At 42.2% G+C, this 57,671-nt stretch carries 46 protein-coding genes and 4 pseudogenes (2 of these 50 cut by a window edge); 16 read left to right on the top strand and 34 right to left on the bottom strand.

The annotated features are described in order from the left end of the window. The 10 genes from brxL to ACWA2B_RS16285 all read right to left on the bottom strand — a co-directional run. Positions 1-2,000 carry the 5' portion of a protease Lon-related BREX system protein BrxL gene (brxL, locus tag ACWA2B_RS16330; protein WP_449292406.1) on the bottom strand. It extends 55 nt beyond the left edge of the window, so only the first 2,000 of its 2,055 coding nucleotides appear in the window; the start codon lies at positions 1,998-2,000; the stop codon falls past the left edge of the window. 17 nt (positions 2,001-2,017) lie between these two features. Continuing rightward, positions 2,018-4,576 (bottom strand): BREX-1 system phosphatase PglZ type A, encoded by a 2,559-nt coding sequence (gene pglZ / locus ACWA2B_RS16325; protein ID WP_449292405.1) that lies wholly within the window; start codon positions 4,574-4,576, stop codon positions 2,018-2,020. 79 nt (positions 4,577-4,655) lie between these two features. Further along, the gene (gene pglX / locus ACWA2B_RS16320; RefSeq protein ID WP_449292404.1) at positions 4,656-6,380 is read right to left on the bottom strand and encodes a BREX-1 system adenine-specific DNA-methyltransferase PglX; all 1,725 of its coding nucleotides are present in this window, start codon (positions 6,378-6,380) and stop codon (positions 4,656-4,658) included. Then, the gene (gene pglX / locus ACWA2B_RS16315) at positions 6,307-8,208 is read right to left on the bottom strand and encodes a BREX-1 system adenine-specific DNA-methyltransferase PglX (protein ID WP_449292403.1); all 1,902 of its coding nucleotides are present in this window, start codon (positions 8,206-8,208) and stop codon (positions 6,307-6,309) included. The genes pglX (ACWA2B_RS16320) and pglX (ACWA2B_RS16315) overlap by 74 nt, the downstream gene beginning before the upstream one ends. Positions 8,209-8,285: 77 nt before the next feature. Next, positions 8,286-11,855, bottom strand: a complete 3,570-nt coding sequence (gene brxC / locus ACWA2B_RS16310; protein WP_449292402.1) for a BREX system P-loop protein BrxC — start codon at positions 11,853-11,855, stop codon at positions 8,286-8,288. 18 nt (positions 11,856-11,873) lie between these two features. Beyond that, positions 11,874-12,440, bottom strand: a complete 567-nt coding sequence (locus tag ACWA2B_RS16305) for a DUF1788 domain-containing protein (RefSeq protein ID WP_449292401.1) — start codon at positions 12,438-12,440, stop codon at positions 11,874-11,876. 10 nt (positions 12,441-12,450) lie between these two features. Further along, positions 12,451-13,047 carry a DUF1819 family protein gene (locus ACWA2B_RS16300; RefSeq protein ID WP_449292400.1) on the bottom strand — a complete coding sequence of 199 codons (597 nt, stop codon included), beginning with the start codon at positions 13,045-13,047 and terminating at the stop codon, positions 12,451-12,453. 3 nt (positions 13,048-13,050) lie between these two features. Further along, complete coding sequence (locus tag ACWA2B_RS16295) at positions 13,051-13,341, bottom strand: TIGR04540 family protein (RefSeq protein WP_440723522.1); 291 nt, start codon at positions 13,339-13,341, stop codon at positions 13,051-13,053. Between the two features lie 108 nt (positions 13,342-13,449). Beyond that, complete coding sequence (locus ACWA2B_RS16290; RefSeq protein ID WP_449292399.1) at positions 13,450-13,590, bottom strand: hypothetical protein; 141 nt, start codon at positions 13,588-13,590, stop codon at positions 13,450-13,452. A gap of 820 nt (positions 13,591-14,410) precedes the next feature. Further along, positions 14,411-16,651: a right-handed parallel beta-helix repeat-containing protein gene (locus tag ACWA2B_RS16285; protein WP_449292398.1), complete on the bottom strand. Its 2,241-nt coding sequence runs from the start codon at positions 16,649-16,651 to the stop codon at positions 14,411-14,413. 200 nt (positions 16,652-16,851) lie between these two features. Here ACWA2B_RS16285 and ACWA2B_RS16280 point away from each other — a divergent pair. After that, a pseudogene (locus tag ACWA2B_RS16280) lies at positions 16,852-17,103 on the top strand (phenolic acid decarboxylase); the annotation flags it as partial. Between the two features lie 171 nt (positions 17,104-17,274). Here ACWA2B_RS16280 and ACWA2B_RS16275 read toward each other — a convergent pair. Beyond that, on the bottom strand, positions 17,275-17,442 hold the full coding sequence (locus ACWA2B_RS16275) for a hypothetical protein (protein ID WP_017426816.1): 168 nt from the start codon (positions 17,440-17,442) through the stop codon (positions 17,275-17,277). A gap of 604 nt (positions 17,443-18,046) precedes the next feature. Further along, positions 18,047-18,469, bottom strand: coding sequence for a GNAT family N-acetyltransferase (locus ACWA2B_RS16270; RefSeq protein WP_449292397.1), 423 nt, complete (start codon positions 18,467-18,469; stop codon positions 18,047-18,049). A 425-nt stretch (positions 18,470-18,894) separates the two neighbouring features. On the opposite strand from ACWA2B_RS16270, the pseudogene ACWA2B_RS16265 reads away from it, so the two are divergent. The 7 genes and pseudogenes from ACWA2B_RS16265 to ACWA2B_RS16235 all read left to right on the top strand — a co-directional run bounded on the left by ACWA2B_RS16265 (position 18,895) and on the right by ACWA2B_RS16235 (position 25,320). Beyond that, positions 18,895-21,858, top strand: a pseudogene (locus tag ACWA2B_RS16265) (contractile injection system protein, VgrG/Pvc8 family). 9 nt (positions 21,859-21,867) lie between these two features. After that, positions 21,868-22,338 (top strand): hypothetical protein, encoded by a 471-nt coding sequence (locus ACWA2B_RS16260; RefSeq protein WP_165149548.1) that lies wholly within the window; start codon positions 21,868-21,870, stop codon positions 22,336-22,338. Positions 22,339-22,409: 71 nt separating this feature from the next. Then, positions 22,410-22,610 carry a nucleic acid/nucleotide deaminase domain-containing protein gene (locus ACWA2B_RS16255; RefSeq protein WP_412178793.1) on the top strand — a complete coding sequence of 67 codons (201 nt, stop codon included), beginning with the start codon at positions 22,410-22,412 and terminating at the stop codon, positions 22,608-22,610. A 4-nt stretch (positions 22,611-22,614) separates the two neighbouring features. Then, positions 22,615-22,797, top strand: a complete 183-nt coding sequence (locus ACWA2B_RS16250; RefSeq protein ID WP_238437884.1) for a hypothetical protein — start codon at positions 22,615-22,617, stop codon at positions 22,795-22,797. Between the two features lie 633 nt (positions 22,798-23,430). Continuing rightward, positions 23,431-24,222, top strand: coding sequence for a hypothetical protein (locus ACWA2B_RS16245; RefSeq protein WP_449292396.1), 792 nt, complete (start codon positions 23,431-23,433; stop codon positions 24,220-24,222). A gap of 216 nt (positions 24,223-24,438) precedes the next feature. Then, complete coding sequence (locus ACWA2B_RS16240) at positions 24,439-24,771, top strand: Imm8 family immunity protein (protein WP_165149554.1); 333 nt, start codon at positions 24,439-24,441, stop codon at positions 24,769-24,771. Positions 24,772-24,960: 189 nt separating this feature from the next. Next, entirely contained in the window at positions 24,961-25,320 is a 360-nt protein-coding gene (locus ACWA2B_RS16235) for a putative zinc-binding protein (RefSeq protein ID WP_013311396.1), read from the top strand. A 136-nt stretch (positions 25,321-25,456) separates the two neighbouring features. Here ACWA2B_RS16235 and ACWA2B_RS16230 read toward each other — a convergent pair whose 3' ends face one another. The 3 genes from ACWA2B_RS16230 to ACWA2B_RS16220 all read right to left on the bottom strand — a co-directional run bounded on the left by ACWA2B_RS16230 (position 25,457) and on the right by ACWA2B_RS16220 (position 27,731). Beyond that, positions 25,457-25,981 carry a VOC family protein gene (locus ACWA2B_RS16230; protein WP_449292395.1) on the bottom strand — a complete coding sequence of 175 codons (525 nt, stop codon included), beginning with the start codon at positions 25,979-25,981 and terminating at the stop codon, positions 25,457-25,459. Positions 25,982-26,032: 51 nt separating this feature from the next. Then, positions 26,033-26,659: a type 1 glutamine amidotransferase family protein gene (locus ACWA2B_RS16225; protein WP_449292394.1), complete on the bottom strand. Its 627-nt coding sequence runs from the start codon at positions 26,657-26,659 to the stop codon at positions 26,033-26,035. Positions 26,660-26,768: 109 nt separating this feature from the next. Next, positions 26,769-27,731, bottom strand: coding sequence for a helix-turn-helix transcriptional regulator (locus ACWA2B_RS16220; protein WP_165149562.1), 963 nt, complete (start codon positions 27,729-27,731; stop codon positions 26,769-26,771). Positions 27,732-28,108: 377 nt separating this feature from the next. Here ACWA2B_RS16220 and ACWA2B_RS16215 point away from each other — a divergent pair, with 377 nt between their 5' ends. The 3 genes from ACWA2B_RS16215 (at position 28,109) to ACWA2B_RS16205 (ending at position 32,776) form a co-directional block, all read left to right on the top strand. Further along, positions 28,109-31,480, top strand: coding sequence for a contractile injection system protein, VgrG/Pvc8 family (locus ACWA2B_RS16215; protein ID WP_449292393.1), 3,372 nt, complete (start codon positions 28,109-28,111; stop codon positions 31,478-31,480). A gap of 24 nt (positions 31,481-31,504) precedes the next feature. After that, positions 31,505-31,891, top strand: a complete 387-nt coding sequence (gene cdiI, locus ACWA2B_RS16210; RefSeq protein WP_165149564.1) for a ribonuclease toxin immunity protein CdiI — start codon at positions 31,505-31,507, stop codon at positions 31,889-31,891. Positions 31,892-32,353: 462 nt separating this feature from the next. Beyond that, positions 32,354-32,776: a hypothetical protein gene (locus ACWA2B_RS16205; protein ID WP_307347578.1), complete on the top strand. Its 423-nt coding sequence runs from the start codon at positions 32,354-32,356 to the stop codon at positions 32,774-32,776. A gap of 476 nt (positions 32,777-33,252) precedes the next feature. Here ACWA2B_RS16205 and ACWA2B_RS16200 read toward each other — a convergent pair whose 3' ends face one another. The 10 genes and pseudogenes from ACWA2B_RS16200 to ACWA2B_RS16155 form a co-directional block, all read right to left on the bottom strand. Continuing rightward, on the bottom strand, positions 33,253-34,134 hold the full coding sequence (locus ACWA2B_RS16200; protein WP_069012544.1) for a carbohydrate ABC transporter permease: 882 nt from the start codon (positions 34,132-34,134) through the stop codon (positions 33,253-33,255). Positions 34,135-34,189: 55 nt separating this feature from the next. Beyond that, the gene (locus ACWA2B_RS16195; RefSeq protein ID WP_029515618.1) at positions 34,190-35,071 is read right to left on the bottom strand and encodes a carbohydrate ABC transporter permease; all 882 of its coding nucleotides are present in this window, start codon (positions 35,069-35,071) and stop codon (positions 34,190-34,192) included. 26 nt (positions 35,072-35,097) lie between these two features. Beyond that, the gene (locus ACWA2B_RS16190; RefSeq protein WP_029515619.1) at positions 35,098-36,441 is read right to left on the bottom strand and encodes an extracellular solute-binding protein; all 1,344 of its coding nucleotides are present in this window, start codon (positions 36,439-36,441) and stop codon (positions 35,098-35,100) included. Between the two features lie 135 nt (positions 36,442-36,576). Then, complete coding sequence (locus tag ACWA2B_RS16185; RefSeq protein WP_165149581.1) at positions 36,577-37,377, bottom strand: response regulator transcription factor; 801 nt, start codon at positions 37,375-37,377, stop codon at positions 36,577-36,579. A 2-nt stretch (positions 37,378-37,379) separates the two neighbouring features. Next, positions 37,380-39,147 (bottom strand): annotated as a pseudogene (locus ACWA2B_RS16180) (cache domain-containing sensor histidine kinase). A 239-nt stretch (positions 39,148-39,386) separates the two neighbouring features. Next, positions 39,387-40,379 carry a Gfo/Idh/MocA family protein gene (locus ACWA2B_RS16175; RefSeq protein WP_342434368.1) on the bottom strand — a complete coding sequence of 331 codons (993 nt, stop codon included), beginning with the start codon at positions 40,377-40,379 and terminating at the stop codon, positions 39,387-39,389. Positions 40,380-40,547: 168 nt separating this feature from the next. Continuing rightward, a pseudogene (locus ACWA2B_RS16170) lies at positions 40,548-40,992 on the bottom strand (HEAT repeat domain-containing protein). A gap of 118 nt (positions 40,993-41,110) precedes the next feature. Beyond that, positions 41,111-41,452, bottom strand: coding sequence for a cupin domain-containing protein (locus ACWA2B_RS16165; RefSeq protein ID WP_029515624.1), 342 nt, complete (start codon positions 41,450-41,452; stop codon positions 41,111-41,113). A gap of 74 nt (positions 41,453-41,526) precedes the next feature. Then, complete coding sequence (locus ACWA2B_RS16160) at positions 41,527-42,765, bottom strand: PTS ascorbate transporter subunit IIC (protein ID WP_318627507.1); 1,239 nt, start codon at positions 42,763-42,765, stop codon at positions 41,527-41,529. 333 nt (positions 42,766-43,098) lie between these two features. Beyond that, the gene (locus ACWA2B_RS16155) at positions 43,099-44,121 is read right to left on the bottom strand and encodes a substrate-binding domain-containing protein (RefSeq protein ID WP_342434369.1); all 1,023 of its coding nucleotides are present in this window, start codon (positions 44,119-44,121) and stop codon (positions 43,099-43,101) included. Positions 44,122-44,496: 375 nt separating this feature from the next. Here ACWA2B_RS16155 and ACWA2B_RS16150 point away from each other — a divergent pair, with 375 nt between their 5' ends. Next, complete coding sequence (locus tag ACWA2B_RS16150; RefSeq protein WP_039272989.1) at positions 44,497-45,690, top strand: glycoside hydrolase family 5 protein; 1,194 nt, start codon at positions 44,497-44,499, stop codon at positions 45,688-45,690. A 215-nt stretch (positions 45,691-45,905) separates the two neighbouring features. Continuing rightward, positions 45,906-46,235 (top strand): hypothetical protein, encoded by a 330-nt coding sequence (locus ACWA2B_RS16145; protein WP_029515629.1) that lies wholly within the window; start codon positions 45,906-45,908, stop codon positions 46,233-46,235. A gap of 145 nt (positions 46,236-46,380) precedes the next feature. On the opposite strand, the gene ACWA2B_RS16140 is transcribed toward ACWA2B_RS16145, so the two are convergent. Together ACWA2B_RS16140 and ACWA2B_RS16135 are read right to left on the bottom strand one after the other, a co-directional pair. Continuing rightward, entirely contained in the window at positions 46,381-46,962 is a 582-nt protein-coding gene (locus ACWA2B_RS16140; RefSeq protein ID WP_029515630.1) for an NAD(P)H-dependent oxidoreductase, read from the bottom strand. A 74-nt stretch (positions 46,963-47,036) separates the two neighbouring features. After that, entirely contained in the window at positions 47,037-47,621 is a 585-nt protein-coding gene (locus tag ACWA2B_RS16135; RefSeq protein WP_209949784.1) for a TetR/AcrR family transcriptional regulator, read from the bottom strand. Positions 47,622-47,903: 282 nt separating this feature from the next. Between ACWA2B_RS16135 and ACWA2B_RS16130 the strand changes: the two genes are divergently transcribed. After that, a complete protein-coding gene (locus ACWA2B_RS16130) occupies positions 47,904-48,083 on the top strand; it encodes an oxidoreductase (protein ID WP_238437886.1) in 180 nt (59 codons plus the stop codon). Here the strand turns inward: ACWA2B_RS16130 and ACWA2B_RS16125 are convergent. Next, entirely contained in the window at positions 48,061-48,702 is a 642-nt protein-coding gene (locus ACWA2B_RS16125) for a DUF4183 domain-containing protein (protein ID WP_080658569.1), read from the bottom strand. The genes ACWA2B_RS16130 and ACWA2B_RS16125 overlap by 23 nt on opposite strands. A gap of 446 nt (positions 48,703-49,148) precedes the next feature. Here ACWA2B_RS16125 and ACWA2B_RS16120 point away from each other — a divergent pair, with 446 nt between their 5' ends. Further along, positions 49,149-49,562: a DUF4183 domain-containing protein gene (locus ACWA2B_RS16120; protein WP_013311418.1), complete on the top strand. Its 414-nt coding sequence runs from the start codon at positions 49,149-49,151 to the stop codon at positions 49,560-49,562. 161 nt (positions 49,563-49,723) lie between these two features. Here the strand turns inward: ACWA2B_RS16120 and ACWA2B_RS16115 are convergent, their stop codons facing one another. Further along, positions 49,724-50,461 carry a cyclase family protein gene (locus ACWA2B_RS16115; RefSeq protein ID WP_342434370.1) on the bottom strand — a complete coding sequence of 246 codons (738 nt, stop codon included), beginning with the start codon at positions 50,459-50,461 and terminating at the stop codon, positions 49,724-49,726. A 380-nt stretch (positions 50,462-50,841) separates the two neighbouring features. On the opposite strand from ACWA2B_RS16115, the gene ACWA2B_RS16110 reads away from it, so the two are divergent. Beyond that, positions 50,842-52,125 (top strand): pectate lyase family protein, encoded by a 1,284-nt coding sequence (locus ACWA2B_RS16110; RefSeq protein ID WP_449292392.1) that lies wholly within the window; start codon positions 50,842-50,844, stop codon positions 52,123-52,125. Positions 52,126-52,272: 147 nt separating this feature from the next. On the opposite strand, the gene ACWA2B_RS16105 is transcribed toward ACWA2B_RS16110, so the two are convergent. From ACWA2B_RS16105 to ACWA2B_RS16085, 5 genes are all read right to left on the bottom strand, one after another. Beyond that, positions 52,273-53,340 carry an ABC transporter ATP-binding protein gene (locus ACWA2B_RS16105; RefSeq protein ID WP_029515635.1) on the bottom strand — a complete coding sequence of 356 codons (1,068 nt, stop codon included), beginning with the start codon at positions 53,338-53,340 and terminating at the stop codon, positions 52,273-52,275. Between the two features lie 214 nt (positions 53,341-53,554). Next, on the bottom strand, positions 53,555-54,934 hold the full coding sequence (locus ACWA2B_RS16100) for a HAMP domain-containing sensor histidine kinase (RefSeq protein WP_342434371.1): 1,380 nt from the start codon (positions 54,932-54,934) through the stop codon (positions 53,555-53,557). A gap of 2 nt (positions 54,935-54,936) precedes the next feature. After that, positions 54,937-55,647 (bottom strand): response regulator transcription factor, encoded by a 711-nt coding sequence (locus ACWA2B_RS16095; RefSeq protein WP_029515637.1) that lies wholly within the window; start codon positions 55,645-55,647, stop codon positions 54,937-54,939. Between the two features lie 168 nt (positions 55,648-55,815). Beyond that, positions 55,816-56,313, bottom strand: coding sequence for a hypothetical protein (locus tag ACWA2B_RS16090; RefSeq protein ID WP_340956463.1), 498 nt, complete (start codon positions 56,311-56,313; stop codon positions 55,816-55,818). A gap of 157 nt (positions 56,314-56,470) precedes the next feature. After that, positions 56,471-57,671, bottom strand: the final stretch of a protein-coding gene (locus tag ACWA2B_RS16085) for a WIAG-tail domain (protein ID WP_342434372.1). The gene runs 5,564 nt beyond the window's last position; the window shows 1,201 of its 6,765 coding nt (coding positions 5,565-6,765); its start codon lies beyond the right edge, outside the window; its stop codon occupies positions 56,471-56,473.

The raw sequence follows: 57,671 nt of genomic DNA, 5'->3' as shown, positions 1-57,671 counted from the left end.
GGCTGAACCTTTATCAGCAGATCAGCAGGAACCGTTTGAAAATCCACTACGGAAGAGGCTGGTATCAATACCTTTTTCGCTCCCGCGTCTACACAAACCTGAAGCGTATTGGCGAACTCCTCAACTTTTGCAATAGTACCGCCGACCGTCATGTTACCAAGTACGACCATGGATTCTTGAACGGGTCGCTCTAATGCACCTGAGCATAATCCTATCAATTCAGCTATAGCTAATTCATCCGTCAATCCGATGCCCTGCAAGTCGCTAATATGCATCAAATAATCCTTGGTCTTCGTGCTAATCGAACCGCTGATACTCTTACTATTTGAAGTAAAGTAACGGAAAGCGGTATCCAAGCTTTCTTTTGCTCCTCGATGTGATCCAACACCCGACTTCTCAAACTTCCCTGTCCCCGAAACGACCTGGTTCTCCAGTTTATATACCCCGATCATGCCAGAATCGCCATGCCCTACGGTGTAAACATGCCCAGATTTTCCAAGCCCTTCAGGTATAAGTTTGCCTCCACCTTGTTCTGGAACGGAAACATACTCCTCACTCAGCGTTTCCTTATCAATGTAGGAGAAATGAACATCGTAGAATTCCATGCCTCCGATTTTCTTGAGCTGTTCTTTTACTCGTCTTCTTCCTTCAAGGGCATACTTCAGAATTTCCTCGATGTCATCTCTTGTATACTCCCCGTTTGGATAAAGGAGCTTCACCAAGCCTGAAACTGTTTTACGAACCGCTATTACATCTCGTTGATTCAGATTATTACCCAGCTTAAAGTAGCGATCAATGGCATCTGCAAACGAGCGTTTTCGCATTTCCCTGAAGTATTCAGCCATGTAATCAACAATGAAACCGTACTTATCCGTAAAGAAGTCAGGACGCATCTTCGGAACTTCCCAGCCTGGCAAGTAGTAATGCATCCGATCAAAAAACGCTGAATCATTTGCCATTGCTTCAGGGAATGGTGCAAATAGATGGGATGTCTTTATTAAAGAATCAAGGCTCTGATTGATATTCCCGACGAATACCATAGAAGCAGAAGCCGCCTTCTCTTCTCTGCCTCGTGCAAAGGATCCTGAAGCCATGTAATCCTTCATGATTTGAATGCCGTCTTTATCTTTGAACGTTATACCCGCCACCTCGTCGAAAGCCACAATGTCCCATAACCCAACTAAACCAACCTTCTTGCTGGACATATTGTAAAAGAGGTTAGCAACCGTCGATTGGCCACCTGATACGAGAATAGAGTTAGGTGAGATCTCTTTATAAACATGCGACTTACCCGTCCCCCGTGGACCCAGCTCACACATGTTATAGTTGTTCTCGACAAGTGGCACAAGTCGAAGCAACAGATGCCACTTCACTCTTTCCTCAAGTTGAGTTGGCTCCATGCCCGTCGAACGAATAAGTACGTCTATCCATTCCTCTTTCGTGAAGCTCTTTCTACCCTCGAATACCTCGTTCAGATCCATGTTCGGCATCTGAATCGGCTTCAAACTACTGATACTAAATGGATTACTGTTCTTCACTTCCTCATCAAAGAAATATTCCATCTTCAGCATGCACCAGATGCCACCGGCCAAAAGCTTATCGAATTCTTTGACATAGCTCGGCGAAATCGGAACCCCTTTAAGTCCAAGATTCGAAAACTCCGCAACATAGGAGTCAATCTTCTCATTTAGGGTGACGGTGATCTTATCGATAACTGAATATTGCCCCAATTCTCGGATTCTCGATTTAACCTTTTCCGCCTCATCTGGTCTTACAAAGTTATCTGAGAGTATCTTCTTTACCCGCTCAATTCCTTCTCGAATGTTATCCTCGTCATCTGTCGCCGCATACATGCCAAGTAAATATTCAAGTACATACACAGGGACGTTTGCCCCTTCTTTCATAAGCTTCGTCAGATCTTTTCGGACGACCCTTCCTGAAAATACGTCATTCAGTTTCCGATCTAAATCAAGTGTTTGTCCTTCATTTATTGTCTCCATTTGGTTTCCTCCCTCCTCTAAAAGTCAAAATCACTTACGATGGCCAAATTGATTGTGAATTGTGTTTTTTCAATGACGATATCCGTCTCAATGTCTTTCGTAATGAGGTAATAGTTACTATTCTTGTCATACGGAATCGACTTCAACGCAAACCGAAGCTTAAATGTACGCTCGTCTGGCTTATCAGATGTGAGATCACAGATGATCATTTCCTCGTTACTAATCACGTTATCGGCATCATCCACCATGTAGATCTTCACTGTTCGAGGAATTCGTTTGTCCTCTACTTTCTCCGTCTGGAAGAAGGTAAGGTTAAATAGGCTATTGGTAATCTTTCTGGTAGTGTTTGTAAGCTTAACATCCACCTTCTCGATTTCACGACTATTCTTCTGCCCACTACGGATATTCTTAAATTGAATGAGTGGCACAACGATCTCTTGAAGGCTGGCTCCACCGTGAACAAAATTAGCTCCAGCTCCTTGTATTTTAAAACGAATCGTGGCTTTCGGAACGTAAGTTGTGATCTGATGTTCATTATGGATCATCTTGTCCAAATTAATATCGAGAAGACCGCTCCGCTCTCCTTTTTCTTGGGAGAACAAATATCTCCGTTTGACTTCAAAGGCTTGAATACCTTCGTTCTCAATCTTGTCACTCTCTTCCAATGCATCACGTTGATATACAAAACCATGATCCGCTGTAATGAAAATGTTCGTACCGCTCAAATCATCCTTGATAATTTTAACTATATCGTACAATTCATCAATGGCTTTCTCCGCCGCTGTGAACGTATAAATCTCGGTCGATGCCTTATCTCCCGTTGCATCAATGCTGTCGTGGTAAATGTAAACCAGTTTCTTACCCTTGAATGTCTCCCTGCGACCAGCCTTGTTCATATTTTTCAGCTCTTGAAAATGAATTGCCGTGCTATCAGATACTGCTGATTGGAGAATTCCAATTCGGTTGTCGATGCCGCTTGAAGACTTGCCATTCACTAATACATTACCACTCAAGTCAATCTCTAAGTTCTTGTGCGGCAAAAGTGATGCCATACCCAATTTCGTGACGGATGGGAGTACGCCTAATAATGGTTGAATGTCGCAAGCTCCCGTTGTCTCCGAATTCAGCTTATCCGCCAACTCCGCCGCTATCTCATAACGCAGGGCATCTGATATGATAACAAATACCCGATCACCATTGGAAATTTTCGGAGCAACAAAGCTTCGATAGAAATCCTTCTGGTTTTGAATCCCTGGCAGAACCCAACTTGATTTCATCTCATCGTGTACAGCGGCGGACCAGTGCGAGCTTAATTCGCTCATATACCAGTTGGTATATAGGTTCTCAACCATCACTTTGAGCTTCTTTAGAATTTCGCTGTTCGAATCATTGTCGTAAGCAAAATAGAATTTTCTGTAGTACATATCCATTTGGTGATAGTCATTCACATACGCTCGGTACATGTCTACTGCTTGCGTCCTCGGAATACCCATGCTGTACTTCTTATGAAATTCGAACATTTTTACGGTATAGAACAATGCTTCATAAATGGATTGATACCGCTCATAATAGTGCTTTGCTCTCCGTAGGTTAATCAGCTTCGTATATGCATCATAATCCTCAAGCCGATCTTCCAGACTGTTGGCGATATAGATGATAATTGCCTTATCGAAGTAAGGGAACGTATCCGCCGCCTTAAACGCTTCAACAGGGAGCAGGTTTACGATATCCGATAGCCTAATTTCTCTCTCGGCAATTTCAGCATACTCATCATAAATGTGATAATCCGTTTTATGATGCATCCAGTGGTCGACGAACACCAAAGCATTGGACTTGTTTCGAGTAGCAATGTAGCCTTTAACCAGCGAAAGACGTTCCTCACTAACCGTATGGCTAAGTGCAGTGACCGTCAGATGGATAAACAGCGTTTTAAGCGACTTTTGACTTTGCTCATAGCCATACCGCTCAGTTACCGTATTCCAAAACACTTCTAACCCTACATACTTCGAAATCGAATCCAGATACTTATTTTCGCTGTCATCAAGTGAATCCATCAGAACAACTTTCAGCACATCCTCGAAATCTGGAGTCTTGAGGTTGCACAACGCATTCATCATCATTAGTTCAATTGTTCCTTCAGAATTTGCCTTAACCTCGAACCCCTTGAATTTCTTAATCCGATCCTTACTCCCAAAGAATTTCTCATATTTCTTTACTGAACTCCGAAGAGAAGGATCGATGTTCAGTTCATTCATGATGAGGGATATCCTATCTGCATAGAACGTCTTCGAATACAGAATTGTATCCAACAGCCAATTGTCCTCCATGCTCATGTCCAGGTTGGAATAGATCAAATAGTTCGAAGTGGGATCCTCTTCTTCGAGCAACACCTTCGTATAGAAGCTATTTCCCTCAGTCAGAGTATGTATTTTGACGTTCTCAAGGGAAATCTCATTTATGTAGTCGGCAAACTCCTGATCCTTATCAAACCAGAAGATGATCTTCTTACGCTCACCTTCATTGAGGGGCTGAAGAAAAGCTTCTTGCAGTGCCTTTGTAACTTCATCCATATTCATTATTTATCAACACCTTTTTTCATCGGGCTAAAAACAGGGATATACCAAGATGAACTGGCATATCCCCATTGTAACCAAATTATTTGATTGGAGCGAGCAAACCATCGAATTTTGCGTAATTCACAGCAACACCCTCGTCAAGATCGATTTCAATTTGCATGTCTGCCATGTGATGAAGTTTTTCATCGTATGCCCGCAGTTCTTCGATCTTCAGGTCAAGTGACTTGAGTTCTTTCTTCGCATTTGCAATTTCCTTAGTTGTTCCATCTCCATTTATAATGTCAAGAAGGGTTTTCTTCTCGGCATCCATACGAATCTGAAGCTCGTGGAGATAATCTGTCCTGATCCTTGACAACGTTGATTTATCGTAACGGTGCATGTAGATAAGGCAGTTGAATGCTTTTTGTTTTCCTGATGTGAATAGCCAGTAAATAGGCTTCTTATTATACATTTGAATGTGATCTTTGTAGAACTCGGCGAGGAAATATCTCCTAATTGCCTCTTTGGATGTTTCTCCTTCCTTCATTGAGAGAGCTTCAGCAATATACTCCATATTTTCAAACAATCGACTCTCTCCAAAAGTTACTTTAACAAATTCAATCAATTTGGAAACTATATCATCATCAAAATAAGAACCAGGGAGAACAGAGAGGATGTTGTCTCTATCAACTGGGTATGTCTGGTAGACCTCTGGATCAAATTTACCTCCAGCAAAAATCACCCCCTCTTTATCTAAAGAATATCTCCCCAACATACATCCTACTGCATAAGAAATAAATGCCCTTATATCTCTCTCTTTTACCGCTTGTCTTATCGAGATATCTTCATCTGAAATTTCTGGTGATATCTCATCTGTAAGCTCATAAATCTCAATAAATAGTTTATTAATCTCTTCCTGGCTTTCTTTTATGCAAGTAATGTCATTATCAACACTTTTCTTCCAAGCACCATAAGCTTGCGATATTAAATCGGTTCCTTGTTGATATAAAATAATCGGATTTACTCTAAAATCCCAAGAAGTTTCAAATGAATCCCAGTCCCTCTTAGAAATCTCAATACACTGGTTTGTCAATAATTCGATTTTTTCATTCCGATCTGATGAGTTGGAATATATATAAGGTATATTAGCAATATCCCTTACATTATAATTTAAGGTTGGAGAAAGTATCTCCAGTATTTTCCCACTCACTTTAGAGTTTAATAAAGCGTTAATATAGTTTTTGCTTTCACAATCGAACATACAAAACCCAGCATTCGAAAAAAGAAAACCTTGTTTAAAATCTCTCACACTTAAAGTTCCACTTGAAATAGCTGTCCATGTTAGCCCTTCTTTATAATAGAACCCTATGTTGGTTATAGTTCTCGTTACAGAATTATATTTACTTATGGCTAATTCTTTCATCTCATATCCATCGTTTTCCCAGTTTACTACAAATTCATTATTCCCATAAAATTTTCTGAATTCCCCACCGTGGTTTATTGGAAACCATTTTCTTTTCGATACTTTAGCTGATTCTAAGTCAACAGAATCGAAACTGATTTTATTGCATTCCACTTCATACCAATACTTAATGAACCTTTCATTATCTAAGGTCTTCATGCCCTGTCTTGGTTTTGAAACGTCACCTAAATTCTTATTACTTTCAAAGATGCTCTTTATTTTATCACTCACCCAATATGCAATGGGGTTTCCAGTTATCTTACTAAAGCTATTTAAATTAGTAACGTACCTATAAAAAACATTTGAGTTTCTTACGGCTTCTAATGCCTTTATTTTTTTTTTCTTCGTGATTTTTAAAATCAACTAATCTTATATATTCACCTTTCATACTTTTGTCAATTTCATTACTTTTATCTCTTATAACAAATGCAGTAGTCTGGACTACTTCGCCGCCAATCTCCTCAAATGCTCTCGCTCCCAAATGTAACATTGAGTAAATGTTTTTCGTGTTAATAATTTTGATTCTCAAATCCTTAAAACTTGACAAAAACATCCAGGAATGCTGATTGATCATCGCTAAAAATCCATGCGGTTTTAAATAATGATTAATTTCCATAAATGATGCACACACGTCTGCCTTTGAATCTGGATAGTACAATTTTAGATAATCGTATAGTTTACCATTCATTCTTCCATCAGTAATATAAGGTGGGTTCGTTACTATTATATCGTAATAGCATCCCATGATTTTCGCCTGTTTTATAATCTGAGGAAGGAGTTGTAACGCTTTGGCTCTTGAATACTCTAAAAACACATCCTCAACGGGATTATTTTGAATCTCTGAAAGACGTTCTTCCAGAAAACCCATATCAAATTCTTTAAGCTTAATTAATGAGCCATATATCTTGGCATCTTGAAACTGTTTAATAAATTCCTTCGTTTGTTCAAATACAGAACCATTTCTATCGTTTGCAATAAAACCGATATCATCTTCATTTAAACCGTTTGTCTCCTGAATAGAAGCTAAATTTATTTGTAAGCCTTCTCTTTCAATATTTCTAAGAAAACGATCATTGTATTGCATTGCTTTCATCACAACAGAAAAGCAAGAAAGTTGATACGCCCTATCATCAATATCTAATCCATATAGGTTATTTTCAATAATAAGTCTCGGAATTTCCCTATCCATATAACCGCATTTACTATAAATCTCAAACAGTATATCAAACATATAAACAAGAATATGTCCACTTCCCATTGCTGGGTCAAAACACTTGATATTTTCTACTTTTAGATCCTTCTGAAAATACTGAGTCGATTTCCTTTCAGGTCCAATCTCATAACTTTGGCTTTCGAGGTAATACTCCCATCTCCCTTTAATCTCAAAATCTTCTGGATGTGATTCAATCCAGTATCTTCCCAACGAGTTTTGTACCATATAACGGACAATCCAACTTGGTGTAAATAACTGAGTGACAAATGGGATCTCCTCTTTTTTGTGCTTCCCCTTATCTTTATATACTCTATCCTTCTCATCAGAAATATAATACTGATAAAGCCAACCAATAATCTCAACCTGCTCCCAATCCGCTTCTGGAATAGCTGTTACATCAGTCATCTCCCGCAGGAACGATTTTTTCGCCAATAACCCATCTGGAAAAAGTATCTCCTTGTAATCATCAATCGTTTCAAACATAAATGGAAGAACCTTATTTAAGCTATTGCATTGCTTAATAACCAAATACTTAAAAAGCTCATCAGTCTGATTATTAAGCTTCAGATCATATACCAATTCCTTATCGACATCTAAATCAACCGATAATGCCTCTTTAATAATGTCAGGCTCATTACTATCGGTGTTGTTGGAGGACAATACTCTTACCTTGGTAGGAAGATAATTATTAACTTCCATAAACCGAAGTGCAGTAAAACGGTTAAACCAGGTATATGCTACTTCCTCAATAACCTGCTTATATCCAATTTCACTAATTCGTGAGATCAGTTTTTTCCGTTGCTTTTTCTCTGTTGCCGAGAGCTGTTTTCCATCAATATAAAGGGAATCTGAACTTTCAAATTGAGCCTTCTTAATGTTCTCTTCTGTAATTCCTATTTTAAAAGCTTTAGCTTTAACTTTTTCAATCAGTTCTATACGAGCACTCGTCGCAAAGTTTTTCAATGCCGTCTTATTCATGAGCTAATTCACCAACCTAATATTGGATGTGTTTTACAATAATCAGAGTGCCGCGGCCAAAGCCACGGCACACTTTTTTAATCAATAAACTCGATTTGTTTGTTACTCTTAATAATTTGCTTCAGCTTTGCAGACAATGTGTCCAGTAACATATCCACATCAGCTTCCGTGCGTAAGGTCTTAGTGGCAAGTAGATCATTCACTTTTACTCGTTCTCTCTGAGAAACAGGCTTTACTATAACTGGCGTTTTATCTCTGCCGCCGCCCCCTGTAACTGATGGCTCCACTTGTTGCTTCTTTTCAAACTCAAGAATTTCACGGTTAATAATAAGTTCTTGTTTCTCTTTGAAAGCGGTGCTTTGCGTTATTGTAGCATCCACCTTAAAAATATCGACAAGCTCATCCATTGCGTTGAACAGGTTTTCATAATAAGTCTGAATTCGTTCTTTCGTTTCCTCAGACACACCATCCTCATTAGCCCGCAACGTAAGATGATTAATATCCAATTGAATAACGCTTTTAGCCGCTACTTTCTTCTCTTCAAGTACACCTTGAATCTGCTCTTCAATTTTATTCACCAGCTCAGGAATATCTTTGATTTTGCGATACGGCTGTACTTCATTTAAGATCTCTTGTAATCTATCAGCATTCGCTTTTATCTCGTTCCCCGACAAGTAAACATCGTTTTCTTTGTACTTTTCAATTGCACGAAGACCTTTGTCGAAAATATCCTTTTGAGAAGCAAAGAAGCTCTTCACATAGGTCACATCTTCTTCCCAATCAAGAAGGTTGTCCTCTAAATCACGAAGCTTGGTGAAGAACGACACATTATCTAATCCTTTAGTAAACTCACCAAAATACTCAAGACCTTTGTCCAGAAGACTTCCTCCAGGATATTTCCTTCCTTCATAACGGCTCTTTAATGCTTTAATCTCGATCACTTGCTGATCAATAAGATGACGAATATCCTTAATAAGACCATCCTCATCATCAGCAACATCCGTTTTGTTAAACACTTGCTTACAAATGTTTTTAGCAACTCTCAATAACGACTCATCAACGAAATGCCGCTTAACGACAATTACTTTATCGATCTCACTCGTTTTGGTCAAAGCATTTAGAATATTACCATCTTCTGGTTCTAAATACTCGGAATTAAACCGTAGGCGAATCCGCTGTTCTTTCATTAACTCAGCAATCAAGCCTGATATATCGAGATCCTTCCAGCCGTACGGCTTATCCTTATAGCGATCCAATATCGTTTTAACACGTATTTGCTTTTGGATACTATCCTGCAAGCTGATAAAGTCCATGACTTCCTTTACTGCCAGCTCATTCGAATTCGATGATCCGCCATCAATGGTCAATTGCTCATTTTTTCTTCTCAAAATCGAGATGAGATCCTTTTCCGATTCCAAGAAGTTCTTCACGTATCCAAGCTTCGTGTAGACGTTCTCAACCAATGAAAGGAATCCAGCGTTAATCCGCTCTTTAACCGTCGAACCCTTAATCTCCGCCTTATTGCCATTGATAAAGAATGTACCGCCTTTGATCGCCTCTTCCAGCATATCCCGTACCCGACGCTTACGATCTCTTGCTTCGGCTTGTTTATTGTTCAGGATATTCTGAATGCTCTCAGGGAGTTGTGTAGGATTTTTTTTCTTACGATACTCCTCGATTTTGAGGACCTCTTCCATTTCTTCAACATAAGCCTCATTTGCACCCAATTTTAGAATCATCTCGCCTGTGCCAGAAGACATGAGCATTAGTTCTTGTTCGGATTTGGCATAATGATCAGACAGCGGCGAGAGAATATTGATTCCGATACTCGATGTTTGATTACCGATGTTCTTCTCGTCCATCTTCTGATTATAAGAGAACTGGTATTGTGCCGAATAGCGGTATCTCTTGTCATCATACAGGTCTTGATAAACGTAATTAGCAAGCTCACGCTTGATGACATCCTCTTCAATCTTCATCGCCTTAATCTCACGGTTAATATCTTGCTCGTCATCCGTCAGGAATAGGTAGGAATCACCGTTTTTCTGGATGAGCGTTTGTGAAATCAGCTTTCGAAGTGAAACCTTGATTTTCTCCTTCAACGCCAACTTATCTTCATCGATCTGCGTGACCATAAGTGTAGCAATATTATCAATATTGGCAGGAATCTCTTTAATATATTTAATCATGAATAGCACTTTAAGCAGATCCATATTAAATTCGTCGTCTCGCAACGCAGGGTTCTCATATGCACCTTCGATAACCCTTGAAATCGAAGGAGTTAGGAACTCTTTTATTGTATCGTAGAATGCGTAAAAAGGAATAAGTGTGCCTTCCTCCGCATCCTTAAACCGCAAGCCCGCTTCTTTGAACGCAGAGAGCATAGAACGCTCCCCTTCAGACAAGTGCTTGCCTGAACTTCCATGTTTACGCACTTGCTCGAAAACGTTTTGTAGGAGCTTAAACTGGTAAGGAAGGAACGGATACACGTCCGCAAACTCCAGATCATTCTCATAACCTCTCAGATCCGCTGTGCTATCCTTGAAGCTCATAAGGTTCTTGAGTGTTGCACTCTTCTCAAGATGAAGAAGCTTTAGTTTGTCAACGACATGCCCCTTCTTTTCAAGTATCCGCTTCTTAATAACCTCATCAACTGAGATCGAGGAAAGCGACAATCTCGTATCGAATCGTCCTTGGATGCGGGAGAAGTCATCGCCCTTTACTTTTACAATGCTATCTATACTTTCTTGCGAAGTAACCATGATCCACACTTTACCAGAGCAATGTGTTCCAAGATCCTCTGCCAATGTTTGTAGGTTAAGCATCAATTGTCTACTGTCACCTATGTATTGGCCAATCTCATCAACCAGGAAAATAAGGTGGAAGTTGTTCCCTTTCTGTGCGATGTATTCCTTTACATCCTTCGAGAACTTCTCAATACTGATTTCAAAATTATTAACTCCATTTTCGAACCAATTGCGAGCTGTTTCTTCGGACATAGAGGTAACCTTGGTTAGTGCACCAATGACATAATCCGCATCAAAGTAGAAAGTATTACGGCGTTCTACCCATTCTTCTCCCGCCGCCGCTTTAAACTCGCGTTTAAAGTCTTCATACACACCTTCTTTTGTAAGATACTTCTCCATCTCCGCAACACCGGGGATGTCGCCGTAGAAGCCCTGATGCTCGTAAAATACTTTAGAGAATACTCGAAGGATAGCATCTTCCTTAGACTTATTGTCCAAGGAACTTTTTGAATCGATATTGAATAGGATAACCTCTGTTTCAACGTTTGAAGTTCTTTTCATATTAGCGAGAACGATTGGATCTTGAATTTTGTCGGCGAAGAAATCAACTGCACGCTTGTCTTTCGCCTTCTTGTTCTCAAGCAAGTACGCAAGAATTTTCAAGAAATGCGATTTACCCGAACCAAAAAAGCCTGAGATCCAAACACCCATCTTATCGGTAGTACCATCAATACTCTGCTGATAGTTCTCATAAAACTTGGATAAATGCTTATTCAGTTCTCGTGTTACTACATATTCATCAAGTTCTTGGTAAATATTATTTTCATCGGTTTGTGCAACCTTGATAACCCCTTTAATGCTACGTTCAATATCTTTCACAAACATATCTTTAATACGCACAGAACTGCCCCCTCGAAGTTAATCCACTAAACGAAATGCCCTGTAGTAGTTGTCATCTTTGAATCGATCAAACAAGCGAAGTGATAAACCGTCATACTTTCCTGGAAAGAACATAATTACAGGGATCTTATCCAGAACTTCTTGAAGATTGTTCAATATATTATGGGAACGCACAAACGGATAAACCTTGCCAACCCCCGTGATGAACACAACATTATTATCGGCTATTTGCTCTTTAATTTTTTGAAGAAATATATCAGGCTTGGCGAAATTAGCCATTGCCTTAAATAAAGCATCTTTACCCTGTTTTTCTTCCATCTGGGGGATACGATCGTAAATCCTCTTTTCCTTCGCGATCTCGATTAACAATTTATACAGATCAAACTCAATTATCCGGCGGTTAGAACCTTCATAACTGAACTCCTTCAAAATATGGGAGATATAATCCCGCATGAGTAGTTCCTTCTCCGGCTCATAATCAAATACATAAAAGCTTATTTCATTCCCAAGTCCTCTACCCTCAATAAACTTATCTTCCTTGATCTTTGGGATAATCTTATCCAATCTGCTATTCAAATTCGCCATTCTTCTACCCTCACTCACCCATCGCTCTTACATATGCGACGTCTCCGATATGAATCAAGTGTTGCTTTAACTGGTCATCCATGAGAATACGACTTAACTCACCTGTCTGTTTATCTTTCAATATGCCTGACTCAAGCAGTATCCGTTGGATGACATTCTTTAATTTCGTAACAGTTTGCTCTGTCCAACCTGCTACCCCTGTATCTTGTTCAGCTTTGGACACGAAATAAAGGTTCAGATCTTTTCTCTCCAGTAAATAATGATTTGACTCCAGCTTCTCACGAACAACTTCGTTCATGAATTCAAAGAATAGTCTGTCCGTTTTCATAATGGCATACAGGTTAATGAGCTTACCCGCTTCCAATGTTTGCTCTAAAACCATTTGACATAACAATTCATCAAGGGTCCTTACTCTCCGTAATACTGAAGGCAAACTACGTTTTAGACTTGCATTAATCTGATATTGAAATAGGTTTTCGGAAAGAACTTTCTTCCTTATGTCCTGCTCACTAAACCCACTCAATCTAAGACTTATGACCTGCTTAAATTCATAGAACATGAATGAAGCACCAGTTAAAGTGGCACTATATTCTAATTCTGTAGACATAATTCAACTCCCTGCTTTTTCTCCAGTGGATTTTTCATACTCTAACATTCCAGTTATGGTTAGTACCCGTTCAACAACCTCCAGCCGTCGTTTGCCACATTGTTGCTTGAGAATTGTGGTGAATTCCGCTTGTTTCAAAATCTTCTGTGGGTTGTTTATATAGATGTTCGCTATGTTCTTTTTCAGCAAATCCTCGCTTACATTATCATCCCAATAGGCATCAACAATCTCGTTGATTGCTGTGGCGAGTTCCCTTTGCGTTTTATAGAAAAGCTTTAGTTCCAACGTGACCACCTCATAAGTATCACCATTTTTACTCGATTCTTACTTTATTCTTATTCCATGATTATACCTTACTGACTTAAAAAGAAAAACCGCTTATTCAGCGGTTTGTTCAGTCTTTTATCTAAGCCCTGCATACAGTTCTGGTCCCATCGTCTTCAACATCTTATCAAGAAGTTGAGACAGGTTCCTGATCGTAGTATCCAAATCATTGTCCGGCTTAAAACTAACCCCTATTTTTCGAACCTCAGCTTTTAGCATGGGGTGTATATCCTTCTGAAGTTCCTTAATCCTGCTCTCGAAGGAATGGTACAGCTTCTTCTGACATTCCTCGAAATGTAGGTATATCGATGCATGTCCATATTTGTTTCGAGCACTCACTTTAAAGTTAACTCCGCCTCGGCCACCTCCAATTGAAAGTTGGCAATCATTGCTGTTATGCTTTTTCGATTTTCAGACGTTAGTCAGGTAAGGAATGTGTAATCTAAACTTTTCCAGCATGTATTGTTTTACATCCTCAATACGCTCAAAATCATAGCTTACTTTCGCTATTGCCCGACCAGTATGAGCAGAGGGAATCTGTGAATATGCATAATAGGTTTCAAGCGGCGGATACTGGGAACTTCCAATGGGAAAAGAAAGGGGACGCGGGGTTTCGGGGTGAAGCGAATGATGGATGAATAAATCGAGAAAAAGCCTGATATAACAAGGATTTTGAGTGGTTTAGGATCTCCCCTTGCCCCTAAAATAAGAAAAAGCCGAGAAAATAAGGAGCGAATACCTGATTATCGCTCGGCTCTTAGGCAAACTATTTAGGCTTTGGGCAAACTTTGAGTGCTATTCACATCTGATCCCGATATATTACTACCACGCACTCCACGTGCCTTGAGTGTACAAAAATGATGACCCTAAGGCTTGGTCGCCCCTTGGCGAAAAATCTATCATTTTTAGATCAGAGTCTTTATGTCTTTCTTTTTTTATTTTCTACTGAAAGTGTCCCTCCTGATCCATCTGCCCCAAGGCAGTCTTGGTTTTTCTGAATTTCTGACAATCCTGTCAAACATAAAACCAGTAAAATAATTTATTGCTCAACTACCCCAAAATCATCCACATAAACATATGCTGTACCAGGATTCTTGTAAGCATACACTGTTGCCCTGGTAGCGCCTGCTCCGGTTGTAAAAGGAATGTTTACCATTGTCCAGGATGTACTGTCAGATGTTGCGGATGCATCCGTTCCTTCAAAGCCATTAACGCCAATCTGAATCCGCTCTCCTATGTCTGCCTTAACCCAGGCGGTACACATATAGCTGGTATTAGGACTTAGCCCCGTAAGTACCTGCTCGATACCATCTTCTCCGGGTCCCAATCTAACACTCTTAGAGCCGCTTCTTGGTACCGATACACTTGCAGCAGTATCTGAATATGTTGCTGCCCATGGTGAGATTATCCCTTTCTCGAAATCAGATTGCCTTACGTTATTAACATAAAGTAAGCCGACACTCTCAAAAACCGGGTCCGGAGGTGAAGAAAAATCATGCCCAGCAGTCCAGTCAGTTCCACCGAACTCATATGCTCCAATATCCGGTGCCGCACCAACATAATCATTCGTGATTCCAGATATTACAACCCCTGCATTAATAGCTGGAGAAGTAGACTGCAACCTGAAATCATATGCTGTGGGATTCACAAATAACGGATTGGTTTCTGAGGTAATATTATTTCCCTCTATATGAGTACCAGGCAGTGTAAAGGTAGTAGTAAAGATATTGTTGAAAATTCTGTCGCCGTACATATCTGACTGAAAATTACTTCCCCAATATCCTACATTTCCGTTACTGTAGGTGGTATTGTTATAAATCAGGTTAAAATTACTGGGTGTGTTCAATCTTATCCCTGTATAGTTTCCCCATACAACATTATGATGCACAATATAGCCCTTGCTACCGTTATCCAGATAGATACCAGTGCCAGAATAATTCTTTGCCAGATTATCATGGATGTAATTATGATGAATTACCGTCCCTTGCCCATCCCAGGCAAATTCATAGAGTATTCCGCAGTCTTTTGTCAGCTTTCCTGCATTGTACAGATTATTATATTGTATCTGGCTGTTTTGGGTAGGCATAAATATCAGATGACGCCCAGCGTTATATACCGTATTATGACTGATTAGATGGTTTGCCCCCAATAGATAGATTGCCGGAATATCCGCTGCCGAATAATTTGCTTCATGAATAAGATTATTAATTACCTTATTTCCTGTTCCCTCTATACTCACCAGATTACCGGAACTGTAGGTCAAAGTACTGTCTCTAAGCTCATTATTGGTACCGGACATAAATATCCCTGTACTGTATTGTCTCGTAACATCCGAATCATGACTGACATATTCCGCAATCATATTAGAAACTTTACAGTAATTAGAATTCGACATTTTAATGCTGGAGGCAAAGATATTAATTCCGGTAATATTTATGTAAGATCGGGAACTTAAATCAAATGCATAAGTCCGCTTCTTTGCTCCTACTGTCAAAGTATTCGGATCAACTTCACCAGGTGCCCATAAATAAAGTCTGCCAGTAGTGCTGTCATAATACCATTCTCCCGCACTGTCAAGATCTTTAAGGTTACCAGTAATATAATAGCTGTTACCGCCTGTCGCTGCAGTATCTATTTGATCAAAGGTAATGGAGCCGTCACTTGAGCTGGTAATGGTACTTTTATAAGATTTGTAGCCTGTTCCCGGAACACTCCAAACCGTTTTGCCAACCCAGTATCCAGGTGCCTGAGTTAAGTTTCCATCCTTGATGGTTGTAGTGGAACCGGAATCAACTGTTGCATATTTTGAATTTAAGGGATCAAGTGTTGGTGAATTGGGCCATCTGGCTTCAAATTGCATTTGCTTATTAACAAATATCTGATTTTTTGTTCCAAGGGAACCCTTCATTTCCGCATAATAGATGGATCCGGAGTAATTTTTCCAGCCAGTAACCGGATCGGCACCGGATACCGTTACGTTCTCTCCTGTATAAGCCTCAAAGTTTATGGGTTTTGCAGAACTTCCGGAAGTATGAAGTGTTACTGTTTCCCGGTATGTACCACCTCGTATGATGCAGGTATCTCCGGCTTTCATGGTATCTGCTGCCTTTTGTATGGTTTTCCATGGATTTGATAGTGTACCGGTTCCAGTGATGTCATTCCCCGTTGTAGAAACATAATATACGGAATTTGCCTTTACAGTTTCCACACCCAGATTAAAAGTAAATACATAAATCATCATAATTACAACTAAAAATCTAAAGCCTGTTCTCTTATTCATAGCTTACCTCCTGGAATGAATTCTATTTTTAGATACGGCTTCTACGCTTGGGCCTAAGTTCACTGCTAGGTATGTTCTAATATAGAAATTTGTGTATATATAAGCCCTTAATTATTTAATCGACTTATACCGACTTAAAGTTTATTATTCTTTCGGCGAAGCTTCTCCGATACTGAACCCATCCAGCCATTTCATTGACCATGCATGGTATTATTTTCTTTCCGAAATGGGTGCATGAGCATCCAGAGATTAAAGTACGCTATCAAAATGATTTCATCCCTCTGATGGAAGAATCGCGTGAAAAATATCAGACTTATCCGAAGCATGTAGTTCCTGAATTCGCATATATTACTTTCATTGAAAATGCAGGTGTGAACAACGAGAAGTTGATTGCCCAGGCACCTTACGCGGGCATGACAGATGATATTCGTGCGGGTAAGGTGCAAGCATAGTCAATCAAGACGAATTGAACTAAAAAGCCTGAGCCTGTGTCTCATAACGTAAGACAAATTAAAACACCTACCAACCTGGTCATACCCTGTCTACTTGACAGGGGTATGACCAGGTTGGTAGGTGCCCAGCATCTTTTTTAATGTTCTCTATAACCATCTAATCTCCATTGGCTATTCTTCTTTCTCTTTTTCATCATGAAGCATCATCTCTAATACAACATATACAAACTGTGCTCCGTCCTTCATGCCCTGCCAGTACAAAGCTTCATTCTCCAATGCTTGCTTGTAATGATGCTTATCCTCCCATTCCGAGAATTCAGGTCTGTTCACAATATCCATCTCAGAAAGTCTCTTCGGTAAGTTTAATCAATTTCTCCAGATCTTTAAATTTATCCAAGGGGTTCACCTTCCCTGCATCCGTATTTATTTAAAGTAATTGTACCACAGCAAGTTGATTGCACGTCACAGAAGGGAATAACCTTATTGCTTGAGGAATTCTTACAGGTAGCGTACAAAGAAAAGAACGCCAAACTAAGGACGCTCTCTTGAATACTCACATTTTCAGTTAAATACATCGGATGTGTCCAACCACTTTAAATCCAAAAAAATCGAAACATTTATTTTGTTGTGCCATACCTTATTTCTATAAACTTTTCCCCAGCTCGTAAAGGACATAGGAAGCTACAATTAAGCACCTCTATATATCGACTCGACATAGCTTTACTACGGCCTCAACGTGTGTCGAGAGGATGGAACGGATTTACTTGAAATTAACTCGTTCCATTTTAAAAATAATAGTTCAATTTCCTTCTATTTCTTTTTCAGCTAAGCTAGCATGCTCTCTTTTTAGCAAAGAATAATGATATTGATCGCATATCGAACCATCACTAAACCAATAATGCTCTCGATAAGTTCCCTCCAGCTTAAAATGGAATTTTTCTAATCATTTTATAGAAGCTTGATTACATGCTGCAACCGTTGCATAAATTTTGTTCAACTCCAAATCCTTACGTTCAAAAATGGTATCTATAAATAGCTCTAACAATACATTCGCATATCCTTGTTTTCTATGTTTTAGAGGCAAATAGTATCCGATCTCGGCACTTTTATTTCGAGAATTATAGTCAAAAAGCTGTATCTTTCCTATCCGCTTATTACCGTTACTTTTATCAACCAAGATATATATTAATTGCCCATTTGCAAGCCTTTTCAGTACATTCTCTTTATAATTGTTATATGGAGGAAGTTCGATTATGGGTCGGCAAGTATGTTGCTCTTTTTCGCTTTCAGTAAGACTCCAATCATATAAGTCTGGTAAGTAATCTTCAATATTCCCACTATTTAAAAGCACAAGTCCACTTATCATTCTATCACTCCATTATTTTTAAATTTAGATCGTTTGGACAGGCTACCATTTTGGTTTTAGGTAACTGATTTGCCAACACGAAAATGCATCATAATGGCAAACCATGTGGCGTATCACTATATTTCCATATTAACTCATGTTACACTTCCCTCCCGTATCAACTGCTTCCAAAAATACACATAGTAAATCTCCCAACGAATGGGTCATTCTGTAAACTAAATCTCGCTTTTAACCGATAAATACATATGCTGGGTTGTTTATTAAATATCACCTCCCGCCCCTTTTTAGCGTACAAACCTTGTTATACATATTTATATGGACTCACTGTTATACTCATCTGCGGCTTCTTTAATCAAAAGCAATTTCAAGAAGACGTCCTTTACTTAGAAATACCCATCGCATCTAGAAAGGAGACATGAACTCACTTGAGCGTATTATCAGATGGGATCGGATATGAAAGCCTACGCTTTTATGGTCCCTTTCAGCCATTACACATCGAACAACTTTAAATAACACGCGCCATTAATGATCATGCCTTTTTACATATCAATGGCATGCTCTCCGAAGAACAGGGAGCAGCTTGTATCGGTCAAAATATGGAGCAAGAGCCGATTGTGATTCGTCAGTTGGATGAGCAGGGACAATCGCTGAGAAGGCTGTTCCATGGGATTGTTACACGTATGTCCGTACACTGTGTGCGAGGCGTGTATACGTTTGAACTGGAGGCCGCTTCCCATTCGCACCAGATGGATATCAAACGTAAAAGACGCTCCTACCAAGATATTCATCGTACCTATGATGATTTGGTCACTGCGCTGGTTCGAAAATATCAGTACGGAGATGCCATTGATACGGTAAGCCACTATGCCAAACTAGAGACATTTGTTTTACAATATGATGAGACGGATTGGGCGTTTTTAAAACGCCTCGCTTCTCGCTTTGGTTCCGTACTTGTGCCAGAGGTAACCGCAGCTTCCCCCAAGGTTTTCTTCGGGATGCCTGAAGGCAAGCAGCAAAAAGTGGAGCGGGATGTATTTTATCGAGTACGAAAAACGTTTCATGAGCTAGATGCGAAAAAGCCAGGCGAACGTGCTGGCTCGTATATCACCTATATGATCGAAAGCCTGCAATACTATGCGCTGGGCGACCTCATCACGTTACCCATTGGACAAGGTAAAGAACTGGTCGTGGTTCGAGCCGTGACCACACTAACGGATGGCTTACTGCGTACTCGCTATGATCTTCAAGCCGAACAGGATGTCCGCTATGCCCGGTATGAAAACGATCAGGCCACCGGGATTTCACTGACAGGAACGGTGCTGAAGGTACAGGAGGATTTTGTACAGCTTCAACTGGACATTGACCCGAAGCAAAATCCTGCTAAAGCGTGCTGGTTTCCCGGAGCCACCCGTTATGTCGCGGAAGAACATAGTGGCTGGTACGATATGCCTGAGATCGGGGAACTGGTGGAATTATATCTGCCTACCCACCGCGAACAGGATGCCTATGTCACGGACTCGCTACGACAACAACGTCACGCAAATGGACAGCCAAATGTGAAGGTATGGCAACATATCCAAGGTAGCGGCGTAGAAATGTCTGAACATGAACTGACCCTATCCACCTCCGGTGAATTTTCCATTACACTGCATGAAAGTAGCGGCATTACCATCAACAGTCCGGGGAATGTGCAGATTCAGGGTGGTCATGTGAAACTGGGTGCAGGCGAGGAACTATCACTGGAAGCTGGCACGGCGCTATACTTAAAAGGTGGAGCCAGCAGCATGATATTGGATGGTGAGACAGACACCAAAGCCCCAGTGATTTATCAAGAAGGTACGGTAAAAGCTCCAGTTTTCGTAGCTGACCTTCCTCCTGTGCCTGAGCCGCCACTCATGAGCATAAAAGCCTATGAAGCAGCCCAGTCAGCAGCCAAGGATTCATCTAGCAGCCAAGCCTCTACCCCTAAAGCAAAAGTCACCAGTCCAGCAGAGCTTCAACAGGCGAATGCCATGATGGGGACAGTATCCAAGCTATTAGGCTCCATTCCTGTGATGGGAAAAGTGGCTGGCGTTGTTGCGGGAGCTTTAGGTGGGCCTGTAACGGGTGTCATTATGAAAGCAACCGCAGCGATCCCTGTTCGGAGCAAAGGAACCCCTACCGTTGGAGGCAGTAAGGGGAACGGCATTCATCCTTTGAAACACTTGGCTGGTCTAGCATTACAAGGGTTAATTACTCAGTATGAACATGAGCAAGCGAGACATGCCTACTATAGCAAATGGATTCTGGGGAAAGTGTATACAAGCGCACGTCAAATAGTACATTCCGGCAGCCGATTAGAGCTGATCCAAAACTTGCTGACAACATCGAAAACCATGGTTCATGCCTATCAACAGGTACCTAAAAGTGTTAAAGATAGAATGCTGAGGGAATATAAAGAACAAGAAAAAGCAAGGGCTGAAGCTGCTCTTAAAGCAGAAAAAGAAGCTAGAGCTAAAGCCCTTAAAGCGAAAAAAGAAGCTGCGCCACCAGAGCTTACAGATGAAGAGTATGAGAGAATTTATAGTGATTATGTCTATTGGGCTTCATTAGAAGGTGATCGCAGACCTGAAATTCCGCTAGGAAGCTACCGTGCTGAGGACGGGGTGGTTCGTATGGCGAATGGAGATCCAGATTTTAAATACTACGATGACTGGAAACAAAACTATCCAGGAGATTTTTTGGTTCTATCTAATCAAGAGGGCATCACACCGGAAGAACAACGATGGATGAGCTATGCAAACCTAACAGCAGAGCCGTTTGCACTCGACGGTCGAGGTGGTGAAGGTAGAGCCTTTAAAAATGAATTCTCCAAAATGAGCAAAGAAGGGGCATCTGAGAACGCTAGGCTCGCAAGAGAAAATGTGAGGGGAATCCAACAGCGAATAGATCAGAAGAGCATCACCACAAAAAATGCATCCGAACCTATTGAGAACACATCAGAAGTTATGCCTTCAAAAGCAGGTAAACCCAAGGAGAAAACTCCTAAAAATGAGGGGACGGGTAAAGTTGTAGGTAATAAATCTGTCGTTAATGAAATGTCCTCCAATGCTGCTAGATACAAATCGAATTTAGAATATGATTGTTCAGAAATAGCAGAAGATTTAGCACACGCGTCAGGAGGTAGAGGTAAAATTATTACAATAACATCATCAGAAAAATATGGGACAATAAAAGTTACTGAGTATGGTGAAACAAAAAGTTTTGACTACCATACTGTGTATTCTGATGGTAAGTATGTCTATGATCCTCGATTAAGTGACCAACCGATTCATGCTAAAGATTATATGAATACTATAAATAAGCTAAATGGTGGAAAGGTGTCTGTAAGTACACAATCTTTGGAGTAGGTGAGAACAATGTCCCCTAAAAGTATTTATTTTTCGGAAAATGGAGAGGTAGCGTATCCTGAGTTAATGGCTTATACTATCTCAAAACTAGGGTCATTTGAATGGCATAGAACATCAATGTATAATCCGAATAATATTTATGACCGCCCAGCGGGGTTTTATTTTAGATTTCATAATAAGAATGAAGTATATACACAATTAGAAGATTGTATCAATGCTTTTAGTGGTAAACTTCAATGGTGTATAAATGTCAGCAATAACACACGTCATAAGAATTATATAATTGAGCCAGTTATAGTTTATAAAGCGAAATTAAGTGATGAATATGCTGTAAACTATAACTTAAAAGAGATTTTAGGAGATAGTTATGAAACTTTGTGTGAACAAGCAATAGCAGACATTCCTCCATTATGTAAGCATATTGAAGTGTGGTTTGAATTGGAAAACAAGCGACCTTTTTTACCAACTCTGCCCCAATAGTTAGTGATAATTCCGTAATACCTTGATTGGTTTAGTGCCTTTCATTGAGGATAAAATTGCTGCAGAAAAAAATGGGCAGACATATAGTCAAACGTGTTTATACTGAGAGAGAACCTTGTGTTCTTGGTGGTCATAATTGTAAAGAACTACTTGCTAATGAACTTCCTCATGCAGAAGTAACCTATAGCGTTGAGTATGGGGGAGATAAGGCTTCAAGGGATCGAGGAAATGCTGAACTATTTAGTGAGCTTGAAAAGTTAAAGGAGAAGTGAAAGTGTGGATATTGATATTAGTGAGATTCGTGACTACTATGAATCTGAAATAAGAGACTATGATTACAATGAATTAGTAAGACTCGGTGTAAGTCATGATAATGCTGAGTTTATGGTCAGTATCGGAGTGCCAGAGGAATATAATGATTTTATATTCTATGGATTAGATACTTTTCAAAAAATTTAATTGAAGGCGTACAGTATATTAAAATTGGTCATTTTACAAGTTTCGGTATGCGTAACTCGTGTGGATTGTATTTTAAAGAAAGCAGCAGTGAACTTTTTACTACTTCACCCCTTCATGAACCTCATTTATATATGATAAATAAAGACTTGAAGACATTTTTTTGTTCCATTTTAATAAAAAATGAATTAGCAATGAAAATGAAACAACAAAATGAATATAGTACACAAAAATATACACATGAACTCCAAAAGATGTTTGACCAAATTGATCCTGTAGCAATGAAAGACGTTTAAGGATACTGGTCACATTTAATAGAAGACTATGAAACAGGATTATAAAACCATATAAAATAGAACTACGGAAACTATTTAAAAGTGTCTATGAAAATTTCCATATCGTATGTAAAATTAAACGCCATAATACGTGCTAGTCGCGTGTTGTGGTTTCTTTTTATACACCGCAATAAGTTAAACAATACAAACGTATAAGTGGCGGTTACTCAAAAAGTCTTCAGCCGCTTGAATAGATTATCGTCGAATGAAAAATTACTCAGGATTTTTTTTGTCAGATCAACAAAAGAACAAATTAAAAGATTAAGATGACTTTTAATCTAAGCCTGAGAGGAAGAAATATGTGATTGGAAAAATTATGAACCTAATAATAAACGCGTCTTTAGATAAAGATGATAGTGTTATAGTAGCTGCTCTAAAGTTATTAAAAAATGATTGCAATTTAGAAGAATTAGTGGGTGACTATTTTGCTCAACTTATTAGTATGATTCCTCTGGTTAAAGAACAGAGTACAAAGGCACTTTTAATCGAAACAATTGTGGAATCTCCAGAATTCGTTAGCGACGATACGATGTTGGACGAATATGTGAAACTTATATCAGAAGGTGCGACTAACGTTCAGGAAGCTGCAAGATGTTTAGGTGCATTTACCGCCTCTGGCTGTACAAACAATCAGATATTCTTACAATTGGCCAATAAATTAAATCATAAATTTGCCGTTGAAATACTAGTTTCAATGGGACGTTCTAATTGGGGAGAAATCCCTCATTACCTAGAATCATTTGCTCAAGAGGTTCAAAAAGCACAAAGGATAAGATATCGTTCAGGAATAATTGCAGCCTTTTTATTAATCGTTCATCCTCTGTGTTCAGAATACGCTCATGTTAGTTCGTTATCTTTTGGATATCCATTTACTGAAGCGGCCATGAATGATTGGGCATGGGTAACCCCAAAAAATACAGAACATATAGTACAAAAGAAAATAGTAACCTCAAGAGAAGCTGACATATTGGTGAAATTAGGGGACTTATTGCGACTTAATATGAACTTGAGTTCAAACGAAGTTGCAAAGCTATACACCGAGTTTTTCGAAGATAAGAACCCATTTGATGTTATTTACACTCTACCAAAATAAAAACATAGCGCCAAAGAAGTCACTGCGAGAGTTGTTTCGTTTTGTATAGAACACGCCCCTATCTTTTCCCTAAAACAATGACTTGAGATCCCTCCACATCTTAACGTGTTTGACTTACAAGAGAAAGTGTTCGAAGAATACAGCGCTGGTTAAGCACGGGTACCAAAACAGATAAGTAACGTTCATATTGATATTGAAGAATAGGAGGATAATTAAATGCTTATAATAAAGGCTTTAACAAAGATGTATGAGGATTGGGGTGAAGATATAGACGACTTCTATATTACTTATAGTATAGATATCGGACCCAGTGAAATAAATGGAGCATCAGACATGTTTTCATTTGAACTAGTAAGTCCTAAAAGGTTAGATAGAATGGCAGGTCAAGGTGATATTATTATCGGTCATGGTCATTTTATAGCAAAGGACTTTAATGAAAATACACTTGAAGCCACATTAAATCGTATCATTAATAAATGCGCAGATAATGATATTAATGAGGCATATAAAAACCTATCTGCATATTTTCGTTGGGAGATGGATAAATAATTGGGGATCTAGCTGATTTATACACACACACAGTTAGCCCTATAGCAGATTTCACTAAAATATTGTCGTGATCACGATCACGGTTTAGACTGTAAATTTAAGTTAAAATACAAACAATTTTAAATTTATTTCAGCTGAAGCCAAAGTACCGTGATCGATCACAAAGAAAAAACAAGGAAGTGTACAAAGATGAAAAGAACTGATTTACCTCTTGTCTATTCTTGTTCTGGATGTTCCTCCGCAGCACAAACCGCTAACATGATCGCTATACAAATGGATCGAGAAAAAGTCGCCGAAATGTCCTGCATCGCTGGTGTTGGTGGTGATGTCAAACCACTTGTCAGAACAGCAAAATCGGGACGTGACATCATTGCAATTGACGGCTGTCCCTTGTCCTGTTGCAAGAGTTGCTTAGCAAGGCATGAGGTTCAACCCAAACACCATTTCCTGCTGTCTGACTTTGACGTACCCAAAATAATAGGAGAAGACCCTAACCCCGATCATTATAGGAATGCTTACACACAAATCTTAGAACAAATTGGACAATAATTCTTAATCAAAATAAAAGTGTGTATCGAATTTTTACTGGTGGCTCCTAACCCATCTTTAAGGGCCACCAGAATTTCTATTACATCATTTCAGCAGATAGTCTCTTTTAATACTTTTTATTAAGAAGTTATTGCATTTATTCTCCACTCAAGCTTTTGGCCCATTCAGCAACCCTACGACTGCTTTCTTCTTCTGACAAATCCTCGATCCTGGTCATAATAGACCATCTTACTCCACAAGGATCCAATATACTTGCGAATCGATCACCTGAAACAAAGTTTGTAACGGGTTCCCTTACTTTCGCTCCTCTTGCTACCGCATTTTCAATCACCTGATCCACATTCATTACGTAAATTCCGAAAGAATAACACGCATTGCCTTCATCTGGCGGCAAGACCAATTGATATGCAGGATTCGCTGCTCCCAACTGCAAAAAACCATTTCCAAAATCTAATTCAGCATGAACAATGATTTTATTGCCATTCTCATCAGGAAATTCAGTAATATCCTTAACCCTTGCATTGAAAACTGTTTTATAAAACTCTATTGCTTCCGAAGGATCCTTCACTGCAATAAAAGGGGTAATAGATGTAAAACCGTTGGGTATCCCCTTCTTTGTATATTTACCAGACACTCCCACATATTCTCTGCTTTCAGTCATTTTGACTCCTCCTTATAAATGATCATAACAGTTCAATTTAATGCTCAACCTTTATTGAATTGAATTCATCAAATCATAATAATATTTGGATGCACGAGTCTTATTTAGACTATACCAGGCTTCTAATGTTTTAGAAGAAAACACACCCAGAGCTTTCAAAACATGTACGGAGAATTCCAACGGAGCCGTTCCAGATGCAGTGATTAGTTTTCCATCCGTTACAGCAGACTCCATTTTGTAATAATTTTCGCCCGTGTAGGTGGGACAGGTCATTTTGAGGTATTCCAGATCATTGCTTGTATGCCAACGTGAATTCAACAATCCTGCCTGGGCAAGTCCCATGGTAGCACCACAAATCGCAGCAACCCATATCCCTTCCTCTAAGCACCTCTCAGCGATTTTTAAGATCGGTTGGTGAATGGTTTCTGTCCATGTATTTCCACCGGGTAAAATCAATGCATCCGTGCTTTCAATTTTGCACTCATCCAGTTTGATATCTGGCAGGATTGTCAATCCGCCCATGGTAGTGACAGGAGTCTTTTCCATTCCCACGGTAACTATTTTGGATGGGGCCAGCCCCTTTTTATAATATCTTCCCGAGTTCAGTTCGGCAGTTAAGTAACCTATCTCCCAGTCTGCCATGGTGTCAAATACATACAGATATACCGTACTATTCATTCACAGGTTCTCCTTATTTTATAATTTATCAAGTGATACCAGCCCTCGGTAATCCGTGATTATCTTCATTATAAAAAAGCTTCACTGACATCCGCTGTCAGTGAAGCTTTTAACGTTGATAATATTCCATTAACTCCGACGCAACAGCAACAAGTTTTTTCTTCAAACTCTGTGGTTCGATGACTTGAATGGATTTCCCGTAGGGTAGGAGTAAATAAGGGACATAGGTATGAAGTGATTTTTCCTCAAGCAAAAAGATTGCTTGATTGGAGGTCCGCTCTTTCAGATGATGCCCCAAAAACCAATGCAGACATAAGTCATCCAATGCCTCTGACCTACCTCCGATCATTAAAGAAATTAAACCGTCCTTGCCCACTAAATCAGGTAACAGATTTTGCATAAAAAATTCACGAGCCGAAAAATCCTCAGGACGCTTAAATAGGATTGGAGTCCGCTTGATTTGTAGAATCCGATCTGCCCGAAAGCTACGGATCTCATTCCTTAGGTGGCAAAATGCAATAGTATACCATTTGTTGTTCCAGTAAACCATTCCATAGGGATCTATCACCCTATACTTGGGTTGTTCTTCATGACTTGTGCGATAATCCATTTCTACAGAAAATTCGTTGGCTACAGCCTGCTCCAATTCTGCCAATATCGGCTGAAGAGAAGGAGCTCCCATGCGATTTATCACTTCAAACCCGGCTAAATGACGGCTAAGTATACTTTCCTGCTCTTGATTTGAATACATTTTCAATTTTGATGTGGCATTGCCTAATGCCTCACTCAAAGGGTATCCAGCTTCTTTTGCAAAAACAGCAGCATGAAGAAGTGCCTTTTTTTCTTCCATATCAAATAGTAAAGGTGCTCTAATAAAATTATTCAGCAGGCTATACCCGCCATTATGACCCGTGTCGGATATTATAGGCACTCCACTGGCACATAGAGCATCAATATACCGATAAACTGTCCTTATATTTATTTCTAACTTTTCGGATATTTGTTTTGCCGTCATCTTTACGCCCGAATTCAGCATCCATAGAATGGCCAGCATATTATCGTTTTTTGGCATAACCTGAACCCTCATCTCTCATTAAAGTTCAATCTTTTATAAATATCTTTGTATACTCCCTCTTACCACCTATTATATGCTTTTTTCTTCTCAAAACTCGCCTCCGATATCTCCTACTTCCAGAAATAAACATTGTAAATACCACTTCCAATGGGTCATTCTGTAAACTAAATCTCTCTTTTAACCGATAAATACATATGCTGGGTTGTTTATTAATAATCATCTCTCGTCCCTTTATAGCGTACAAACCTTGTAATACATATCTATTTTGACTCACTGTTGCACCCATCTGCTGCTTCTATAATCAGAAGCAATTGCAAAATGACGTGCTTCAATTGGAAATATCCATCGCATCTAGAAAGGAGTCATGAACTCACTTGAGCGTATTATCAGATGGGATCGGATATGAAAGCCTACGCTTTTATGGTCCCTTTCAGCTACTACATATCGAACAACTTCAAATAACACGTACCATTAACGATCATGCCTTTTTACATATCAGTGGCTTGCTCTCCGAAGAACAAGGAGCTGCATGCATCGGACAGGATATGGAGCATGAGCCGATTGTGATTCGTCAGTTGGATGATCAGGGACAATCGCTGAGAAGGTTGTTCCATGGGATTGTTACACGTATGTCCGTACACTGCGTGCGAGGCGTGTATACGTTTGAACTAGAGGCCGCTTCCCATTCGTACCAGATGGATATTAAGCGTAAAAGGCGCTCCTATCAAGATATTCACCGTACTTATGATGATCTGGTCACTGCGCTGGTTCGAAAATATCAGTACGGAGATGCCATTGATACGGTGACCAACTATGCCAAACTGGAGACATTTGTTTTACAATATGAGGAGACGGATTGGGCGTTTTTAAAACGCCTCGCTTCTCGCTTTGGTTCCGTACTTGTGCCAGAGGTAACCGCAGCCTCGCCCAAGGTTTTCTTCGGGATGCCTGAAGGCAAGCAGCATAAGGTAGAGCGGGATGTATTTTATCGAGTACGTAAAACGTTTCATGAGCTGGATGCGGAAAAGCCAGGCGAACGTGCTGGCTCGTATGTCACCTATATGATCGAAAGCCTGCAATACTATGCGCTGGGCGACCTCATCACGTTACCCATTGGACAAGGTAAAGAACTGGTCGTGGTTCGGGCAGTAACCACACTAACGGATGGCTTACTGCGCACCCGTTACGATCTTCAAGTCGAACAGGATATCCGCTATGCCCGGTATGAAAACGATCAGGCCACCGGGATTTCACTGACAGGAACGGTGCAGAAGGTACAGGAGGATTTTGTACAGCTTCAACTTGACATTGACCCGAAGCAATATCCTGCTAAAGCGTGCTGGTTTCCCGTAGCCACCCGTTATGTCGCGGAAGAACATAGTGGCTGGTACGATATGCCTGAGATCGGGGAACAAGTGGAATTGTATCTGCCTACCCACCGCGAACAAGATGCCTATGTCACGGATTCACTGCGACAACAACGCCACACCAATGGACAGTCGAATGTGAAGGTATGGCAACATGTGCAAGGTAGCGGCGTAGAAATGTCTGAGCATGATCTGACCCTATCCACCTCGGATGAATTTTCAATTACACTAAATGAAGATGGTGGCATTACCGTTAACAGTCCGGGGAATGTGCAGATTCAGGGTGGTCATGTGAAGCTGGGTGCAGGCGAGGAACTATCACTGGAAGCTGGCACGGCGCTATACTTAAAAGGTGGAGCCAGCAGTATGGTACTGGATGGTGAGACGGATACCAAAGCTCCGGTGATTTATCAGGAAGGTACGGTGAAAGCTCCTGTTTTCGTAGCTGACCTCCCTCCTGTGCCTGAGCCGCCATTGATGAGCATCAAAGCATTTGAAGCAGCTCAATCAGCAGCCAAGGATTCATCTAGCAACCAAGCCTCTACCCCTAAAGCAAAAGTCACCAGCCCAGCAGAGCTTCAACAGGCGAATGCCATGATGGGGACAGTATCCAAGCTATTAGGCTCCATTCCGGTAATGGGGAAAGTGGCTGGCGTTGTTGTGGGAGCGCTAAGTGGACCTGCGGCGGGTGTGATTCTGAGGGCAACCGCAGCGATCCCTGTTCGGAGCAAAGGAACCCCTACCGTTGGAGGCAGTAAGGGGAACGGCATTCATCCGTTGAAACACTTGGCTGGTCTAGCATTACAAGGTTTAATTACTCAGTATGAACATGAGCAAGCGAGACATGCCTACTATAGCAAATGGATTCTTGGGAAAGTGTATACAAGCGCACGTCAAATAGTACATTCCGGCAGCCGATTAGAGCTGATCCAAAACTTGCTGACAACATCGAAAACCATGGTTCATGCCTATCAACAGGTACCTAAAAGTGTTAAAGATAGAATGCTGAGGGAATATAAAGAACAAGAAAAAGCTAGGGCTGAAGCTGCTCTTAAAGCAGAAAAAGAAGCTAGAGCTAAAGCCCTTAAAGCGAAAAAAGAAGCTGCGCCACCAGAGCTTACAGAAGAAGACTACAAAAAGATCTGGCAGGATTATCGAAGGAACATATATACCGAAGACCGTAGGCCCAAACTTAAACCGGGGAGTTATCGAGGAGAAGATGGTGTTGTACGTACTCGTGACGGTAAACCCGATGTCCAATACTATAGTGAATGGAAACATAATTATCCCGAAGATGATGATTTCTTCATGCAAACTTGGAAGCAAGGTATAACCGAAGAAGAAAAAAAGTGGATGTTCTATGCTATTTCCATAGAAAACCCTCTTATGGTTGGTGGTCGAGGCGGTATGGACAATACTAAAGAATTGAAGGGGATACTCTCAAAACTGGGTAGAGGGAAAGGGTTCTTTAATATTTCTTCTGGAGTAAGTGCAAAAGTAAGAGTCCAGGAATTATTAGCGAGACAACAAATAGAAGCTACAGAAAACGTAGCTTCCCAAAAAATTAACCAAACTCTTGAAACCAAAGGCTACAAGCCACAGCCAAATGAAAGGTTAACAACGAAAAACCAATATAAACAACAGGATCAACAGGCAAGGAAAACGCTACGAGAGACTGCCTCCAAGGCAGCTAGAGAAGAAAATAGTAAAATTCAAAAGAAGGTCATATATAATGTAGCTAAGAGTACAAATACAAGAAAATCCTCAAATATAAAAGAATATTTAAAAAAGGAAAAAGAAATTGTTAAATCGAAGAATACTAAGGGGACGTCACAAGCTCCTAATGTTAGAATCAATTATAAACCAGGTTATGATGATCATTTAATTGAAGTGAAAGGGTTTAAAGCAAAACCAACTATAGGAATAAAAGGTGGCCATAACCTCGAAAACTTTGAACAGTATATTTTAGACAACTTTGGCGACCAAGTTAAGAATATTAATCAAGCTGCGATAAAAACGCCACATCCAGATATTCCGGGAATTTATGAGGTTAAATACAAACTCCCTGTTTATGACGGAATGAGCTTAGATAATGGTGGAAAAGGAAACTTTACTGGACAGTGGAAAGAGTATAAGAATCCAAAAACTGTATACGATCCGAAACTAGTCTCTGATGAACAGATGCTTAAGTTGGGGAGAGAGGCAATGGAAGAGGGCATTCAACATAATAAAATAAAAATAGACACACGACAAAATGCTGTTTCTGATGAAATTGTTGGATATGCTGAAGTTGACGGTAAAAAACTGGAATTTATAGGTTACAGGGATAAAGCTACTGGAGAAATAACAAACTTTTTCCCTGTGATTCCGAAAAATTAATTAATAAATAAGGGAATGAATAAGATGGATGATGAAATATATTATGTAGAAGATGCTCAGGAAAAAATTGAGAATATGGAGGCATACTACGGTACTTTAGGGGATGGCTATTTTTTAGAAGCTCTTAATGAATTTAAAAAGGGTAAAGGATTTGGTATTGGTTATACTAGCTGCTATTTTGCTACTGAATGCACTCCAAATGATGAAGAGTATTTTGGAGATAGTGGAGTGAATTTCACAACAACTCCGCCAGTAACTAGTGTAGAAGTGTATGCAATTGTGGATTATGAGATGTTTTTTGAGTATTTAGTTAAGGTAGCTCAAGAGTATCTATCAAGACATTCCCAGAATGTCGCTAAAGTTGAAAGTTGTTTAGCTCAAATCAAGGAGAAGTTAAATTTATACGCTTAAAACAATAGGATGTTTACACACCCAATAACAAGATCGCACAATATAACAAACCAAACACTAAAAACTTGACACAAACTTGATAAACTTTCAAAGGCTTATTCCAACTTGAACCTAAGAGTAGGAACGAGCTTTTTTTGTATTATCGAAATCTAAGGCAAAAAAACATAATAGTCCAGCTTTACTGCAGAAAACAATGGATTTTCATCCCTTTCCATCAGAAATACCATACGCACACTCAAACCACGGGTGAGGAAATTCGAAATGTCAGATTGGTATCTCAAAGCGTTACGCAAACGATCAAAAACTCGCCAGTGAACAACGGTCTATATTTTATTAAAAGATGAGCATCTGTTTACCAAGTTGAGAAAAAAATAGGTAATAAAGAATTAAAAACAGATGGAACTTGGACTAAAAATTAATCCTTAAATGAATTTCACATTCCAATAGAGGGGAAATAAAAAAATGAATCTTAAAGAAATTGAGAAATTACCCGATGTATTACCAACAGAAACATTAGCATTGATGTTTCAAAACGTATTGAATGAATTTAATACTGGTAAAATTGAGAAAAAGGATTTTTTATTAATTCTTAGCCAATTAACAGATAGACAAGTTATGACCTACGAGTTATTGGAAAGTGAAGTAAGAAATAGTATAGATAAGGTTCTTCACAGGTTATGGAATACTGATTCTTATGATGATGTAGATATCATTCTTTCAATTGTTGTAAACCTCGGACTAAAGAATTGCTTTCAAAAAATTAAAGATTCAATAAATCAAGATAAGGATATAAATGAATTAATATTGGAAGAAATAATAGAAGCAATTGAGGAAGTTGGTGAAAATATTTCGAATCCATATCATGGTTTAGAAAGATTCAAATAAGCCATGTCAATAGCTTGCTAATAACTTCGGACAAATTTAATTTATAATATTAACAGATTTGCAAACCAACATCTTAACACAAACATGATAGCCCTTTAAAGGCACAGTCCAACTTGAGACACGAGTAGGAATGTGCTTTTTTCATGCCAAAAATAAGCAGTCAATTAGCAAAATGAATCCCAATTCCTATATGAATAACACAACTTGCCCTTCCTCCCTATCAGGGTTACCAACCACATCATAACCTCTGATCCATTCACACAATTGGTCCGTAAATAAATATCAACACGTTCGTTTGCTTTCCATTTAATTTCTGAAAAAGCTTAAATTTATGGAGTTTATACTTCATTTATATATTCCTTCAACTCAACCCAGACCCGCACAAAAAATGCACCCCCTAGCATTCATCGGACAAACCAAGAGGTTTGATCCAATGTCTACACTAGGGGGTGCTATTCTAACCAGGGGAATTTGTTTTACCCCTTAACCGACCCGGCTGCGATCCCTTCCACAATCCGGTCACTCATGATGAGGAACACGAGCAAAATGGGCAAAATGCTGATCATCAGCGTTGCTCCGATAGCTCCCCAGTCGGTCGTATATTGTCCAATAAAGTTTTGAACGCCGACGGTCAGTGTTTTGTTTTCGTCCGAACTAATAAACGTATTCACGAAAATAAACTCATTCCAGTTATAGATCATATTAATAATAGACGTCGTTGCCATAACGGGGGTTGTCATGGGCAGCACAATCCGGAAGAACATTCGGTTGACGGAGCAACCGTCCATAACAGCCGCTTCTTCCACTTCACGGGGCAGGGCGTAATAGAATCCCAGCAAGATCATCATCGTTGTCGGCAGATTAAAAGCAACATACGACAGGATGATAGAGAGTGAAGTGTCTGTTAAATGCAGTTTGAGAAACATACTGAACAACGGAATCAAGGTGGAATGGACTGGAATCATCAGTCCGACCATAAAGAGCCCGAGAACCAGCTGGCTTCCTTTCCACCGCATACGCGTAATGGCAAACGTTACAAAGCTGGCGAGCAGCACCGTTAACGCCACGGATATGACCGTAATCCACACACTATTGAAGAAATACCGCCCGATATTGCCGCTGGTCCACACATTCATATAGTTCTCCCAATGTGGCTGGGACGGGAGTGCAAACGGCGGAAGGTTAAACACTTCCTGATTATTTTTAAGTGAGAAAAGCATCAGCCACACCAGCGGTAAAAGCTGCGTCACCGCCAAGATGATTAAAATGATATACAAAGCGGCATAACCGACCCGAGTTAACATTTTGCCGCGGGTACCGACTCCAAGCGGATAGTTGGCGGCTGCCTGGGTTTTCATATCCGTTCCTCCCTCTTCCTGTCCTTTGTTACCCTCATCTATTTGCATGACCGTATTATGAATACTGGATGGTGTCACTAGTAGCCGTAACCTTGCGGATCAGCCACGTAGCGATCAGACAGATGAGCAACAGGGCAAAGGCTGTAGCGCTACCGTATCCAAAATCAAAGCTGCGGAATGCCTGGTGGTACATGTACGAAGCCATCACTTCACTGGCTCCATTCGGCCCACCATCCGTCATGACGTAGATGAGGTCAAAATATTTGAGCGAGCCGACAATGGACAATATGATCGTAACGTTAATCACCTCGCGCAACAGGGGCAATTTGATACGAGTCGCAATCTGCCAGGCACTGGCCCCGTCAATCCGGGCAGCCTCCATCAGCGTTTCGGGAATGTTTTTCAGCCCGGCATAATAGATCAGGATATAAAAGCCTGCATATTGCCAAATAATCGGAATGAACAAAGCAAACAGCACCAAGGACGGATTAGCTAACCATTCAGGCGGATTGTGGACTCCGACCGACGCCAGTATGGAATTGAACACTCCGTTCGTTGGATGATACATTTTGAGCCACAGCTGTGCGATCGCTACAGATGACAACAGCATGGGAATCAGATAAATTTTCCGCAGCAGATTCGCTCCCTTGATTTTTCCTGACAAAATCATCGCAATGACCAGATAACCGATCAGACTGATGCCTGAAAACAAGGCCAGCAGCAGCGAATGCCAGGCACTTTGCCAGAATGCACTGTCTGTGAGCAAATGTTGATAATTGTCCAGCCCCACAAAAGTCATAGAACCGATTCCATTCCACTGATTCAGGCCGTAATAGCCGGTCAGTACGATGGGTACATATATTACGGCTAATAACAGCAGCAGAGAAGGCAATACATAGAGAGCAATGACAAGCTTATTGGACATGACCTTTTCCACGGTTGGACCTCCTTAGGTGGTCAATTTCAATTTCCTTTCTCGATGGCAGCCTTATGCTGGTCGGCAAATTGTTGCGGTGTCACCGCTTTACCAAACAACGCCTGAATCATATTCAAATGTACCTGCGCTGCATTCGGCTTCATCTGTACATCGGCGAACAACGTAATACTGCTGGCTTGATTCAGTCCGTTCAGCAAATCGACATACAGCTTGGGCAATTTTTCTTTGGAGGTGTCCACTTTCGTCGCCGGAATAACGCCCGCCTGTGTGACCGATTGTTCTCCCCATTTAACTACAAAGTATTCAACGAACGCTTTGGCCTCTTCTTTCACCTTGGAATTCTCAGAAACAAACAAACCTACTCCCGGACCTCCTACCCAACTGTTCTCGTTGCCCTTGCCGCCTGCAACCATCGGGAATTTAAAGAAGCCAATTTGATCTTTAAATGCTTGCGGGATTGCGGGATTGGTCGTAAAATTCGGCAATTCCCAAGTAGCCATCAAATACATAGCTGCCTTGTTGTTCATAAATTCGGATTTTCCCTCATCATTGGACAAGCCGTTAAATCCTTTGTTAAATGCATTCATATCCACAAGCGTCTGAACTTCGGAGGCCGCCTGAATTAAACCAGGGTCATCGAACGATCCTGAGCCGTCAATCGCTTTTTTCAGCGTTTCGTTACCTGCTATACGGTCCGCCAAATACATATACCAGAGCGAGCCGGTCCAGCGGTCCTTATTGCCTAATGCAATCGGTGCTACTCCATGATCCGTAAGTGTTTTCACAACCTGCTTAAATTCGTCAAAAGTCGTAGGTACCTTCAAGTTGTATTTTTGGAATATGGCTTTGTTGTAATAAATAGGTGTAATATTCAATTCAATCGGAAGCGCATACGTTTTGCCATTTAGCGCATAAGCTTCGGTCGTTCCCGGTACGAATTTGTCCTTCAGCTTGGAACCTTGCAGCAGGTCATCCATCGGCGTAAATAATCCACCTTTAACGTAAGGCTCCATAAAGCCTGCTGCCCAGGTGATGCCGATATCCGGCAATTCATTGGAAGCTGACAGCACTTTGAGTTTGTTTTTATATTGTTCATTTTCCAGCACTTCCTGCTGAATGACGACATTCGGATGATCCTTTTGGTATTGATCTATAATCTGAGTCACAAGCTTGCTCTGCTGTGCCGAGCTTCCCTCTGGCCAGAGGTGCATCATTTTGAGTGTAACCTTTCCCCCGTCTCCACTGGAACCGCCTTGACCATCCTTACCAGCACCGCAACCGGATAGCACCAGCATGAATGACAGCAGCAGGGTCAACCCAGCAAACCATTTTTGATGTGAGCGCTTACGTAAACCATACTCGTTGGACATCGTTAGACCTCCGTTTGTTGTATTTATATTTTTTGTAACCGTTATCATTTGTAAGTTTAGCACTCTATTCCTGCTTTCAACAGGGTACGCTCATTGGGTATAATTCCACTTTTATTGGGTTTGATCTGCCTACTGTCAGTCGATATTCTCCGGCCCTGTACGCATCTGCTGCCTGTAGCGGCTGGGACTTATCCCCTCGGTCGCTTTGAATACTTTAATAAAATATTTATCTGTTCGGTAGCCTGATCGTTCGCCGATTTGGGCAATCGTCAATTGGGTATGCAGCAGCAGCTCCTTGGCCCGTTGCATCCGCAGCCGATGCAGATATTCGCTGAAGGACAAACCACTTTGCTCCTTGAATAAAACACTAAAATAGCTCGCATTCAGGTGTGAATGCGCGGCAGTCTGCGCCATCGTAATGGATTCGTGAAGATGCTCCGCCATAAAGGTGAAGGCACGTCGTACCGGATCACTAAGGGTAGCCGCCTGGAGGTCAAGCTCTAGCAGAACAGGGTCAGCCAGCTTGTCTAGCTTCTCGTACCGCTGCCGCTCCTCTTCCAGCCGAAGCGCTTCATTGACCGCATTCAGCAGCTCTTGTTTATCAATCGGTTTGAGCAAATAATTGACGGCTCCCAGACGAAGAGCCTGCTGGACATAATCAAACTCCGCATACCCTGAGATGACAATGGTCGCTGGTCGTCGTGAATCCCGTTCCAGAGAGCGGATTAAATCCAGCCCACTGAATTCCGGCAACCGGACATCCGTAATCAACAGATGAACCGTCTCTGCACGCAGTATATTTAGTGCTTCCAAACCATTACCGAATGTCACAATCCGGTATTTCCCGGCTGCCCATTGCTCCAGTGTCTGGTGTATCCCCTGACGTGTTCGCTGTTCATCGTCTACAATGACAATGGTTTTGGATGAAACACTCATTGCTACCGCCCTCCATATTCATCAGGAATTTCAAAAGCGACCACCGTTCCTTCCTGCTCAGCACTATGTATCAGCACACCGTCCGTTGGATAAGATGCGCTGTCATAATAGAGAGCGAGCCTGCGCTGCACATTAACCAGTCCCATACCGGTTCCCTTGCTCTCGCAGGCTGCTCCCCCCCATCAACGCTGTACGCACAGCTGCAAGTTCTTCCATTGTCATTCCAGGTCCGTTATCTATGACCGCGATCCTGGTCCACCCCGGTCTGGTCGAAGGAGTGACACTGATTTCAACACGGCCGTTGCCGATGCGATTTTCCACACCATGCAAAATAGCATTCTCTAGAATAGGCTGGATCAGCAGTTTAGGAAGCGGAATTCTGGCTGCCTCTGAAGGCATATGAATTTGCCAGCTCAGACGTTCACCCAGACGCATCTCCATCAGTTCCAGATAACGACGGATTTGCGCCATTTCTTCCCCGAGGGTCACCCAAGAGTCATGGTGAGCCGGTTCGATAACATAACGAAACAGCCGCGACATAGACACCATCAGCCCGGCAAGCTCCTCCTCTCCCTTCTCCTGTAGCGACCAGTTGAAAGCATCCAGCGTATTAAAAAGGAAATGCGGATTGATCTGCGCCTGCAGAGCTTTAAGCTCGGTCTGGCTTTGTAAAACCTCCTTTTCGTAAATGACATGGATCAATTCATTGATATCGACAATCATCGTATTGTACTCTGCGTTCAATTCTCGCAGCTCGACCGCTGCTGCCGGTTCTGGATTCAGAGCCAACGCCCCTTCCCGTGAACGACGCATCGCCTGAATCAAGTGACCTATCGGTCTTGTAATCAACGTAGACAACATAAAGGACATAAACAGGAAAAGCACGGCACCAAGAGACGCGGAAATGATAAGTGTAGTCCGTAAAACCGTAATTCCGTCTGTGACGACGCTAACCGGAATCAGGATCAGCAGCGACCAGCCCGTCCGCTCCGACTGCTGAACCGCCTTCACATATTCCCGCTCCCCAATATGAACCGTCTGTGTCTTGCTGTGCAGTACACCTGACAAATCCGTCTGGTTCATTGGTTCACCCGACAGCAGCTGGCCTTGACGATCTACAAGCAGCATGGTTTCATCCGCTTCTTCATTGACTGCTGACGAACCATTCAGTCCAAAATAACTTCGCTCCATACGGGTAATGAGGTACCCTCCGCGTGAGAACCAGCGATCCACCAAGCTGACCTGCCGAATTGCTAGCAGTGACCTGGGGTCCTCGGGATCAATGCCGATCCAGACCAGTCTTCCTTTCATCTGATTCGCTTCCCGGATGTCTGCCTGTCCGATACGTTCCTCCAGACTGCCCTCTCTAATCGGAAACAACATCTTCCCTTCAGCAGTATACAGTTCCAGTGAGCCGACACTCGGCATATATGCCTGATAGCTATGCATCACTTGCAGTAGGGATTGACGCTGTCCAAAATTCACCTTGCCCCCGTTGCGCTCCTCCAGCAAAATATGCTGAACAGACGGGTGATTAGCGACCTGCTCCGTCAGGCTGTCCATCTGGCCGATTAATGCATCCAGCCTGCCGCTTGCTTGTACCGCGGTCTGACCAATATGTCGCTCGGCACTGTCTTTTAACAAGTGAGACACATTGAGATAAATGAACGCTCCCGCCACACTCATCATAATGAGCATCACCAGTATAAATCCGATAAAAATCTGATTACGTAATGTGTTTAATGGTTGAAACCTTGACCTTGAACGCATATGCCTTCTCCCCCTGAATCATCGCAGAAAAGTTGATAATGATAACGCTTTCTATTTTTCCATTCTAGCGCATCGTTCCACTTTGTTGGCATATTTTTAATTGATATTAATTAAAAAAGATGACCCCCGACAAATGCAGGAGCCATCTAACAGCTAGTTAAACCGAAACTTTTTTTAAGTGCCCAAACAAAGGTATCGTTCAGGTTGCAAAGTTAGTATATTACATGGGTATCGATATCCTATTGGAGTGCAGCCAAAATGCGGTCGCACAGCTCCATCGTTTTCACGTTGTCTCGTCCACTTGAATCAGGCGTCCGTCCTTCTTGGCAGCAGTTCATGAAATGAGAAATTTCACCGACAAAACCGCGCAAGTACAAATCACGGTATCCGCCCGACATCGCGGAAGCTGATGGTGTCAGAACCGTATCATTTTCCGCAAGGGATTTCCAAGGAAGCTCTGTATGACTCTCCGACTTGTGAATGATCAGTGTATTCACCTCATCCGCGTTCGCAAAACCGTGATCAAAAGTTACCGTAATCCCTTCACTCTCGCGTGTCCATGCTGTCATACCTGCGAAGTATAGACTGCCCACTACACCATTTTCAAATTTCAAGGCAATCGTATGGGAAATACACTCACCGTTATCGTTCGCAAATCCGGTAACCTGTACCACTTCCCCGAACAAATAACGTACCAGGTCGACCATATGAACCGCCGCCAGCTTCATGAAGTCTTCGCCAGTTTTACAAAACTGGGTACTGTCCACGAGAAATTTTGCCTGAAATGAGCGTGCGGCTCCAAGCGAGCCACCCTCAATCCATTCTTTTAACTTTATGTATACAGGTGCGTAGCGCTTCATGAAACCGACCATCAGCACGACGCCTGCTGCTTCTGCCGCATCTGCAATTTGGGCCGCTTCCTCGGCATTCCAACCCAGTGGCTTGTCTACAAAGACATGTTTTCCAGCCTTAATGCAGTCTAGTACGAGCGAAGGATGATCTGCCGCTTGTGCTATCACGACAACTCCATCACAGTCTTCCTGCTCCAGCATAGCCTTGTAATTGTCATAAGGTGTGCCACTACTTCCAAACCGCTGAAGTGCTTTCTTCGATCTGCTTAAATCTCTAGTCGCAATCGCCTGAATTCCAGCACCTGCCCCAATAACAGCAGGATATATATTCGTTGAAGCGTGAAAGCCAGCCCCGATAAAACACAGCTTCGCCTTGCTCATGTTAGTCCCTCCCATGTACACACTAAAATAATCCGATCCCATCGTACCCTATTGCCGAAGTATATATACAAAAAAACCTTAACAAAGATAATCCCTTATCCTTGTTAAGGCTCTGTCTGTATCACCTGCAACCATCCTTAAAATACATACAATTACAGGGTTCAGAAATTACCTTGTGGATAATGAAGCCCATTTTTGCTCCAGCCACTGGTCAAATTCAGCGCCCTTGTCGCCTTCATAGATGTCATAAATATCGACTCTCATCTTGTGCAGCTTCTCGCGAAAATCGTTGTAGGTATGGTCGGCTGGCAAGCTTTTTTTTAATCCGCACCAGAATCTTCGTCAGGCCCTTAACAAGCTCACCCTCTTTGCGCACAGGCGGCTGTACATTCTCGCCCCATTCCTGAAGTCTGCGGTAAGCGGCTTCCTGAACGGCATATACCGTATCATGATTCAAACGATGTGTCAGCAAGTCAATCGTCTGCTGGTTCTTCCATGCACCCAGATCATTTACCGCAGCTAGGCGTGTTTTCCAATCGGAGGTTCGGTTTGCAGCTACTTTAAGCTGCTCATATACTTCTGCAAATTCCTGCTGAGTTTCGTTGTTTTCCAAAATTGTCTCATCCTTTTCTAAAAATCACTATATTACTGCTCATCACGATTGCCGTTTGTTAAATATAACATACTTGCCGGTCTTCTTCTAAAAAAGATAAAAATGAAATGATCGGACGTTACAGGAAATCTGCACGTGCGGGTGTAAATGCATCTAGCAGAATGCCGCCATCCTCCAGTGGGATACAGCCATGAAGAGTATCGGATGGAAAATGGATGCTGTCTCCTTCTTTGACGGTCTGGACTTCCTTGGTTTCGCCATCATCAATCATGAACTTAAAACTTCCCTTTATTACATAAGTGACTTGTTCATGGACATGCTTATGCAACAGGATTTCCCCTGTTTGGGCTTTGGCAAACATCACTTTGACATACATAAGCTGGTCGCTGTGGGCCAGCACTTTCCGGGTGGTATTACTGTCAACGATATCAATTTGAATATCTTGGTCATTAAAAAACATGGATCATTCCTCCTCTTTTTAAGCACAATTGATTTAGATGAGTTATTTTGAAAAAATTCATAAATCGGTTTAGTTTAAAACCAGCGAAAAATAAGCCAAAGTACTCCGGAAAGGGTAGTAAAGTCGGGATCGGCGAACGTTACCCCTTCGGCACCCAAAAAAGAAAAGAGCGGCAAGGTGAGAGCTGGTAGCAGACAGAGCAAGAATCCATTAAGACAACTGGAAATAACAGCTCCTCTAAAACCACCGCTGGAATTGCCGAATATCGCGGCTGCACCACCAGCGAGGAAGCAGGCCATGATCCCTGGCACAATGACAGGCAATCCGACAAACGGGAAAAGAAAGACGCAGGCAACGCCTGTGAAGAAGCTGACCAAGAAGCCTACCAACGCGGAATTGGGTGATTTATCGAACAGTACCAGAACATCCACACCAGGGATTGCTCCAGGTGCGAACACTTGGGAGAATCCTTTGAAAGCGGGTACAATTTCAGTTGTGAACAGCTTAACACCTGCTTTTGCGATATACAAGCCGGCAGCAAAAATAGCTGACTGTTCGAGGATAAAGACGATATATTCTTTGCCATCCGATAATTTGCTGACATAATCAGAACCAGCAACCAGTCCGGATACCAGCAAAAGCACAAGCATCGTCAAGGTCGTTGCAACATTGGGGTCGCGCAAAAAACTGATGCGGTCATTAATTTTTACATTTTCGGTGTCATTTTCACGGTTGCCGAACACTTTCCCTAAATAGGTGCCCAGAATGTAAGAGGTCATGGAAGCATGAGCAATCGTATAATCATCCGATTTAATAATGTTTTTGCTGGCATTTCGGAGTAGGTAAGGAAACACCGCCATATAGCTCCCAATGATCAATGAACCGACGATGATCGTAGTCAGCGAACTGAGACCTAGACCTTTCATAACGGCTGTAGCGGCAAAGCTCATAAACAAAATCAAGTGAAGAGACAAATAAATGTACTTGAACTTGGTCAGACGTGCAAGCACGATGTTAAGGATCATGGAAAAGAGCAGAATGAGCGCAGCATCCGCCCCGATCTGATCAATGGTCAGTGCCATAATGGCTTCATTGCTGGGTACGACACCTTTAAGGTTGAACGCATAAGAAAAAATTTGGCTGAAGTTAGTGAGAACGCCTCCTAAAATGCCGCCGCCGACCTTGATCATGGTGAAGCCCATGAAAGAAAGGGTAGTTCCCGTAATGATTTCTGATACTTTCTTCCTCTGGAATATAAGGCCGAGTAATGTCACAATCGCGATAATGATGGATGGCTCCCTGATAATGCTCATAAACATTTCCATAGTGATCTCCGACTTTCTTTTATTATTTTCCATTCTTACTAAATCGATTTAGTAATACTCGAAAAAAATTTCCCTTCCGGGAATGTAAAAAGAAGCAGAATCATTTCCTTGTGAATTAAATCACAAATTACTCCATACATTATTCGCTTAAGCTCCATTCCTCCCCTCTCTTCAATCACCATCATCACTAAATTCAGGACAACCATAAATGAAAGGGTATTCATGACTCGAATCATAAGATCATTATAGCTCTTTATTTTCTTTTTACAATAGAATTCATAAAAACGTTTTCAAAAAAAAGAAAAGGACTTATTCAAACATTCAGTTCAGCTTTAGGACCGATTCTCTGTGGTTGATGACCGGATTCATACGGATGATTTCTGACAGCTCCTCATGATCCTGTTCTTTTTGATCAATTTTCTCCAGCAGTAGCCGGGCACTCCTTTTCCCCATTTCAAAACTCGGCTGGGAAACGGTTGTGATCGGCGGATTATAAAAAGACGCAAAGGATACATCATCTATGCCAATCAAGGAAAAGTCATTAGGTATGGTCAGATGATTATTTTTGGCAAAGATCAGCACCTGCTCCAAAATCATGTCATTCGTAGCAATGATTGCGGTGGGCGGGTTCTCCATGTGGAATAGTTGTCCAATCAGATTAGGCATTTCATCCAACCTGCCGCTTTTGATATAGTTTTCATTCACGGGTATGTCATGTTTACCCAGCGTATTTCGGTAACCTGACAGTCGCTCACTTCGTGTGGTGATCGCTTTTTTGCCTAAGGGGAACGTGATAATCCCAATGTTGTTATGACCATGCTCAATGAGTGCTTCAACCGCAAGCTCGCTGGCCTTTTCATTATTCAATAGCACCGTATCTACGCTGATTTCATCGATTTTTCGGTCCACAAACACGAAGGGATAGCCATTCTTGGCAAGGGAAACATATAATTTCTTGTTCTCTTCCGTCGGGAAAATGATAAGTCCATCCACTTGCCGAGCAATCATCGACTGGACATACTTTTTCTCTTTGAGCGAATCATCATCGGTATTGCAGACAATGACCTGGACATTTTCCAGTTGGCATTCATCTTCAATGGCACGCACGACTTCTGTTGTAAATCTCGATAAAATGGTTGAAGAAATAACCCCCACAATGAAGGTCTTCTTCTGCTTGAGACTACGTGCCACCTCATTGGGTATATAACTGAGATCCTCAATCGCTTGCTCGATCTTCTTCTTGGTGTTTTCACTCATATAGTTGTATCTCTTTTGTAGAAACTGCGAAACTGTACTCTTCGACACCCCGGCACGTTCTGCCACTTCCTTCATCGTTGCTACCATAATTACCCTCCTTTCTTTTTTGCATGTCATGCGTGCTAATTTTCAAATATATATTCTGCAACCTGTATGTAAAGTGAATTTCACTTTATTATATACCTTCTTTTACAGCAGGAAAATATAATAAATAAAGAGTTAGAGCGTGCCTCTACCTCATATACAAGCGCGGCCAAAAATACGGGGTGGAAACTCCTTCACGAATCTTTTACAAGAGGAACTTTCCTACTTAGCTTGATAATCCGTTGTTATAAATCTATTGATTTCGAACGAAATCTTAGAAATACACGAATTTTATGAACTTGTTTGATGGAAGATTTGAACATAAAATAAAAATGTAATCGATTACAAATTATTTTAAATAAAGGAGGAAGCAGAATTATGAAGAAAAAAGGATTAAAAAAAACATTTTTCGTCATTGCCTCCCTCGTAATGGGCTTCACACTGTATGGCTATACACCAGCTTCTGCAGATGCAGCCAGTGTGAAAGGATATTATCACACCCAAGGAAACAAGATTGTAGACGAATCCGGGAAAGAAGCGGCATTTAACGGCCTGAACTGGTTCGGTCTGGAAACTCCTAATTACACCTTGCATGGACTGTGGAGTCGCTCAATGGACGACATGCTGGATCAGGTGAAGAAAGAAGGCTACAATCTGATTCGTCTGCCTTACAGCAATCAGTTATTCGATTCCAGTTCCCGTCCAGACAGTATTGATTATCACAAAAACCCTGATCTAGTCGGGTTAACTCCGATTCAAATTATGGACAAGCTGATCGAAAAAGCTGGACAACGCGGTATTCAGATTATCCTTGACCGTCACCGTCCAAGCTCAGGCGGGCAATCCGAGCTGTGGTACACATCCCAGTACCCTGAGTCTCGCTGGATTAGTGACTGGAAAATGTTGGCTGATCGTTACAAAAACAACCCCACCGTCATTGGTGCGGATTTGCATAACGAGCCACACGGTCAAGCAAGCTGGGGTACAGGCAATGCCTCCACAGACTGGCGTCTGGCGGCACAACGTGCAGGGAATGCGATTCTGTCCGTAAATCCGAATTGGCTGATTCTCGTAGAAGGTGTAGACCACAATGTACAAGGCAACAATAGCCAATACTGGTGGGGTGGCAACCTGACAGGTGTAGCCAACTATCCTGTCGTTCTGGACGTACCGAACCGTGTCGTATATTCTCCACATGATTACGGCCCCGGTGTTTCTTCGCAGCCATGGTTCAACGACCCGGCCTTCCCGTCCAACCTGCCAGCGATCTGGGATCAAACCTGGGGCTACATCAGCAAGCAAAACATAGCTCCGGTACTGGTCGGTGAATTCGGCGGTCGTAATGTTGATTTGTCTACTCCTGAGGGGAAATGGCAAAATGCACTCGTAGACTATATTGGTGCCAACAACCTGTACTTTACGTACTGGTCCCTGAATCCGAATAGCGGCGACACAGGCGGTCTGCTGCTGGATGACTGGACTACCTGGAATCGTCCGAAGCAAGATATGCTGGGTCGAATTATGAAGCCTGTTGTTTCCGTAGCCCAGCAAGCGGAAGCAGCAGCCGAATAGGCACAGGCCTTCAACTTCACTTAATTAAAAAAGCCGATTTCCCTCCTTCAGGCCAGATTATGCTGGGCTATGAAGATGTGGAGAAACGGCTTTTTTTGTTCTTCCAGTTTTACACATTGTAAATTCCCCATTGAATGGGTCATTTTGTAAACTAAATCTCTCTTTCAACCGATAAATACATATGTTGGATTTTAATTTAGAAAGGAAGTATTCATGTGATTATTTGGAAGGGTTTTGGTATTTTAAATATTATTATTCCAGGGATTTTATTTGTTATTGTCGGTAGTTTAGTATCCGCTCTAGGGCTTGACTCCATAGATTCCCGGCTGCCAATGGCTTTTGTGTTCATTGTGTCGGGAGTTATTATCTGGTATTTGGGGAAAGCACTCAACTCCGACTCGGACAAAGTGCTAGTTGATATGGAAACGGGACAACGCTATCGAATGGGAACCCAGCACAGTCTGTTTTTTATCCCTATGCATTATTGGGGCCCTGCAGGTCTAGCGATCGGATTTATTTTAATCGTTGCATCGATATTTATTTAACGTTGATTGCAAACATAAGCTATTCCGAACACCGCAATGCGAGCTAGTTGCTCCCATTGCGGTCTTTTTCCTTCTCGCAGGTCGATTATGCTCAGATACCGCTATGGTTTACCTGTAGGCCAATGGGTTTGGGTCAGGGGAACACCTAGCTCATGCTTCGACCTAGCTGCTCCACCTTGCTCAGCCAATCGTTGCGCTGCTGATCCGATAACTTATTCATAAGATCAATGGTCGTAGAACGCACTGGTTTGACACCACATAGATGCAGCGTGGAATCCTTCATCATCCGATGCCCAGGCTGTCCCTGGAAAAATCGGTAGTACCAGTGCGGACCGTCCATCGTTGTAATGAGGCGAGCTGTTCTTCCTTTTAGAAGCTTGTCAGGCAAGGATTTTCCTTTTTGATACTTAAACGCAAACCCCGGCATAATGGTACGGTCAATGAAGCCTTTCATTAATGCAGGCAAGCTGCCCCACCAGATTGGAAAGACAAAAACAAGATGTTCTGCCCATTTAATCGACTCCTGTGCTTGGATCAAATCAGGTTCCAGCGGCAATTTATTACGATATCCACCTAATAGATTTGGGTTAAAATCCAACGCGGATAACTGCAACAAACGAACCTCTGCTCCTGCAGCCTTCGCTCCTTTTACATAGGATTGAGCCAACGCTTCTCCATAACTGCCAGCGACTGGATTCCCTTGAATCACCAATATTTTTTTAGACATATAAGCCACTTCCTATCTTCACATTATGATTTTAGTTAGAAAACACTAACTTTATATTTAAAAAGAAAAGGTCACTACTGACCTTTACTTAATAAAGCTGTTAAACGTTGTTTGACCTCTGTTGCAAATGGAACCAACTGCTGTGGAAGTTCACCTTCCAGGCTGGATACGGACAAGCGTGTAATAGCTCCAATGATGAGCACACCGGATAGCTTAGCATCCTGCTTCGGCAGTTCACCTTGTTGAATCCCCTGTTCGATGAATTCAGTCAACGCCTCCAGCGGCTGACGCACATTCTGGCTCTGGCTTGCTTCAACATACAGCTCATGATGCTGTGATAGTAGAAGCAAACCATACTGGTCCTCATCATGCATATTCAGCACTTCATCCACCAGTTGATGGAAACGACTAACGAAGTTCCCACTCTGCTTGCGATAGAAGTCAATTAAGGTGGTGTAGCTATTGCAATACTGCCCAAATACTTCCAAGGCCATCGCATCTTTACTCTTAAAATGCTTATAAATCGCGGCATCCGTCACACCGGCAGCCTCTCCAATTTCTTTGACTGAAATCCCGTCAATTCCTTTGGTTGCAAATAAGCACATCGCTGCCTGCAGAATATCTTTCTTTTTGCTGTCTATATGTGTTTTCTTGTTCATAAAATTATAGTAAGTGATAACTAACTAAAATGCAAATTATATTTTTATGCAGGCTCATTCTGTCTTCATACTTTCATTTGATATATATTGTATTAAACCTAAATACCATGTTTTTATAAGTGAATGATCATAAATACAATTAATGATACGTGTATCGCCACATTTTATTCATATAAAATAGATATGTAATCGAATAAAACGGGCGCTCGGGCAGGCGGGACTCATTATGCTTAAGGTGCATGCAGTCACCCAGCAGGGAAAAGACTCAGGCAGTCTTGGCATATGAGCGACGAGCACATTTCCCCGCTGCAAAAAGTCGTGCACGCCATCCATAACCAAAGCTCCAAGGCCGGTCTTCAGCTTTGGCATGTCGGACGCAAAGGCTCGTTGCCCCAAAAACAGCTGTATCTGCCTCTGGGTTGCCTCACCGCGAACAGTATCATCCACTGGCTCGCACACTAAATTGAACAATTTCCACAATAATAGGTGTGCCGGAGGAAATTGCCTCCCCTTCGTTAAGGCGAATCGTCAGCGATTCAGGTGTCAGTCTATACAATGTGCTTTCTTGTATCATTCCATTAATGTATAGATTGGCATAACTGTTGCTTCCGACATTAAACCGCTGAAAGGGCTCCTGTACACCATCTACAGAAAATTGATCCGCCATAATCGTGATTGAAGACTCAATTGTAGCAGGTGCAAAATAAAAATATCGCTCGGCTATGGGTATAATTTCAATATTTGAAATGTCAGCTGCCGGACCGGTTGGGCCTGTTATTCCTTGGGCTCCGGTTGGGCCCGCTATGCCCTGTGCTCCAGTAGGGCCGGGTGCACCTGTTGCACCTGAACTACCTTGGACGCCAGCCGGACCTGGCGCTCCCCGTGTTCCTGCTGGACCCTGTATTCCTGGTATTCCTTGGACTCCCGGTGTTCCCGCAGTTCCCGGTATGCCTTGTGCTCCTGCTAAACCTGGAATACCTTGTACCCCTGTTAACCCGGCTTCGCCTTGCTTCCCTGTCAAACCAGGAATACCCTGTGCTCCTGCCGAACCTGGAACACCCGGCTTTCCCGTCTTGCCCATTCTCCGCCTCCGCTTGGTAGGAGCATTTCTACATCTCCGTTGCATGATTAGCTTTGGATGCTTTTTGGCATGGAACCCCGTTTTTGTTCTACCTTTGAGTGAATAACTTGTTTTACACTTTTTACGTTTGTTGATCTTGCAATGTACGGTTCTTTTTCCTTGCCTTCTTAGTGATGAATCGCGTCTCCTCATACCAGTCGTATACACCTCCTTCTCACATGCTTATTTATGTATTGTATGCATATCCCTCTTTAGGGTTTTAGGCATTTGTAGGATGCCGATTCCAAGTATTCGCTTCCATCTGTATTTGTAGCAAAATAGGCCTTCTCCATTCACCCTATTATTAATAGAAAGGTTAATATGCCGTTTCCGAATAGGTTGAGAAATCATTTATTGATTAAGAGCCACCGAATGGCTCATACCAGTAAAGAAAGGAGATGAAAACTATGCCCATCATAAAACCTGTGTACACAGCAGTAGCTACTGCTCCCGTAGCAACTGGTGGTGCCATAAGCACGACTGTAACCCCAGCCGTGACTCGTTTTTTTGCAACAATTACAGCCGGGATGATCGGAGCAACAACAACAACTATTCCTGCTGCAAGCTTCGTAGATGACGCCGACGCTCCAGTAGTTGCTTTACCAACATTAACGGCTACTGATTCTGCTAATTATTATATTAATGGAGTTATTCAGCAGAGTTCCTTATTCACCCTGACCACGGCAAGTCTGGTCATTGCCTCTGTAGATATTACACCAGGTGTCCCCGCTGTCATAGAAATATCTGATTTTAGCGGCACAACCTCCACCATATCAACTCAGCCCACCATCTCTGCCCCTACCGTAACAATTATCACTTAAGACGTTTCATCCTTTTGATTCAAGATGGACTGAACGGTCATTCACACTGTACATTACCCCGTATAAGCTAGAAAAGACCGATTCAGATGTCGATATCTGAATCGGTCTTTTAAGCTCAAGATGAATATACAATCGTTTTCAAATGACTGGGTACTGTATGATTAAGGCAAAATAGCAAAGGAGCGCACTGGAAATCCGGGGGAATCTTGAATGCTCGGAACGATATTATATATGACCGCGCCCGTCGGGGGCAACTTGTCCAAATTTGTCAGCATCTCAACTTGATACCGATCCTGCTCCAATATGTAATATTCCCCTACCAGCTTGCCAGCTTTGCGATAAGCTACAGAAGAATCCGTATCTAGCGTTTCATGTCCAATGGCAGCCACATTCCGTTCTTCTACCAAAAAGCGTAGCGCCTCTAGCGACCAGCCCGGACAGTGTGCATCTCCGGCGTCATCCTTGTTCGAGAAGGCATCTGAATCAGGCCAACGTTTGCTCCAATCACTGCGAAAAGCGACAAAGGACTGATCAGCAATGCGTCCATGCTCTTTCTCAAAGTCCAAAATATCCGCAACCGTAAGTTCATAGTCAGAATTAGCTGCAACGGCTGCTGAACGGTCAATGACAACGAGCGGCAAAACCAGCTCCTTCAATGAAAGCTCATGCAAGTAACGTTTGCCCTTCACAAAATGAACGGGTGCGTCAATGTGAGTCCCATACTGACCTGGAAAGCAGTATTGTTTTACAAAAAAGCCATCGTCGTGGGTAAACAGGGTATCCACCTGAACATTATCGAATACTGGAAAATGAGGGATTTCAGGATAAAAAGCGTGGGACAAATCTACCCAGTCTTTTTGCTTCAACAACTTCAAGATATCTGCTAAATGCTCTGCCATGATGCCCATTCCTCCTCAGCTTTATTACAAGCCATTTTACCTGAGGATTCTGCAAAAATCTATAAATCGACCTTCCAGAATGTATAGATTGAAATCGTTAACATTTTGAGAAAAAACACAAAAACAATTCCATATATTCATATATACATTTCCTATTCCGTGTGATTGTTAACGTTTTCATTATTACATATACGTCTTGATTGGAAAAAGTAGGGGTCTATTGAATTATATAAAAAATTCGACAAAAATTTTAGTATGTAACTTTTATTATATTAACAAATACTGGAACACGAAGTATGATAGAAAATGTAGAAACCACAGGAGCACCCGGGACTCCCTTCGTTTGTCTACTCTATTCATCCAATATACGGAGGTATTTTATGAAAAAGAGATTTTCACTCGGAATTGCAGCAGCTCTGCTATTCACTACCCTGTCCCCTCTTGGTTCACCTGCTCATGCAGCCAGCGATATTGGTAAAGAAACGCTTGGTAACAAAAACGGTTGGGCAGCCTTTTCTACAGGCACAACAGGCGGAGCTGCAGCCTCTTCTTCTAATATTTTCACCGTAACGAATCGCAAGCAATTAGTCGATGCTTTGGGCAAAAACAGCAATAGTACGCCTAAAATCATTTATGTCAAAGGCACGGTCAACGCCAACGTCGATGACAATAACAAGCCGTTGGGATTGAACGATTACAAGGACTCTAAATATGATTTTGACGCCTACCTCAAAGCTTATGACCCATCCACTTGGGGTAAAAAGGCTCCGTCCGGCACATTGGAAAAGGCACGTGAGGCTTCACAAAAAAATCAGGCCAGTCGTGTCGTCATTGAGATTCCTTCTAATACAACGATTGTCGGTCAGGGTAGCAATGCCGTCATTAACGGCGCGAACCTTCAACTAAAAAAAGGGACAGATAATGTCATTATCCGTAATATTGAGTTCCAGGATGCCTACGATTATTTTCCTCAATGGGACCCAACGGACGGCAGCACAGGCAATTGGAATTCGGAATATGACAGCATTACAATTAACGGCGCCACACATGTATGGGTAGACCACAATACCTTCAATGATGGATCTCACCCAGATAGCCAAAACGGCTCCTTTTACGGTCAAGAATACCAGCATCATGATGGGCTTCTCGATGTGATTAACCAGGGCGATCTGGTTACGGTTTCTTACAATCATTTTTACGATCATGATAAATCATCGATTATTGGCAACAGCGACAGTAAAACAGCAGATGAAGGGACTTTACGTGTAACCCTGCATCACAATTATTATGAAAACACGGTACAACGCACACCACGCGTGCGGTATGGACAAGTCCATCTGTACAACAATTACTATACAGGTGATGTAAAACGCTCCGAATATCCTTCACTGTATATATGGGGCGCAGGTAAATCCTCCAAAATCTTCGCCGAAAACAATGTTATTGACGTTGCCGGTTTATCTGCAGCTAAAATCGTGACTGTCTTTGGTGGAACTGCCCTGTCAGATACGGGCACAATCCTGAATGGACAAGCTGTTAATGCAGGCTCCAGCGCGGGTCTTAGCTCCTCTGTAGGCTGGAAACCATCGCTGAACGATAAAATTTCCCCATCCGCCAGTGTGAAGGCAGAAGTCACTTCCCAAGCTGGCTCTGGTAAGCTGTAAACACTGCCCGTTAACACAAATAACCGCAGACGCATACAACCTGCGATTTTACACCAAAAAGGCTGTTTCCTCCGTAGAATGATTCCACACGGAGAGAACAGCCCTTTTTTTATTTTTCATTTGTTTAATTACAAATTATAGCGCACATTAACTGCCGTATTGTTCTACCAAAACCGGCTTTTCAAATGCGTTATCCAGCTTGCGAAGCTTAGCCTTTACCGCATCTGGCGGCTCAACCGCTGGCGCATCTGGATGCAGCAACCATGATTTCACAAAGTGCGTATCGGATAATTGAAAGAGTGGAGGCTCTTTCTCAAAGTCAATTTTCATAGCATAAGAACTGCGAGCTGCAAAAGCATCCCCTACAGGTGGGTGAAGCAGATCCGGAGGTGTTCCCGGAATAGCTGCCAGCTTCTGACCATGGCTGTCCAAACTTGGCATAGAGGCGAGAAGGCCCCATGTATATGGATGTTTCGGGTTGTAGAAAATTTCATTAACCGTACCTGTTTCCACGATTTGTCCTGCGTACATAACAGCAACGCGATCAGCCATCTTCGCCACAACACCGAGGTCATGAGTAATAAAGATGATGGAAGTATCAATCTTTTTCTGAAGATCTTTCATCAGTTCCAAAATTTGAGCTTGAATCGTTACGTCCAACGCAGTCGTCGGCTCATCGGCAATCAGAAGTTTCGGATTAGCAGCCAATGCCATCGCAATGACGACACGTTGACGCATACCGCCACTAAATTCATGCGGATATTGGTTAAAACGCTGTTCTGGATGTGGAATACCTACTAGATTCAGCAACTCAATACCCCGCTTGCGAGCAGCATCCTTGGATATTTTTTCATGCTTGAAAAGCACTTCCGTAATCTGCTTGCCCACTTTCATCGTCGGGTTAAGCGAAGTCATTGGGTCCTGAGAAATCAGGCCAATTTCCTTACCACGAATTTTTTGCATCTGCTTTTCCGTTTTATTAATCAGCTCTTGTCCGTCAAACATAATTTGACCCTTTTGATAAATGCCCGGAGGGGTCGGAATCAACTTCATAACAGCTTGTGAGGTTACGCTTTTACCTGAGCCGGATTCGCCCACAATCGCCAGCGTCTCTCCTTTATTGACATGAAAGTTTACGCCACGAATGGCCTGCACTAGTCCCTGGCGGGTCTTGAAAGATATCGTTAAGTCCTTCACTTCCAAAAGGCGGTTCATCTCATCACTCTTTCATTTATTATTCATCACTATTATTGACCACTATCTAAAAAAACGACGTCCATGAGTCAAGGTATATACGATTAATTTTACTCAGTTTAGTACCTACCAGTCAAGCTATATCTCAAATATCACCGAAAAACTTCCATTCGATGTTAGATAAATGAAATGTTTCTCCGAAAAAACGATCATTTTTAACCATTTTTGTACTCATTTATAACATGCGCTGGATATAGCTGAAGCGTGCTCCACCCAATGGCGAACGTGTGCAGAGTAGTTCTCCATTCAACCGGGTAGCAATTTGACGACAAATAGCCAATCCAAGACCTGTGACACCATTCGAGCCCGCATAGAATCTTCCGAACACCTCGGTTGCCTCTTGTTCGGTCAGCCCTTCCCCATCATCATCCACATGCATAACCCATACAACCTCCGGTGTTGTCCCTGTCTCCAAATGAATGACAACCTCCGCAGAGGTATGCCGAACTGCATTTTGCAGCAAATTCAATATCATGCGGAACAATTGCTCGGCCGGAACGGCCACATGCAGACCCTCTCCCTCCACTCGGAGCGAGATAGAACGTTCAGCAGCCACCGGCATCAATAGATGAACAGCATCCTCCGCCATGCTTCTAAGATCAACCAGAGAGACAGGCCACTCTTCATTCAGCGCCTCCAGCCTCGATAGCTGCAGCAGCTTTTCCACCATGTCAATTAACCGCTGGGACTGCACTTTGATGATACTCAGTCCCTCGTCCTGGGATACCACTTGATCCTGTATGGCATATACATAGCCTTGAATCGACATTAACGGTGTCCTTAGCTCGTGAGATACATTTTGTAGAAATTCAATTTGACCGTGATGGTGCTGCTGAATACGGGCGGACATGGAATGAAAGGTGCCGATCAGCTCGCCAATCTCACTTTTATCCGCCTGTGGAAAATCACTATCCTGCGGCTGATTCGGCTCATAGTTGCCAACCGCCTCTTTCAATCGTTTGAGCGGACGCACCAGACGCGAGACCACCATCAGACCAATGACGAGAATCACTAAAAAACCCGCGATGATAGACAGTAATGTGGTTCTCATTAACGGTACATACAGGGCTCTCAAAGAAGATAAGGGTGAGTATACAAAAATACGAAAAGGTTGTCCGGGCAATTCCTCATTCGTAAACAGTACCTTTTTACCTTGAAGCACAGCCACCCCTTCATGTGTAGCGGTCAGATCCTGGGCAGACGGATGAACCGATGCAAAAAATCCCTGGCGGATCAAAAGCAAATGTTCGATCTTTTTGCCTTCCATTCCAGAAACGCTTGAGTCGATGATGTGGTTATCCGTGCTTAAAATAAAGTAATCGGTAGATAAAAGCACGCCCTTGATAACATAGTTAAATTCAGCATTATCCAGTCGATCAAAGCCTCCATCACTCATAATATGGACGGCTTTGCGTGCCTGCTCATGAAGTTTGGATTTGGCTTGATTCACCAGAATGTCGTCGATAAGTCTGATGAATAAGACCACTGTAATACAGACGGTAATAAGCATGGCGATGGACAGGGAAAGCAGTATTTTAGCTCTCATCGTACGCATGATTACAACTCCTGAACCGTTGCTTTATATCCGAAACCCCATACGGTGTTAATGACGAGCGTAGAGTGATATTCAGCTAACTTTTTACGAATCCGTTTGACCAGATCATCCACGACTCTCACATCACCTATAAAATCATAGCTCCACACCTGCTGAATCAGATGTTCCCTGCCAAAAGGTCTTTCCAGATGATTCGCAAGAAACAGCAACAGATCGAATTCACGTGAGGTTAAATTCAGCTCTTGTCCGTCCACTGTGACTTTACGAAAGTCAGCAAAAATATACAGATTGCCCGCATGGCATAGATCTGCGTTTTCTGCCGCTTGCCTATCGTCCGATGCAGACATTCCGGCCTTGCTCAGTCTCAGCATTGCTTTGACCCTTCCTACCAACTCCCTTGGATTAAAGGGCTTGGTCAAAAAATCGCTGCAGCCCAGCTCCAGCCCGTGAATACGGTCGTTCTCTTCTCCACGGGCAGAGATCATAATGATCGGCATTTCCGTAAACTCACGAAGCTGAGTCAGTAGAGAAAGCCCATCAATGCCAGGCATCATAATATCAAGAACGAGACAATCCGGACGGTTCGTACGGATATGCTCTACCAGTGTTTTACCGCTGGAAAAGGAAGTCACCTCGTAGGATTCTTTTTTCAAATATTCAGATATTAATTGCAGAATGAACACATCGTCATCCACTACTACTATTTTTGTCATGGCCTTAACCCCTTGCCGTTGTTCTGGATGCTTCCATCCTCTCTTTAAGCTTAACAGAAGCCTAGCAGAATAGACAAAAGACGGGTATACCGTTCCCGGTCCCGTCTTTCTTATCATGAATCGCTGCTGTATATGCCAGGCGAGCTGAGTGCTAACTACGCATCAAACTTATTTCTTGGTTGTTACTACTTTGGCTGCTGCTTTTGGAGCTGTTTTTGCTGGGACTGCTTTTTTAACTGGAGTTTTGTGGGTCACTTTTTTAGCTACGACATGATGTGTACGAGTTTTATGAGCTGTTGCTTTGTGTTTAACAACATTATGTTTTTTGGCATGATGTTTAACTGTACGGTGCTGCCCTTTCACTGCTTTTGTTTTGTGGCTTGCCGCTTTTTTCGCAACGGATTTTTTGGCAGGGGCTTTCTTTGCTTTGGTTGTTGTTTTATGAGCTGTTACAGCTTTTTTAACCGGTGTTTTTACCACAGGTGTTTTCGTCACAGGTGCTTTTGCCGGTGTTTTGGTAGCTGGTGTCATAACCGCAGGAGCTTTGGTTACTGGTGCAGTGCTCGCTGGAGTCGTTGTTGCTGTAGCGGCGAATGCGCTGCTTGCTCCTCCCAGTACACTTACTACGGTCAATACGGCTGCTGCATTTTTAGTCCATTTTTTCATGATTGAATCACCTCTCCTTTAAAGTATCTTTAGCTTATCAGGAGAATTCGGCATAATTGTGGAGCAAATGTGTGAAAAGTATATGAAAAAGCGTGCAGTTCTGTATTTAGAAAATACATGAGTCTGCACGCTATGAGTTTTACAATAACCGTCTTCACTAGCCAATGGCGATCCAGGAAATAATACCGTAGTTATGCGCGGTTTCGTTCCACTTGGTTACGACGATCACTGCTCCATTCGGCGTCTGAGATTTCAGCGTCGCATGAAAGAGAGGGTGGTTCGTCATCGCTACTAATGTGTAGTCCGGGTTTACAAAAGGCTCCCCGAATACAATGGTCACTTCCGTCTCTCCTTCACTGCCTTTCAAAAGAAACGGCGCTCTGCCGAACTGCTGCAATGCGGGCTGATTCGCACACGTACGAACCGGAGTGATGCTCAAATGCTCCGGCTTCACTGCGTTCAGCTCCAACTCACGTGAGCCTACAGTGCCTTCCACCAGATGATGGCCTTCAATGCTCTGCTCTGCCACATGATGGCTTTGTACCGCAGCGGCCTGCAGATGCTCTGCTCCCACAGCTCCCGGGCTCAGCACCTCTCTGTCGACGGCCTGAGCTTGCAGATGGTTTCGAGATATACTGTTTGCCTGAAGTCTGTCGCCACTGATACCTTCCTCTGGCAAAAGTCCCGAGAGATGAATATCTGTGGACAGCTGAGCCCGTGTCACTGAGCCTGCTTTTAGGTGATGCGAATCAATAACTTCCTCTCCAATGTGGTGGCTCTCAATAGCCTCCTCAGCCACATGACGGGACTGTACCGTTCCATCTGCCAGCTTGCTGGATGTTACCGCTCCTTCTTGTATAGCATCCTCAACCACCGCCTGCCAGCCTACATGCTGTGGTTGAATAGCCCCTGCTTGCAGATGCTCCGACTGGACTGAATCCAGCGCGATATGCCTGGACTGCACCACGCCTTCTGCCAGTGCGGACCCTTGGATCGCCCCCTCGGCCAAATGCTGAGCGTGTACGGCATGCTCCGTTAAATGCACGGAGTTTATGCTGGCTTCTGCCAAATTCGAAGCACGCACCGCCCGAAGTGCAAGCTTCTCAGCGTTCACGCTGCCTGCCTGGAGCGCGTGAACCGATATACTCCCCGGCGCAATATGCCGAGTCATCACTGCCGAAGCCTGCAAATGATCAGAGGTGACCGATTCAGGAGCCAGGTGGCTCGACTGGACGGCCTCTTCTGCCAAATGATTGGCTTGCACCGCTTCGTCTGTAATGTGCCACGGCTGGACCGAATGAGGAGATATTTTAGCGGCAGTTACGCCATCATCCGCTAGTTTGTCGGACGTAACGGAC

This window comes from Paenibacillus sp. CMM36, from assembly GCF_053570945.1.
Note: the sequence above shows the minus strand (reverse complement) of the source record. Positions and strands in the feature narration are given on the sequence as shown.

Excerpts from the sequence above, each read along its gene's own strand:
- pglZ (WP_449292405.1), bottom strand. The coding sequence starts at position 4,576 with ATGAATATGGATGAAGTTACAAAGGCACTGCAAGAAGCTTTTCTTCAG.
- pglX (WP_449292403.1), bottom strand. The coding sequence starts at position 8,208 with ATGAATAAGACGGCATTGAAAAACTTTGCGACGAGTGCTCGTATAGAA.
- ACWA2B_RS16305 (WP_449292401.1), bottom strand. The coding sequence starts at position 12,440 with ATGGCGAATTTGAATAGCAGATTGGATAAGATTATCCCAAAGATCAAG.
- ACWA2B_RS16300 (WP_449292400.1), bottom strand. The coding sequence starts at position 13,047 with ATGTCTACAGAATTAGAATATAGTGCCACTTTAACTGGTGCTTCATTC.
- ACWA2B_RS16290 (WP_449292399.1), bottom strand. The coding sequence starts at position 13,590 with ATGCTAAAAGCTGAGGTTCGAAAAATAGGGGTTAGTTTTAAGCCGGAC.
- ACWA2B_RS16285 (WP_449292398.1), bottom strand. The coding sequence starts at position 16,651 with ATGAATAAGAGAACAGGCTTTAGATTTTTAGTTGTAATTATGATGATT.
- ACWA2B_RS16275 (WP_017426816.1), bottom strand. The coding sequence starts at position 17,442 with ATGGATATTGTGAACAGACCTGAATTCTCGGAATGGGAGGATAAGCAT.
- ACWA2B_RS16270 (WP_449292397.1), bottom strand. The coding sequence starts at position 18,469 with ATGATAAGTGGACTTGTGCTTTTAAATAGTGGGAATATTGAAGATTAC.
- ACWA2B_RS16260 (WP_165149548.1), top strand. The coding sequence starts at position 21,868 with ATGTCCCCTAAAAGTATTTATTTTTCGGAAAATGGAGAGGTAGCGTAT.
- ACWA2B_RS16255 (WP_412178793.1), top strand. The coding sequence starts at position 22,410 with ATGGGCAGACATATAGTCAAACGTGTTTATACTGAGAGAGAACCTTGT.
- ACWA2B_RS16240 (WP_165149554.1), top strand. The coding sequence starts at position 24,439 with ATGCTTATAATAAAGGCTTTAACAAAGATGTATGAGGATTGGGGTGAA.
- ACWA2B_RS16235 (WP_013311396.1), top strand. The coding sequence starts at position 24,961 with ATGAAAAGAACTGATTTACCTCTTGTCTATTCTTGTTCTGGATGTTCC.
- ACWA2B_RS16230 (WP_449292395.1), bottom strand. The coding sequence starts at position 25,981 with ATGACTGAAAGCAGAGAATATGTGGGAGTGTCTGGTAAATATACAAAG.
- ACWA2B_RS16225 (WP_449292394.1), bottom strand. The coding sequence starts at position 26,659 with ATGAATAGTACGGTATATCTGTATGTATTTGACACCATGGCAGACTGG.
- ACWA2B_RS16220 (WP_165149562.1), bottom strand. The coding sequence starts at position 27,731 with ATGCCAAAAAACGATAATATGCTGGCCATTCTATGGATGCTGAATTCG.
- cdiI (WP_165149564.1), top strand. The coding sequence starts at position 31,505 with ATGGATGATGAAATATATTATGTAGAAGATGCTCAGGAAAAAATTGAG.
- ACWA2B_RS16205 (WP_307347578.1), top strand. The coding sequence starts at position 32,354 with ATGAATCTTAAAGAAATTGAGAAATTACCCGATGTATTACCAACAGAA.
- ACWA2B_RS16200 (WP_069012544.1), bottom strand. The coding sequence starts at position 34,134 with ATGAAAACCCAGGCAGCCGCCAACTATCCGCTTGGAGTCGGTACCCGC.
- ACWA2B_RS16190 (WP_029515619.1), bottom strand. The coding sequence starts at position 36,441 with ATGTCCAACGAGTATGGTTTACGTAAGCGCTCACATCAAAAATGGTTT.
- ACWA2B_RS16185 (WP_165149581.1), bottom strand. The coding sequence starts at position 37,377 with ATGAGTGTTTCATCCAAAACCATTGTCATTGTAGACGATGAACAGCGA.
- ACWA2B_RS16175 (WP_342434368.1), bottom strand. The coding sequence starts at position 40,379 with ATGAGCAAGGCGAAGCTGTGTTTTATCGGGGCTGGCTTTCACGCTTCA.
- ACWA2B_RS16165 (WP_029515624.1), bottom strand. The coding sequence starts at position 41,452 with ATGTTTTTTAATGACCAAGATATTCAAATTGATATCGTTGACAGTAAT.
- ACWA2B_RS16160 (WP_318627507.1), bottom strand. The coding sequence starts at position 42,765 with ATGAGCATTATCAGGGAGCCATCCATCATTATCGCGATTGTGACATTA.
- ACWA2B_RS16155 (WP_342434369.1), bottom strand. The coding sequence starts at position 44,121 with ATGGTAGCAACGATGAAGGAAGTGGCAGAACGTGCCGGGGTGTCGAAG.
- ACWA2B_RS16150 (WP_039272989.1), top strand. The coding sequence starts at position 44,497 with ATGAAGAAAAAAGGATTAAAAAAAACATTTTTCGTCATTGCCTCCCTC.
- ACWA2B_RS16140 (WP_029515630.1), bottom strand. The coding sequence starts at position 46,962 with ATGTCTAAAAAAATATTGGTGATTCAAGGGAATCCAGTCGCTGGCAGT.
- ACWA2B_RS16135 (WP_209949784.1), bottom strand. The coding sequence starts at position 47,621 with ATGAACAAGAAAACACATATAGACAGCAAAAAGAAAGATATTCTGCAG.
- ACWA2B_RS16130 (WP_238437886.1), top strand. The coding sequence starts at position 47,904 with ATGAGCGACGAGCACATTTCCCCGCTGCAAAAAGTCGTGCACGCCATC.
- ACWA2B_RS16125 (WP_080658569.1), bottom strand. The coding sequence starts at position 48,702 with ATGGGCAAGACGGGAAAGCCGGGTGTTCCAGGTTCGGCAGGAGCACAG.
- ACWA2B_RS16120 (WP_013311418.1), top strand. The coding sequence starts at position 49,149 with ATGCCCATCATAAAACCTGTGTACACAGCAGTAGCTACTGCTCCCGTA.
- ACWA2B_RS16115 (WP_342434370.1), bottom strand. The coding sequence starts at position 50,461 with ATGGCAGAGCATTTAGCAGATATCTTGAAGTTGTTGAAGCAAAAAGAC.
- ACWA2B_RS16110 (WP_449292392.1), top strand. The coding sequence starts at position 50,842 with ATGAAAAAGAGATTTTCACTCGGAATTGCAGCAGCTCTGCTATTCACT.
- ACWA2B_RS16105 (WP_029515635.1), bottom strand. The coding sequence starts at position 53,340 with ATGAACCGCCTTTTGGAAGTGAAGGACTTAACGATATCTTTCAAGACC.
- ACWA2B_RS16100 (WP_342434371.1), bottom strand. The coding sequence starts at position 54,934 with ATGCGTACGATGAGAGCTAAAATACTGCTTTCCCTGTCCATCGCCATG.
- ACWA2B_RS16095 (WP_029515637.1), bottom strand. The coding sequence starts at position 55,647 with ATGACAAAAATAGTAGTAGTGGATGACGATGTGTTCATTCTGCAATTA.
- ACWA2B_RS16090 (WP_340956463.1), bottom strand. The coding sequence starts at position 56,313 with ATGAAAAAATGGACTAAAAATGCAGCAGCCGTATTGACCGTAGTAAGT.